Below are 57,671 nucleotides of genomic sequence, written 5' to 3' on the forward strand. Positions count from 1 at the left end.
GGTATGGGGCAAAGCCCCAGATATAAAAACAAAAATATAAATTTATTTTTGACAAAATATAATTGTTTAGGCATTATTATACTTAAGCATTTTTTTCAATTAAATACTTGTCTTCCAAAACTTTCAAAGGCTTGCTTACTATTTTTGCTATAAATCCTACAAAAATTGCAGCTATAATAGTACCTTCCCTAACCCCCTTCTAAATGTCCTAAATATATTAGAATAGTAGTTAAAGAAATCAATACCAATGTAACATCAAAAGCTATCTTAGTATTTCCAAATTTTACAGGAAAAACTTTACATATAGCCAATACTAATCCTTCTCCAGGAGTAGTAACTAATTTCGCCATAACTTCTATACTTACACCTACACCAACCATCAATATTCCTATAATACATAAAATCCATTGCTGAAAATAATTTGTATATGTTATATCTTTTATTAAAGACTGTGAAAAATCTATCATCATTCCAAATAAAATCAATGCCGGTATCTGAAATAGCTGAAATAAATCATATTTCTTTCTTAAAATAACTATTTGCAATATTATAAATAAGATATTGATAATTATAGTAGTTTCTCCCACTGAAAGCCCTGATATATAGCTTGTAACATAGGGTACGCTTGAAATTGGAGAAGTACCTAATGATGCTTTAATTGAAAATGCTATTCCCAAAGACATCAAATAAAGACCTATCAAAAATATAATACATCTCTCAATAAAATGATTTTTAAAAATTTCTTTGTTCATTGTTCGACTCCGTTATCTGTAAGTGATTTACATATTTCTATTAATAAAATTTTAAGTTCTTCCTGTTTATCCTGAGGTATATTTTTTATTGCTTCATTTTCTATTCTTTCAAAAATATCAAGCATAGCCTTTGAAACTTCTTCTCCTTTATCAGTTAAAGAAACATAAAGAGATCTTCTATTTCCTTCATGCTGTTTTCTTTCTATAAGACCGGCTTTTTCCATACCTAATAATATACTTCCAACCGTTGCCTGCTCTATTTCAAGGTAATTTGCTATAGTTTTTTGATCCGCTTCCTTGAATTTAGATAAAAAATACAAAACTTTAGGCTGTCCTGATGTAAGCCCTATTTTATTAGCCTCGTACATTATTTTACGGGCGAATATAGAATTGGTTTTCATTAATAAATAATGCAGATTTTCCAATAGTGAGAATCCTTATAATAAGTATACGTATAATAACAATACTCATTATACACTAATAAATTTAAAAGTCAAATTCCGTATACCGTATATAGGTATGTAGAAAAAATTAAAAAAGTTATTGACTTTTAGTAAAGTTAGAGTATACTAATTATATAAATAAAATTAAAAAATAAGCGAGGGAAAATAAATATGTCAGTACAAGAATTAAAAACAGAAAATTTTGAAGCAGCTATAAAAGGAGATAAAGCTATATTAGTTGATTTTTTTGCTGAATGGTGCGGACCTTGTAAAATGCAAACTCCTGTATTACATAAAGTAGCAGATCAATATGCTGATAAAATGAATTTTGGAGCTGTTAATGTTGATGAAGCAGAAGAAGTTGCTGCTAAATATGGAGTTCAATCTATACCTACTCTAATGGTATTCAAAGACGGAGAAATGGTAAAAAGAGCTGAAGGTATGAAAAATGAAGCTCAATTAAAAGAATGGTTGAAAGAATATCTATAAATAAAATATTTGCTTTTTAGCCTAATTTTATTAAAAATTAGGCTTTTATTTATTCTAAATTGATATATAATTCGCAATTATATTATAAAAAATTCAGGGTATAATATATGCTAAACACTAATAATAAATTGCTAGAAAATATATCAAATGAATTCAATATAGAAAATAATGAAGCTGAAAATATCGTTCAAAAATTATTCTCAAAAATAACATCCTCTATTCTAAATAAAAACAGATTTTACATTTATAAAGTTGGTATTTTAAGTTTAGATAAAGATAATAATATCGTATTAAGTAAAGAAGATGAAAATTTTGATGAATCATTAGAATCGCTAAATGTTACAAATAATAATATAAAAAATATTTTTTTAGAAAAATCAATATATAAAAGCATATTCAAAAATATAGCTGATATATCAAAAGAAGAAAATGTATATATACAAAACTTTGGTACTTTTTCAAATACTAGTTTTGAAGCCGATGATTATCTAAAAAACAAAATAAAAGAATTAGATAATAATGAAATTGTGGAAGATATATTAGATGAATTAGACAGTCAAATAAAAAATAAAAACCTTAATTATAATTCAAATAATGATGAAATTGAAGAAATTGTTGAAGTTACAGATGAAGAAAACAAAGAAGAAGTAAATAAATCTATAGATAATAATGTTGTAGGAAATATATGGAAAAATTATAATTCTATAGACTTAAATAGTATGATAAAAAATTTAAATGAAAAAGAAGTTATAGAAAATAAATCCGAAAAAGTAGAAAAAATAGAAGAATCAAAAATTAATAATAATATATCCGATAATAACAATAATGATTATCCTGAAATGAAAGAATATTCTAAAGAAGAATTGTTGGATATTAACCATTTTGATAAAGAAGATTTAGAATACAGTGATACTCATTATAATAGTGAAGAGGAGGATAAAAAAGAAATAGCAGATAATTTATTAGAAGTAAATGTACAAAAAGAATTATTTAATAAAAATAACAACAATAATAATAAAACACTAAACACTAATATTAAAAAATCAGGAAATAAAAAAATGGATAAAAACAATGTAAAAAGAAAAAATGTATTACTTGTAGGTATTATAAGAGTAATATTCATTATAATAGTAATATTTATACTTGGTATAGCAACATCAATATATTATAACAGCAATAAAGTAATATCAAGCAATAGTATAGAAAATAAAAAACTTTATGATATAGTTAATGAATATTTTAATCAAATAGATTCAGCAAACTTATCATATATTACTTCAAAAGATATGTATTATTGGGATATAGCAAAAACTCTATATGGAGATGCAACATATTGGCCTTTGCTATATGCTTATAACAATGATAAATTTAAAATAAGTAATGTTATAAAAAAAGGAAGTACTATATCATATAGAAATATTCCGGATTTTTACTCTGTAAGAGAGATAAAATATCTAAATAATACATTATCAAAATCTTATATATATGTTTATCCTATACTAACAAATGATAATAAATATAATCATGCTTTATGGGCATTAAAATTATCTGCATATTATGATTTGAATGTATTTAAAAACAATTCAAATGTAATACCTGAAGAAACATATATGGAAATATTAAATAATAATAGTACAATAAATACTACATATAATGATCTTATAAAATATGGTCAATTAAATGAAAATATAGTTTTATCAATTTTTGATATTATAAAGGAAGCATTAGGAATAAAAAAATGAAAGTTGTAAGTACAGAAGATCTAATTAATATAGATAAAAAAACTATAGAAAAAATTCCTTCCATACTTCTTATGGAGCATGTGGCAAGTGAAATTTTCTATTTGCTTGTAAAAAGACATAGAAAATTATTATATACAAAAACCGTTTATATTTTTTCATCTGTTGGAGGAAACGGCGGAGACGGACTTGCAATAGCCAGATATTTAATAAAAAATGGATATGATGTTAAGATATATATCACAGGAAATCTTGATAGAGTTAATAAGGACACATATTCTAATTTTAATATATTAAAATCTATGAATATAGATATTAATTATTTAGGAAGCGAGGAAGATGCTGTATCCGCTGCTGAAAATATAGAAAGAAAATCTATAGTATTGGATTCATTATTCGGAACAGGCGGAAACAGACCATTAGAAGGAATACAAAAAAAACTTATAGACTGCTTAAATAAATTAGATGTTCTTAGAATAGCAATAGATATACCTTCAGGATTAGCTTCAAAAATAAATGATTATGATAATGTGCATACTTGTTTTAAGGCTCATGAAACTTATACAATATGCTTTGCTAAAGATATATTCTTCTTATACAGAACTAGAGAATATATAGGAAAATTATTCATAATAAAATCAATATTCCCTAATGAAATACTAGATAGTTGGGGATATAAAGCAAAACTAATAGACTATAATGAAAAAATACATATAAATAGAAATTCACTATACAGCAAAAGAGAACAGGGAATGCTTGCTATAGTGGCAGGAAGTGATAATTATATAGGGGCTGCCGTTTTAGCTGCAAATGCCGCTTATAGATTAGGTGTAGGATATATAAGACTATATGTACCTAAAGGCATAGTTAAAAATATAAGAGATGCCATAATGCCTTCTATGCCTGAGGTTGTTATTATAGGAGTTGGGGAAGAAAATCAAAAATTCTTCACAGAAAATGATATTGAAATAGTAAATGATATTAATAAAAGCGATGCTTGTATAATAGGCTCAGGTATAGGCAGAGATATGTCTACAGAAATTTTCATAAACAGTATATTAAAGCAAATAAATATACCTACTGTTATAGATGCTGATGCTTTATATTTAATGTTTGAAAGTACTCTTAATGAACTTAACAATAATTTTATAATTACACCTCATATATATGAATTTGAAAAACTTACACAAATCAATCATATAGAGGCATTAGAAAACCCATATCAGGCATTATTAAGATACAGACAAAAAACTAATGCTTCAATAGTCTTAAAAGATGCTGTAAGTTTCTTAATGCATGAAAATGATATATATATAAATTATAACCCTAGAGAATCTATGGGAAAAGCAGGCATGGGTGATGTTTTTACCGGATTTATAGGTGCTTTGCTTGCTAGAAGATTAGATATATTAGAGGCTTCGAAATTAGCATTGATAATACAGTCTAAATCTTTTAATATATTATCAAAAAAATTCGGAAATGATTATATTCAGCCTAAAGATTTAGCAAATATTTCATACAAAATACTAAAAAGGATATAAATTTGCCTAGAGAAGTTTACGACCCTAAAGAAAAAGAATTAGAATTCTATGGTAAAAGAGATATAAAACCTCCAGCTCCTAAAAGAGAAGTAAGTATATTTGCAAGAAGATGGTTCATGTTTTTATACGGTACTTTTCTTACATTAGCTGTAGTCGGCATGCTTTTATATAAAAAAGGATTCTTTAATAATATACCATTATTTGAAGCTTTAAAGCCTAAAACTGATGTAATAGTAAAGATTAATAAAGCACAGTCCATTGATGATGTTATAATAACAACTATAGAACTTGAAAATTCTAATTACACTAATTCTGAAAGTGTAGAAGTATTAAGAACTTCTTTCTCATTATACAAATATAGAAAATTAATATTTTCAGGAGATCGTTCTTTTAATAATATAAGATTTCCTGTAGGTCAAAGAATAGGATTTGAGCTTAACTTTGATAAAAATTATTGGAAAGAAGCTAATAAACTAGAAATAATACTGCGTTTCGATAATAATCTAGTCAAAACAAACAGTATAAATACCAAAAAAATCAAAATAAAATATTGATCTATAGCTAAACAACTATATTTTGTCAAAAATTATTTTCTGGGACTACACAGTCGCTCCGCTCTGCGTACTTCGTAACGCCCCCAGTTCTTTTGCGACCGAAGGAAGTACTGCGACTGAAAGGAGTACCTGACGAAGTCCACCTTTGGTGTAGTCTAAATTTAGTTTATGTCATATATTTAATAAGTATATATTTAATATAAAGTTATAGTAATTGCGTTTTTCGCATAGAGTATCCGAAGGATAAAAACTTTGACGAAGTCCGCAGAGCGTGTGCGACAAAAAAGTTGATAATTCTGCATAAAGTGTATTGATTGACGAACTTAACAATTTTCAGTATATACCTAAACAACTATATTTTGTAAAAAATAATTTTTTTAAATTTTAAATATATGCAGGGCTTTGCCCCGCACCCCACTTCTTTTGGTGCCCCAAAGAAGCAAAAAGGCTATATTTTAGCTTAAATTAATAATCTATCTTACATACAAAACAATTTTAGTATGGTTTAGTACTAATTTTATATCTTGCACTTTTTGCAACTTTTTGCGGCGGGAAAAAGTTGACTAAAAAAATGACAAACTTAAAAATTTTTAGTATATACTACAAAATAAGCAAAAATAAAAAGAACTGCTATTTTATAAACAGTTCTTTTTATTTATATATCTTCAATCTAATTAACTAGATAATTAGATAATTTATATTTATTGATTAGAAACAGTATTCGTATTTTCCATAGTTGGAGCAGCATTAGTAGGTGCTGTTAATGGAGCTGCAGGCTGCTGCTGAGTAGTTGTAGTATTAGCAGGAGTATTTGTAACATTTTCAAAAGCAGTTTTCTGAGTACTTATAGCAACAGATATAAGTAATGCTCCTACTATAAATATAGTGGAAAGAAAAGTAGTAGCCTTACTTAATGCATTTCCTCTCTGACTGCCCAAAACATTAGCCTGAGCACTTGAAAATAAACCTTCAGCTTTACCGCCTTGTATAATTATTATCAATATTAGTAGTACACATATTATAGAATAAACTACGATTCCTAAAGTTAGTAAAGCGTTCATATATATTTTTCCTTAAAATTAATTTCTTATATTATAAATATTATTTTGTTGCTAAAAATTATAACATCATACAAAATATTTTTCAAGCATAAAACTCTTAAATTTATTTTAGAAATATGGTATTATGTTAATAAAAAAATATTTTTATTAGTAAATTTAAATTTTTTCCGTTAATACTAATAAGGATTATAATACATATATATTAATGGCAGGTGCTTTATAATGGCTGTAAAAAAGACAGATACTAAAAAAAAGACTACTACTAAAAAAACTTTAGACACAAAAAAAACTGCATCCAAAACAGCAGAAGAAAAAACTACTGGCAGAATTTCATATAAAGAATTATCTGAAGAACTAAGATTAAAATTGAAGAAGTCTGATGAAAAAATAGCTGAATTAAATAAAAAATATAAAAAAGTAGTAGATATACAAAAAAAGAAAATAGAAGATAAATACAAAAAAATAATAGAAGATTTAGAATCAAAAAAATCTATACCTGCCAGAACACAAAGCAGTAATGCCGAAATAAATAAACTTCAAAAAAGATTGGAGAAATTAGAAAAAACCAATCAGAAATTGGAAGAAGAAAAAAGAAAAATAGAATTAAAAAATGAAGAATTAAAACAGAAGGCAAGAGAAGCTTTAAAATCAAAAAGCGAAATGTCTTCAAAAAGTGCCAAAACAGATAGAGAAGCTATAAAAGAAATTAAAGCATTAAAAGAGCAATTATTAGAATCTGAACAGGAAAAGAAAGAATTAAGAGCAAAATTAAAGGAAGCCGTAGCAGATTTAAAAAATGCTAAGAAAAATACAAATAAACTTTCAAAAGAAGATAAAGAACAATATAAAGAAAATTTAAGAATATTAAAACAGATAGAAAAAGAATCAAAAGCATTAGATAGAAAAAGAGAACTTCTAAAAAAAGAAGAAGAAAAACTTAAAGAAATAAGAGGCGATATAAAAAGTTCTGCTAAAGATATAGCTTCTACAATGAGAAAAAGCTATATAGCTGCTGATGATGAAGATGATAATGATGGTAATTTATTATCAAATATGGATGCCAAAACAGAAGAAGGCATTACAAAATTAGCAACTTTATTATGTGCTGCTATGGACGATTACAGAGAGCAGAAAGAAAAAGAAAGAGAAGAAGCTGAAAAAGAAGCAGAGTCTGTATCCGTTTTATCTGAGGGCGAAGAAAGATTAAATAAAGCATCTGAAGAATTAGAAAATCTTGTTGAAAACAGATTGGAAGATTCTGAAAGCACAAAAGATGAAAATTTAAATAAAAGACCTTTCACTATTATTGATAAAATAGAAAATAGCCGTGTAGAAATTAATGAAGGATATACTCCTCCTCAAGGCGGACAAGCTATAGTAGCTTCTCCTAATTCTACTCAGCAAATAGGACAAGCTCCTCAGCAAGGACAGCAGCCTAATATCACAGTTAAAGTTGAAGCTCCTAAAGAAAGTGCTAAATTGGCTAAGCCTGAATCTCAATTAAGACCAGCCAGTGAAACACCTACTATGAGAATGAAGCTTTTAGATGATATAGATGATTATGAAAAGAAACTTGTAATCACTTATGGTTTTGATAATATGCCTGAAAACACTTATTATTCTAAATACAAAAGAATATTAAGAAATGCCGCAAGAATAAGTTTGTTCGGTAATTTACAGGAAGGACTTGAAATGTTTAAACTTATAAGAGATCAGAATATACCTGATGAATATAAGCAGATGATAGATAAAAATATACAAGATATCACTTACTATTTAAGAGGCTTGCATAGAGTTAGAATGGAATAAACATAAAATTTATGGGATAAAAGTAATAATGAAAAAACTTATAAGAATTATATTAACATTATTGATAATACCTATATTATTATCATGCTCTCAAAAAAGAATAGTAGACAGAGAAATAGAGGCTGTTTATGATAAAAAAGATAATTCTTATACTATTACATACCCTGAATATAATAAACAGTATCCTAAATTTATAAATTTAAAATATGGAAAAAGCGTAAAAATAGAAGAAGGAATATCATTAACTTATAATATAGACTCTGACAATATACCTATACAATTAAATATAGAAGTAGAAGAAAATGATATAATAAAAAAACTTTCTATAGAAAATCCATTAGTTAATAGAAATATAAATCTCACATTGTACGCTACAAATTTCACTCCCCCATTAGAAAAGGATAAATTAGATAAATTATCTGTAAGCATAGAAACTGTTGGAAATGTTGATACAAAAGATAAAGTAAAAATTGCCATAAATCAATATGATGATAAAAGAAAAACAAGAGAAAATATAGCATTAATACTTCCCGAAAGCGGACATATAGCAAAGAGTAATCCTCCTTTCGTTATGATAAATAAAAGAACAACTCTTACTAGAATATCAATATCTAAAGAGCTTTCATTTACAACACGTTATGAATATACATTAAGAAATAATAGTTTCTTCTCTATAACTAATACATTAGAAAACGGAAAATGGTATATAGCATTCGATGAAAACGGAGATACAAATTTAAGAAAAATTTATCATTTCTTTATAGATGACAGCAGTACAAAAATTATACCTATAACAAATAAAACTTTTAATATACCAAGACCTTTTGTATTTATAGATAAACAGACATTTGAAGTTTTATATAATTTATTATACAGAGCAACAAGACTTCAGCCTTCTGTACTTTTAAGAAATATAAATGCATTCAAATCATATACCTCAGCAAATATGGGTAAATGGTCTGTTAACAACATAGCATATTCATCAACTGATGATACTAATAAATTATACTTTGAAAATCTGCCTTCTCATACAATGGTTATGTCTTTAAAAGCTGCTTTTGAACCTAATAATAATTTATTAAAATACGAAATAAAGCAGATGATAAGGGATATAGTAAATTTAGATGAAACAAAAATAGAAAATTATAATGTTATAGATGCAGTTAATATATTGGCTAATTCTTTGCTTATGCCATTTGATTTGATGTATGATGAGTTTTCTCCTGAAGAAATAGTTTTAATGAAGCAGGAATTTATAAAATACGGAGAAACACTCTATAATTATATAGTAGAAAATCCTTCAGAATACAGAAATAAAAACACAATCAAATATGTTACAACATTAGGATTAATAGCTATCAACATGCTTAATGAAAATGTTAATCAGGATCAAATTAGAAATTGGCATTATTTTTCTATGAATTATATAAACAGCATGGTATTTTCTATGTTTGAAAGTGACGGAAGTTTTAAATCTTCAATAAGCGAAGCATTTGATACTATTATGCCTATACTAACTTATGCATTATCATTAAAAAATGTAGGTATATTTGATGCTTTCACTTTAGAATCATTTAGAAATATAGGAAAATATTTATCAATAGTAGGATATCCTTCAGGCTACACATTGCCTATAGGATATACAGGAATATATAATAGAAGCAAATTAAGATTTGATACAGGTGCTAGAAATGCAGTTATGGAACTTTTAAGTAAAATGTGTGCTAATCCATTATATAAAAATTATGCTGTATTTGCACAAAGCGAATCTGCTGATATAAGATATCTTCCTTATGCATTAATGTGGAATAATTACTATCTTAAAGATAATGTTAATTCTACTGTTGATTTTCAATTTGAAACTTTGCTTTTGAAAAAAATACAAACTGCTATTTATAATGAAAATATAAAAGCTCTAAATGCTCCTTATTTGGCAGTATATGCAAAAGGAAGAAATGCAGATGAATCTTTCGGGCTTAATCATAATGACAGAATGAGCTTCATATATTACAATTACGGAGATTCTATAATAGATGAATTAGGATACAATTTCGATTCTAATAATTATACTATTTTCAAAGACGCTGATTTTCATAATAGTATATCAATAGATGCAGACAAAATAGAAGAAAATATGGGCAGTTATTCATATATAGAAAACATCACTAATTATTATAAAATGTTCTATGCTCATGCTAAAGCAAATCAAAGATATACATATCCAGTCAATCTTAAAAACTATGATAGAAGATTTTACTATTTAAAACCTAATATTTTGATAATAAAAGAAGATATCGAAGCATTGCCTGATATAACAAAAGAATATCATGTTTACGGATATAAATATAAATGGAATGTAAATTCAAAACTTCCAATAACTTTTGATAATGCATCTAATAAATTCATTATAGACGGAGCTTACTCTTACACATATATACAAATACTTTCATCAAATGAATTAGAATATAATGTTATTCAAACTAATATAGGTCAAAATAAATTATATACAGCACAAGTATCAACTAGAGAAAATGTAAAGAAATTTGAACCTTGGATAATAGTAAGCACAATGCCGAAAAATAATGTTCCTATTGGTATGAGAAGAAATATTTTAAATCCAAATATAAATGTAGGTAATTTCACAAGTACAAATTTGAACTTTATCGCCGGAAATAAACAATATTATATAAATATAGAAGATTATATAAATACTTCAGATAATACAAATAAAATAAACAATATACTATATACAGAAAATAGGGAAAGTGTTATAATAAGTTCAGATTAATTTTAATTAATTATAAAGGACTTATTAATGAATATATATATAGCTGATTCATATCGAGATTATACCGTATTCACAGCAAAACATATTCTAAATTTCTTAGAAAAGAAACAGGAAAAAAAAGAAAAACTTTATATTTCTGTTTCCAGCCAAGATGATACTAAAGATATCTATAAAGAAATAGTAGAAAATGTTAAAAACTATAAAATTAATTTCAAAAATATATTTATATTTCAGCAGTCGGAATATATAGGTTTAGCTCCTACAGATAAAAACAGTAAAGCGTATTTTTTACGAGAAAATCTGCTTTCAAAAATAGATATACCTGAAGAAAATGTATTTTTATTTGATGGAAGCGGTGATGAATCTCAAATGGATAAACAGCTTGAAATAATAAACAAAATAGGAAGATTCGATGTTATATGGTATTCGCTTACAGCTGATTCTACTTCTGCAGGAAATGAAAGAATGTCATCATTATCTTCATTATTTAGAATAAAGACTCTAAGCGAACACTCTATAAGTGAAATTAAAAATAAATTTGAAGATGAAAGCAAAGTACCTACTACCGTATTTAGTATGGGTATGGGATTTATAGATATGGTTGATACTGTACTATTAACATCATCTGGAATAGATAATTCATGTTCTTTAAGAGATTGTTTGGAACATGGAATAAGTAATTCTTCACCTTTAAGCAAATTACAAAAACATAGTGATGTTACGGTAATAGCTGATTATGAATCATCTTTAAGGTTATCAAGTCAAACCGTATTTATGAAGATAGAAAAAAATATAAAATAAAAGGAGAATATACATGAGAATCATTATTACAAATGAAAGCGTTTATGAATGGGCTGCTTATTATACTGTTAAATGTATATTAGACTATTCAGATCAAGACAAGCCCTTTGTGTTATCTTTTCCTTTAAGATATGTCAATAAATCATATTATCAAAAATTATTATCTTTCTACAATGATAATATAGTATCTTTCAAAAATATTCATATAGTTTCATCTGGTGAATATATAGATTCAAATATATCGCAAAAATATTTAGAAGATAATTTTTTAAAATTTATAGATATACCTAAAGAAAATGTACATTTATTTGACAGTAATGTAGCAAATAGAAAAGAAGAAGCTAAAAGAATGGCTAATTTAATAAAAGAATTAGGTAATATAACTTTATTAATAGATAATTTAGCCGAAGATGGAAGTTTCTTACTTAATACTCCAAGTTCATCATTAGAGGGAAGCGTTAGAGATAAAAAGATAAGCGAAATAATAAGAAGCTATGAATCCAAAAAATTCAATATGCCTATAGAAATGTTCCCAAGAGAAGGTTTTACATTAGGATTTGAGGAAGCATTTAATGCAAAATATGTACTTGTTATGGCGAATGGATATGATGTTTCTGATGCTTTGGCTCATTGTGTTGAAGGGGCTATAAGTCAATTCTACCCTACTTCTGTACTTCAAGAACATAAAAAACTTATAATAGTTGCCGATGAAGAATCAAGCAGCGATTTAAAAGTAAAGACTTATAAATATGCTAAGAGTTTGGAAAGTAAAAGTTTACATCCTAAAGAACTTATTAAAGGACTTTATAAATCTTATTATGCTCTTACAAACATTAAAATATTTGACGGTGAAAAGTTTATAGACGGACATTGTATAGTTATAGAAAATAATGTCATAAAAAGCGTAGAAAAAGAAATTGATGTTGATGCTGTTATTACAAGAATAGATTTAGGAGGAAAGATAGTAGCTCCTGGATATATAGACTTGCAGGTTAATGGTATAGGAGGATATGATATCAATGCTGATCCTTCTGTAGCAACATTAAAAAATATGAATGAAGTTTGCCAAAGATACGGCTGTACTTCGTATTTACCTACTGTAATTACAAACGGCGATGACTATATGTTAAAAATCATAGACTTGTTTAACAGTATAGAAGATTTATCAGTAATAGGCGTATTAGGAATACATTTTGAAGGCCCTTATATATCACATGAAAAAAGAGGTATTCATAATGATAAATTTATAAGAGAACCTAATATGGAAATGATAGATAAAATCAATGCATCAAAATGTGTAATGGTAACAGTAGCACCTGAAATGGTTGACGGTGAAGTTATAGAAGAATTCGCTATGGCAGGAAAGGTTGTATCAGTAGGACATACTAACGGCACTTATGCAGAAATAAAAGAAAAAATACCTTACGGCATAACTTTTGCAACTCACTTATTCAATGCTATGCGTCCTTGGGGTTCAAGAGAGCCGGGTGCTGTTGGTGCTGTACTTGAAACAAAAGACATGTATGCAGGTTTAATATGTGACGGTGTACATTGTGATTTTGCTTCAGTAGAACTTGCATACAAATTAAAAACAGGTCATATATGTATAGTAACTGATGCTATAGCTCCTGCTGCTGCTCCGGAAATAAAAGAATATATTTGGGCCGGTAAAAAAATACATAGAGATGGAAACAGACTTATAGATGATAACGGTACTTTAGGAGGTTCATCTATAACTATGAGTCAGTCTGTAAGAAATGTGGTTAATGAAGTTGGTGCTACAGTAGAAGAGGCTTTAAAAATGGCTTCACTCTACCCTGCTCAGGTTATGGGCATAGATGATAAATACGGCAGAATCAAAGAAGGTTATATTGCTGATTTAGTTATATTAGATGAAAAGTTAGTAGTAAAAGGCGTTGTATTCAAAGGAAATTACAAAGAATACGATTATGACCATGAATGGGTAACTCATGCTTAAACTATAAAGTTTCAATGCATTAAATAAATAAGGCTTTGCTTAATTTTTTAAGTAAAGCCTTTTTTATTTACAAAAAATTAATACCTGAAATTTCATTTTCTAAATTCAATGATTTATCTAAAATCTGTATAATCTTCTGAAAATAAGAGTAATCAATATCTTCACCCTTATGAGATTTTAAATATTTATCTAATACCTGATATCCTCCGATTTTATAGAGCCAAACTTCTTTTGATACATTATCAAAATATAGACTTTTATTAATAAATAATCTTTTTTCTTTTTCATTATAAATAGGCTTTTCTATTTTGTTATTCTTATCATCTTTATATAATCCCTCACCCACATCATTATTTAAATTATTATCTTTCATTAGATGAAGATTGTATAATTGAGTACCTAACTCACTTAATTTTATAAATATATCTTTGGAATCAGTAAAAGGAATTTTAGGGAAATCAATTTTTAGAAAGCCTATATATTTAGTTCTGTAAGTTTTATGAAACAGCACAGCATAAATATATCCTAATACATCTTCAGGCGAGAAATGGGAGCTATATTTTTTATCAATGAAATTTCTAAAATTAACAGTAAAATTTTCTATCTTGTCTGAATTTTCAAATGGATTTTCTTCATACTGCTCAAATAAATCTCCAACATTATAATTTTCAGCCTGAATAGCTTTTTTAGCACTAGGGGTATTGTATAAATATAGAGGAAAAATATAACTTCCAGAACCTACAAGATGTAAATCAATTAAATTATTAGAAATAAAAATATTTGATATTTCTTTTAATTTTGTACCTCTATCACATATGACTCCTATATTATTATCATCTTTTAAAAAATGTTCCATAATATCTTTTCTTGCCCTTTCTATTTTATCCGTATCATAATAAACAAACCTTTTATCAAAAGGACGATAATTAATAATTTCTACAAAAGAACTATCAAATTCATTATAATAATTTTTAACTTGTTCTTTCAATTTATCTTCACTCAAACCTATTAACACAGAATCTTTTGATGTTACTATACCAACATTATAAATTCTAAAAATATCTTTTATACTATAAAATTTATCATATTCTTCTCGTAAATTTTCATCTTGTTTTACAAATAAAAAGAAAGGCTCTTTATAATTTAATTCTTTCCATTCTATACTTTTGATGTTCTTATCAAGAAGAAAATCATATTTATATTCTCTTTTACCATACAAATCATAATAGTATACATTAGCATAATCACCGCCATATTTATAATATGAAGGATTTAATTTTCTATCTTCAAGTTTTTTATCTTTTATTTTTTGACTATGCTTTACAAATATATTTATGCTCACGCCCTGCATTATGTCAAATACATTTTCATCTTTGCTGCCGTCTGGACATACTTCTTTTTTTCTTGTATCTCCATGCAAATTTACAATATATATTTCATCAAAACTTTTTAATAAACTGTAACGCATACCTCTAAAAGTAGGATTATCCAAAAATGAATTATTGGAAATAAAACCAAATATTCCTCCGCCATTTTGATTATCTATTTTCTGCTGTGCAAACCTTATAAACTTCACATAATCATCAAGAAGCCATTTAGGATTTTTTTCTTTTTCTATTTTGCCGTTTCTTGTTATAGCTAAAGGCTTTTCTTCTAAACCGTCTTTATATTCTTTTCTTACTTCTTCCTCAAATATGCCTTTATTGGCACTTGCTCCGCTATATGGCGGATTGCCTGTTATTATGAGAATCTCTTTTTCTTTTGTTTTCTGTGCGAGATTCATCTCTTCATTAAGTTCTTCAAATATATTATTTTTTTCTTTGCCTTCATCTAAATGTATATTTTCTAAAGTGTTGGTTAAAAATATATTTAATCTTTCATCATCTTGTAAACTATAATCAAATTCTTCTTTAAGTGTTTGAGATATTTTAAGATGTGCTATTGTATATGGGGCTATCATAAACTCAAAGCCGTAAAATTTATTAATTAATTCTTTAGGGTTATATTTAACAGAGTTTTTTTGATAATAAGATAAAGCCTTTCTAAAAGAATCAAGTAAAAATGTACCTGTGCCTGTAGCAAAATCTAAAAGAGTTATATTAGTTTCTTTTTCTAATGCATCGCCTAAACCTTTATTTTTATGAAAATAATCTTTTAAAACTATATCTATAGAATCAATAATAAAATTAACCACACTTTGAGGAGTATAATAAACGCCTCTTAATTCTCTAAGCTCTGGATTATATTTATACAAAAAAGTTTCATAAAAATGCATATAAGGGTCTTTCTGCACTGCTGTATTATCATATTTATTTAATTCTTCTACAATAGAAACAATATTTATATGATTTGTAATATTTATTATTTCATTCAAAAGCCATTCTATAGTTTTTAAATCATTAGTATTTAATTCTTCCAAATCTTGAAGAAATTTACTCATTGCTCTTATTAATGGAAAAGATTTCGGTATAAACTTAGTTACATTATATAAATCTATTTTTTCATTTGTATTAAGTCTGGCTAAGAATAAACTATAAGTAAGAGTCTGGGCAAAGTTATCGCAAAAGTCGGCAAAATCTATATGCGAATAAATTGTAGTTTTAAATATATGATATAAACGTTCTATCTGATTATTATTTTCAAGTTCATATAAATCATCTCTCAATATTCTAGTACGCATAGCTAAAGCATCAGCAAACTCTAAAGCTGTATTTATAGGTTTAGGCTCTCTTGAGAAAAATATTTTAAATATATCTAAAAGTTTTGTGCCTGCATCATCTAGTTTAATTTTTTTATAATTTTTAATCTCGCTTAATTCGCATATTATCACTTCATCAATAATATTACAATTTTCATCAATTAATATAAATCTCAAATAATCTGTAAGTATAATATTATCACTTAAAAGTAAATATTTTTTTATCTGATCACTTTTAATAATTTCATCAAGATTAGCATTCACTCTTTTATTTTCTATATACCCCAAAACAAGAGAATCAATAGTGATTAAAAAATCAGGTGCTCCTCTACCCTCTTTATCATTATTAGGTTCATGCTTTATATTTACTTTACTAAAATTAAGATTATTTTTTACATTATTTAATAAAATTTCTAAAGCACCCCTGTAAGTATGCTCTTTATCTTCAGTGGTAATATCTTTTATACTTTCTAAATATGCAGATAATTCTTTAATCATAATGCCACCCCTTAATTTTATATTATAATAAAAAATATAGCATTTGTCAAAATTACATACATTATATTATTTAATAAAAAAAGCACTTTAATCAAATATAAACTTGACTAAAAATCCTATATATGTTATCATAATACAACTATTGATAAAAATATATAGTTATGGAGAGATGCCCGAGAGGCCGAAGGGAGCAGTTTGCTAAACTGTCGTAGGCAACCCCTACCGCGGGTTCGAATCCCGCTCTCTCCGCATCGGTTTATATATGATTAAAAAAATTTCTGTCATATTCTTAATTATTTTCAGCATAGCTCTTACTCAAGAAAATACAAATGATACTAATCTAAATAATACTAACAATGCAGCTGCAGTAACAGAAGAAAATACAAATAATGCACCAGAAACTAATTTTTTTAATGCCCCTATAGATAATACAAATGATGCAAATGAACCTGCTATACTGCAAGATATTAGAAATATTCAGGACAGAGCCGAAGTAAGTAATGGCTGGATGTTTATAAGAGCTATAATTGGTTTTATAGTTACTTTGGTTGGTATATATCTTGTATTTATATATTTGAAAAATAAGTCAAAAAAAGTATCAGGATCAAGCGATATCATTAAAGTGCTTGCCACTACTCCTGTAGCTACAAACAGATATATATCTATAATAGAGATTGTTGAAGATATGTATTTAGTTTCTATTTCAGATCATAATATTAATTTATTATCGAAGATTGAAGATAAAGAAACTAAAGATCAAATAAAAATGATGTATATCAACTCTAAAAACAATACTATAGATGACAGTTTTAAAAATATTTTTAATCAAACATTATCAGTATTCAAACAGCCTAAAATGAAAGAAAAAGATCCTTTACAAACAACTTCAGAAATTAGAGAAAGACTCCATGATTTGAATGCTGAAAATCCTACAATAAATAATAACAATGATGATAATCAAAATAAGTAAGTAAAAAGTAAGTAAATAATAAAAAAATGCAATAAAAAAAGGATAGCCAATTAAATAGCTTATCCTTTTTATTTTATATTAATTAATTATTATATTATTAATATACCATTCTTTTATTAGTTTGATTATAATTTATCAATGTATATGAATGAAGTCTTCCATCGCTTCCTTTATATACATTCATATTAAGAGGATCAACTTCCCATATTCTGTCTACAACAAAATTATAATAGTAGTTTCCAGCCTCAGCTCTCAAAGTTATAACCCATAAATTATTAGAATAAGTCATAGGATATCTCAAACTATCAAAACCCAATTTATCAGAAGTAAACATAACTTCTTTAGCCGTATCATTGCTGTAGAAGAATGTAACTGTACCGTCAGAATTATAAATAGGATTTTTTTCATAGAATCCTATATCATTAGTTAAAACAAAATAGCTTACAACCTGATTATTATTATCATATTCAATATTAGCATTTACAGGGTCATTAATCCAAACACCATTCACTCTGTATCTATATGTATATTTTCCAGCTTTAAGCGGATGCTGCCAAAGATAATAATAAACTCCATAAGAACTTTTTATAAGAGGTATGCTGTCCTCCCAATTATTGAAATCGCCGGATACTTCTACAGAATCATAGTTCTCAGCAAAAGTAAATAATACTCCGTCATTTACTATTCTAGGAGCCATAACATCTTGTATATTATAATATTTTAAAATTTCCAATCTATTCATTCTAGCTTCATACTGTTCTATAGTTTCAGTATCTTTCTCTCCGCATGACAAAAGAACTATGCTAAAAATAATAAATAATATTGTTGATTTATATACTTTTTTCATTGTTTACTCAACCTGTTATATTTAATTTACTATCACTATTTGATGAAGAATTATCTTTGTTATTATTGGATGATGCTTTGCTTTCACTATTAGCCTTAGCCATTTGCTCTTCAACACCTTCCCAAGCTGTTTTAAGCTCTTTAAGATATCTTATAACTTCTAACAAAGGCGGCTTAGTTTTAGATATATTACCCTCTGTGAGTTTTTGATTCATATATGTATATATAGAAGCAAGTCTATGTGCTATATCTCCAGCCTCATAATTAAGAGAAGATAAAAGCTCATATATGATTTCCTGTGCTTTTAGTATATTATTATGTGCCTCTTCAGTACCATGTTTTTTATCCATAGCAGCACAGGCAGTTTCCAAAAACTTAATAGCTCCGTCATAAAGCATAACTATAAGTCTGTTTTGTGAAGCGGTACTCGCATCGACTTTTTTATATTTTTCATATCCGTTATTACTTGACAATTGAATCCCCCCATTTGTATTATTATGTTAATTACTAAATATTATCGGAAAATCATAAAAAGCATAAAACATTTTTTAAGATAATAAAAATATAGCTGTAATATTATCTATTATATCATATAATAAAATTAATACCATAATAAGGAATAATTTATGATTAATGTAAAATTTAATAACGGCATAGAAATGCCTATATTAGGGCTTGGACTATATAAAATAACAGATAAAAAAGAAGTAGAAAATGCTGTGAAATGGGCTATAGAAGCAGGATACAGAAAATTTGATACAGCTCAATTTTATGATAATGAAAAAGAATTAGGAGAAGCTATAAGAAAAACAGCAGTAAAAAGAGAAGAATTATTTATAACCACTAAAATATGGAATACAAAACAGGGTTACAACTCTACAAGAAAATCATTTGAAGAAAGTTTGGAAAAACTTAATATGGATTATGTAGATTTAGTTCTTATTCATTGGCCTGGTCAGAAAAAAGAAAGATATTTAGATACATACAGAGCATTAGAAAATATATGTCAGAGTAAAAAAGCTAAGTCTATAGGATTGAGCAATTTTGAAATAAATCATTTAAAAGATATATTTGCCCATTGTAATATAGCACCAGTAATAAATCAAATAGAAAGACATCCTAATTTACAGAGAAATGAATTGATAGAATTTTGTAAAAGTCATAATATAATAGCAGAAGCATGGTCTCCATTGGCAAGAGGAAAACTATTTAATGATAAAACTATAATTGATATAGCAAATAAATATAACAAAACTCCGGCACAAATAATATTAAGGTGGAATATAGAAAATAATATATCTGTTATACCTAAATCAGTAACTAAAGAAAGAATAGAAGAAAATATAAATGTATTTAACTTTAAATTAGATAAAAATGATATAGAAAAAATAAATTCATTAGAAAATGGATTCAGAGTGGGGCCTGATCCTTTAACTTTTGATTTTTAACATATTTTTACTATAAATAAATATATTAATCATTATACTAAAAATTTTTAAGTTTATCAATTTTTTTATTCAACTTTTTCCCGCCGCAAAAAGTTGCTGCCACAGGCACGCTTCGCGAAAGTGCAAGTATAAAATTAGTATTAAACCATACTAAAATTGTATTACATGTAAAATAATTTATTAAATTTAAGCCAAATATAGCCTTTCGCGAAGCGTATCCAAGTTTATCAAGGATATAAGCTTCTAGCCGTAGGCGGGCTCCGCCTGTGGCAACAAAAGAAGTGGGCTCTTACTATCACCGTAGGTGGACTTCTTCCGGGTCGTTTAGCGGTGTGCAAAGCCCAAGATATAAAAACAAAAATATAATTTTGTTTTTTACAAAATATCATTGTTTATATATACTAATTAGTATGTAATAAAATTATAATAAAAAAGTTTATTAAAATGTTTTTTTAATGTATAATTCACAAATCATTATTATTTGGAGGATATTTTATGTCTGATACAAGAAGAATTGCTATAATAGGTGCTATGGATTCAGAAATTACCAATTTTAAAGGTATGATTGAAAATATAGAAGAAATTGAAATAGCTAATATCACTTACTATAAAGGCACATTATGCGGAAAAAATATAGTATTATTGAAATCAGGAATAGGTAAAGTTAATGCTGCTATTGCTACAACTATAGCTATAGAAAGATTTAATGTTGAAAAAATAATATTCACAGGTGTTGCAGGTTCAGGCAATCCTGATTATGATATATCTGATATAGTTATATCAAAAGATTTAATAGAACATGACTTCGATACAAGTGCCTTAGACGGAGATGAACTTACTGTATTAGTTAAAGGCTATGATAAAAATTACTATCCTGCTGATGCTTCTTTAATAGAATTAGCAAAAGAATCTGCCCAAAAAGTGATAAAAGAAAATAAAGTATATATTGATACAATAGCTACAGGCGATCAGTTTGTTGGTGATAATAATAAAGTTAAGCAAATTCATAATAAATTCAAAGCTGGAGCTATAGAGATGGAAGGTGCTGCTGTTGCCCATGCCGCTTTAATGTATAAAGTACCTTTTGTAGTTATAAGATCATTATCTGACAAAGCAGACAGTGATGCTGTAGTGGATTTCCCTAAATTTGTTGTAAAATCTGCCCAAAACTCAATGAAAATAGTAGTTGAAATGTTAGAAAACATGAAATAAATAAAATATAAAAAGAGAACTGAACCCATTAACTCAATTTATTAAGTTAAGCCTTTAGGTGAACCAAATAGGCACGTTTATAGGTTGGCAAGCATAGCAATAATAAAAATAAAACAGCTGATAACTTTATGTTGTCAGCTATTTTTTTATAAACTTTATACCTATAAACAATATAAGCTTTTCATATTGAAAAATAATATTATTTACAATTAATTTACTATTGAAAATATTTTGCATTTATAATATAATCTTTACTATTAATTAACATAATATCGGAGAATACATGCCGGATAAAAGAACGATATTAAATGGAAATGGGGTTGGAGATGATGTAGCTATAGGAAATTCATTTTTTTATACGCCATCTTTAAGTACGCCTATATATAAAATAGAAGAATCTGATATAGAAGAAGAGTATAAACGATTTGATGAAGCTGTAAAGAAATCTATAAATGAAATAGAATTATTACAAAATCATGTGGATAATAATATCAAAAATATTCTCCATACTCATATATTAATGCTTCAAGACAGAGTAATAACTAAACAGGTAAAAGAAGAAGTTAAAGAAAAATTATTCAATATAGAACATATATACGATACAATCATATCAGGATATCTCGATAAATTATCATCTATAAATAATAAAATGCTTTCCGAAAGAAGCGGAGATATTATTGATATAAAATCAAGACTTATAAGAAATTTGATACAGCCTGATTCAGGAGATTATTCACAAGTTCCTAAAGACAGTATCGTAATAGCAAAAACACTAACACCAAGCGATGTTTTAAAATTCAATAATATAGGTGTTTCAGGGTTTATAGTAGAAAGCGGAGGTTATACTTCGCATGCTGCAATACTTGCTAAATCTTTCGGCATTACAACTATATTCAACATAGCAGATATATCAAGCAAAATAAAAAATGGAAAAAAAATAATAATAGACTGCAAAAGCAATATAGTTATAATGAATCCTAGTAAAAGAGATGTGGAAAATTATACTGCATTGTCAGAAAATTTAAAAAAATTAAAAGAGAAATCTATATTAGATGCTAAAGAAGCAGCATCAACAAAAGACGGCATAGAAATAAAAGTACATGCTAATATAGATATACCGGAAGAAACAGAAAGTTTATTAAGATTCGGTATAGATTCAATAGGATTATACAGAACAGAATTTTTATATATATTTTCAGATGACGGAATAGCTACTGAACTTCCTAGCGAAGAAATACAATTCCAAGTATATAAAAAAATAGCATCTAAAATAAAAGGAAAAGTAATAATAAGAACTTTGGATATAGGAGGAGATAAAATATCACCCGCTTTAGGATTAGATTTTAAAGAGGATAATCCTTTCTTAGGATGGCGTGCTATAAGATTCTGCCTATCTAATAGAGAATTATTTAAAGATCAGATAAAGGCATTACTTAGAGCTTCTCATTATGGAAATATTGAAATAATGATTCCCATGATAAGCACTTTAGAAGAATTTATTGAAACTAAAAATTTCATAGAATATGTTAAAGATGAATTAAGACATGAAAATAAAGATTTCAATGATTCAATAAAAATAGGTGCTTTAATAGAAACTCCTTCAGCTGCTGCAATTATAGATTTAATAATAAAAGAAGCTGATTTCTTATCTATAGGTTCTAATGATTTAGTTCAGTATATGATGGCATGCGACAGAACAAATGAAAAGCTGATGTATTTATATAATCCAATAGATATATCAGTATTGAGAACTTTAAAAAGAGTTATAAAAATAGCCAATGAAAATAATAAGCCTGTAACATTATGCGGTGAAATGGCTGGAGTTCCGGAATATACTCCTGTACTATTAGGACTTGGAATAAGAGAGCTTTCTATGTCTGTAACATCTGTGGCTAAAGTAAAAAATATTATCAGAAATATAAGCATAGAAGAATGCGAAGAGTTAGTAAATAAAATGCTTGATAAATGCGATAATAATTTTTCAAGATCAATTTTAAGAAGTTTTTTAAAAAAAACATATAAAATTAATTAATAAATGAATGAAGGTAAATTTTAATATGAATAAAAAATTATTAAGTATAATTATGTTAATATCTGCAGTATTGCTTAGTTCATGCAAAGCAGCAGACTCAATAAATGAATATAGAAAATTAAAAGATATAGAAAGTACTGAAGATTATGGACCTTTAGGAGACTTTTTAAAAACTCTTCCTAAAACAGAAGAAGAAAATGCACAATCTCCATATAATGAACTTACAACATTTATTACAGGAAGAAATCAAATATTATCATCAAGCTATAAAGAAGGTTTTGAAACTTTAGCAAGATTTTTATTCACCTACCCTTCAAGTTATTATGAAAGCGAAGCATCATATCTTTTAGGTCAGGCATTAATATATATGGTTGAAAATGATCCTGCATATATAGAAGAATTTTATACTCAATTATTATCAGAAGGTATAGTTGAAGGTGAAGAAAATAATGATGATGCAGTTACAAATTTACAAGCTTCATTAAAAAATATATACAGTCAAATGGGCATCATAGTAAAAGATGGACAATACTCTTTTAACGGATATGTCTTTGACAGAATACTTCAAGATGAAGAAAGTGCTTTTCCTTTAAAAGATTTTGCATACTATTTCAGTATAAGACATAGATTCAGCAATATACAAAATGAAAATGATAAAGCAAAATTCATTACAAATATTACTTATTTAAGAAGATTCTCTGACAGATACAGAACAAGCGTATTACAGGACAGCATATTGCATAATCAATCATATTTCCCTAATACACTGCCTTTTACTTTAACTGCAGCTGAAAATAAAAATTATAAAGATACTATGGAAACTGTACAAAAAAGAATTGATGCTATAAGTGCCGCATTTGAAGAAGAATATTATGTAATAGGAAATGGAATAATAATAAGAGATAGAATACCTGCAATTACTCCGGGTGCTGAAAAACAACTTTATACATTATATAATTATGATTTTGTAACAGTACTTAATAAAACAAATGTATATAATCCTAAAGAGAGAGCAAGGGAGGATTGGGCATTAGTAAAATATGATACTTATTACGGACCTATAGTTGGATGGAGCTATTTAAGATATATGACCAATAATATTCAGAACCTGGAAGATGTATTTGAAAATTATAAAGCAGCTATGAATTCATATAAGAATTATGACTATTTAAAATCATCAGACTTCTTCTCTTATATACTTAATGATCCGCAGACAAACTATTTCACAGATAAATCGGTTTATTTTCTATGGAAAGTTAATAACAAAATAGGAGAATTGGTAAGTTCAAAAAATAATCCTTATTATAAATATGTACTAGACTATCCTAAATATTTTTATTATAATACAAATAATAATGTACTTCAAAGTTCTACTTTATTGTATAATTATTTAGTTAAAATACTTCCTACTAATCCTTATAGATTTGTTATAAGCGGAGACAGTGAAGCGGAATACAGTGTAGATTAATTTATTTATTACTAAATCATACTAAAATCATTTTACATGTAAGATGATTTATTACATTTAAGTTCAAATGTAGCCTTTTTGCTTCTTTGGGGCACCAAAAGAAGTGGGGTGCGGGGCAAAGCCCTGCAAATATTTAAAATTTAAAAAAATAATTTTTGATAAAATATAATTGTTTAAGGTATATATATGAATGAGAATATAAAATTTATAACAGATTTTCTAAAATGCGATTATGAAATACTTGAAGGCGGACTTGAAGATGATACTAAAATAATGGAATGCTACAAGGAACATTTAGAAAAAGGAAAAAAAGAAGGATATACCCCTTTAATAATAATACCTACAGATATACTTACTGAAGCGATTGAAATGTTCTTGGAAGACAATGACTGTGATATTGAAGATTCAAAAAAATTAATAAATGAATATATAGAAAAATCTAAAGAAGTAGACTATAAAGATTATCTGCATCAGAATATTGAAGATATTTATGATGATAAAGAATATATTGAAGAAATAAAAAAATCATTCAATGCCCCTATAGTAGAAGGTTTTGAAGTAATTGATAGTTTTGCTTCTTATTATGATTATACTTTAGATAATCCTGTTACAGTTGATTTAATATTGGCAAAAATTCCTACTACTAATCCTTATGAATTGGCATGTTATATTCCTATGGGCGGCTTCAATGATTGTCCTAATCCTGAAACACAGGCTGCCATTTTCAAGTATTGGTATGAAAAATATAATGCCTATCCTGCTGTAGTAGGTTATGATACTTGGGAGCTTTGGGTAGAAAAACAGCCTCAAACAGAAGAAGAAGCCAGAGAACTTGCTATAGAACATTATTATTTCTGCTTTGACAGAGTAGATCAATCCGGCGAAGATTATGATCATGGAAAATTAGCAGGTACATTATTAAAGTCTGATGTTTGGTATTTCTGGTGGGATTAATCCGTTTTTCTCATTGACTTTTATATTTATTATTATATAATCTTTCTTGATTTTTATTTACTACTATATGGTATACTAAAAATTTTTAAATTTGTCATTTTTTAGTCAACTTTTTCCCGCAGCAAAAAGTTGCAAAAAGTGCAAGGTATAAAATTAGTACTAAATCATACTAAAATTATCTTATATGTAAGATAACCTATTAAATTAAAGCCCTATATGTAGTCTTTTTGCTTCTTTGGGCACAAAAAGAAGTGGGGGGCTGAGGCAAAGCCACAGATATAAAAGCAAAAATATAAATTTATTTTTGACAAAGTATAGTTGTTTAGGTATATACTATTTTTTGGAGGTTAAAATTATGGAAGAAAACAATATTCAAAATAATATTATAACTGAAAAAACAAATGTAATAAATGATATAAACAATAAAATAGGCAAAATATTAGAAAATAATTTAATATCAAATTTGATTATTATTGCTATAGGTTTTATTGCATCATTAGCAATGACTATATATTCTTATTTAAAGATTGTAAATATTGCTAAATTAATTGATGGTACTTATTCAACTAGTAATTCTAATATTTTTTTTATAGACATATTTTATTTTTATATATTTTATTTTTTCTGTTTTAGTTTGATATTCAATATTAATTCAAAGTTTAATTTAAGAAATATTGTTATAATATTTTTATCTTTCTTATTTGTGTTGATTATTAATTTAAGTACTGGTTTTTTTGCTGCAATTGCTTCTATTGAAAATACTGAGCTATATTCACAGTTTTATTATATTAAATATATATTTTCTGTTATCATATTTTTTATAATAATAGCTTTATCATATAATGGATTTCAAGTATTAAACTCCAAAACTATTTCAGAGTTTTTTACATTTTCTGCAGATATATTAATATTTGCAGGCTTGATAGCAGGCATAGTATCAACAGTATTTGGAATATTTGCAGCGATAGTTATATTTTTAATAAAAGATATTATCAGCAGCTTAGATGAAAAAACTATATTTAAATTAATATTATTATCAATATCATTCTTAAGTTCAATATTTCCTTTTTTAGTATATACAGTTTATAGGAAGATGAAAACTAATATTTCTATATATTTATCAAGAATATTAATGCCTTTTAGTTTATTATTTATATTTATACTTTTGATTCTTCTATTAATGCCTGATATAAGTCCTTATGATAACAGAGTAAGTTTTATACTTTATAATATTATGCTTGCTATAATTGTATTAAATATGTTCTTCATAAGAATAGATTATAAATCAAGTATATTCACTAAAGCAGTATATTTAGTTCTTCCTATAATAGCTATTATTTTTGATATATTAGTATTAACTTCTTCTTTGTACAGATTAATAGAATACGGTATAAGCCCAAATAAAATAACATTAATAGGTACAAATTTAGTTATGCTAGGTAATTTGATTTTTATAACATTTTTTAATATAAAGTCTATACTGATAATATTCAAAAAAACTGATGATATTCCAAATATAAAAGAAATCACTATTGGAGATACTAAATCAGTATTTTATATATATATTTATGGTATATGGTCTTTTATAGCATGTTTTATAATACCTGTATTATTTTCATTATTTAATTAAAAATTAATTATGAATTGACATAAAAATAAAATATTTTATAATGCAATTAGGCAATAACTATACAGCTTATATAAGTTCATAATATGGCTGAACGTTTCTACCAATTACCTCAATAATTGACTATAAGTTTTTATGCCTTATTTTAATTAACGGAGGTATCAATATATGTCTAGTCTATTTATCAAAAATGCTTCTTCTATAGTTACATGCGATAATAATGATACGGTTCATAACTCCAGCAATTTATTTATAGAGAATGGAGTTATAACTTATATCGGTAAAGAAACAAAAGAAGAAAAAAACGCTGATAAAGTAATTGACGCTGAAGGCTGTTTTGTATATCCGGGACTTATAAATACTCATCATCATTTATTTCAAATATTCACTAGAAATCTTCCTCAGGTTCAGAATATGGAATTATTCGAATGGCTTACTAATTTATACGAAATATGGAAAAATCTTAATAATGATGTTGTATATTATAGTTCTATGACAGCAATGGGTGAATTACTAAAAACAGGCTGCACAACATGTTTTGATCATCATTATTTATTTCCTAATAACAATGCAGAAGGAATATTAGATTCTCAATTTGCTGCTGCTAAAGATTTGGGAATAAGAATGTATGCTTCAAGAGGAAGTATGGATTTGAGTAAAAAAGACGGAGGACTTCCTCCTGATTCTGTGGTTCAGTCAATAGATGATATTTTAAAAGACTGTCAGAGAGTAGTTGAAAAATATCATGACAGCTCAAAATACTCTATGAATATGGTGGCATTAGCTCCTTGTGCTCCTTTCAATGTTACTGGTGAATTATTAAAGCAGTCTGCTATTTTAGCTAGAGATTTGAAAGTAAGGCTTCACACTCATTTATGCGAAACTAAAGATGAAGAAGTTTTTGTAAGAGAAAAATTCAATATGCGTCCTTTGGAATATATGGAATCTCTTGGCTGGGTTGGTGAAGATGTATGGTATGCTCATGGAATTCATTTTAATGAAAAAGAGTTAAAATATTTGGCTGATACAAAAACAGGTGTAGCTCATTGTCCAATATCAAACATGAAATTAAGTTCCGGAGTTTGCAGAATACCTGAAATGCTTGAATTAGGAGTGCCTGTAGGTTTGGCAGTTGATGGAAGTGCAAGCAATGACGGTTCTAGTTTGCTTGAAGAAATGAGAGTATGCTATTTGCTTCATAGACTCAATTCAAGCGATAAAGCTCCTAGTGGCTATGATATATTAAAAATTGCAACAAATGGAGGAGCAAAAGTCTTAGGCAGAGATGATATAGGAAGTTTAGAAATAGGAAAAGCAGGAGACTTATTCATGATAGACATGAGAAAATTAGAAATGGTAGGTGCTAATTTCGATCCTAAATCTTTATTCGGTACTATAGGCTGGAAGAATACTGTTGATTATACTGTTGTTAATGGAAAAGTTGTTGTGGAAAAAGGAAAAATTATTACTATAGATGAAGAAAAAATATATAAACTTGCTGATGACACAGAAAATAAATATCTTAGTAAAGCAAAATAATAAGTAAGATAATTAATTGACTCCTTGTTTAATATACAAAAATATACACGGCTTTATTTATAGAGCCGTGTTTTTTATTTTTCATAATTAATGTCTCCCATTATATAATTGACAATTATGCAATATAATATAGTATTGAAACAATATGGAGAATGAATATTATGAAAAAAAATTATCTTATTTTAATTTTTATATTAATAACAATATTGTCATGTAACAAAAATAATGTTTTACACCCTAAAGAAAGAGGAAAACTTACAATAATTCATATGAATGATACTCATGGAAAAGATGAAGAAGAAAATGGAATGTATGGAGCTGCTAGAAGAGCTGCTTACATTAAGCAAGTAAAAGCAACTAATGATAATGTTTTAGTTCTTCATGCTGGAGATACAATTACAGGGAGCATTTATTCCACAGTTTTCAAGGGGCAAGATGAAGTTAAAATTATGAATGAGCTTGGAGTAGCTGCTGCAACAGTTGGAAACCATTTTATAGATTATGGACTTGATAATTTTAATCAAATAATAAAAGACAGAAAATTTCCTACTCTATCAGTAAATATAAAAAATAAATCAGACAATGGCTATTATGTTAAACCTTATATGGTAACTAATATAAATGGCATAAAAATTGCTGTAGTAGGTGTAACTATAAAGAATGCAGGATACAATCCTCAATACATTCAAAATTTAATATTTGAAGACGAAATACAATCATTAAAAACTTTTATGTCAGAAATTCCTTTAAACACAACTAATGATGTTACAATACTTTTAAGCCATGCAGGATATAATATTGATATAGAAATTGCCAATGCTATGCCTAATACTTTTGATGTTATAATAGGAGGACATACTCATACAGTGCTTCAAAATGCTGACATAGTTAATGGTACACCAATAGTACAGGCTGGATGTTACGGGCAGTATTTAGGAAATATTAATTTAAATGCCAATGATGGAAATGTATCAGGTTTTAATTATAAATTAGTTCCAATGGATAGCAGTATAGAACAAGATGCGGATATGCTTGCTTTAGTTAATGAAATGAAAGCTAGAGTAGAACAGGAATCTAATGTAAGAATAGGTACTTTATCTGAAGATTTAACTTATAATGTTACAGAAATCAGATCTAAATCTACACCTTTAGGAAATTTCGTATGCGACTTAATATATGATTCTAATCAGGAAGGAGATAAGGCCGATATAGTGTTTATCAATGGCGGAGGAATAAGAGCTGGATTTACTAAAGGCGATATAACATTAGCAAATATAATGACAGTTTCACCGTATGATAATCAAGTAATATTAATTACATTAACAGGAAAAGATATACTTGATTTACTAAGAGTAGCCTGCAAAAAAAGTACAGTAATTCCAGAAAATTCCGGCGGAAGTTTCCTTCAAATGTCAAAAGGAATGGAAGTTAGATATAGCAGTAATGGAGATTTAATATCTGCTAAATTAAATAGTGTAGATATAAATGAATCTCAATCATACAGAGTAGCTTTATCTTCATTCATATATAGCAGCAGTGATTATGTCAATATTACTCAGAAAGGACAGAATGTTAATATGACAGGCAAAGACTGCAGAGATGATATGATATCAAAAATAAAAGCTCTAAACAATATACCTTCTAGTTATATAGATAAGACAGTTAGAATCAATGTTCAGTAAATAAGAAACAATATATAAATATCATACTTAATCATTTAAATTAAGTATGATATTTTTTATTTTAAATTTTTTACTTTAATTTTTTATATTAAAACTTTCTTTTTAATACTATAGCTTTATGAGGGCATAATTCCTGACAGCAATAACAAGATATACAATGTTTATAATAATATTCAGGCGGATAATCTTTACCTTTTTTATCAAAATTAAGTGCAAGTGGTGTTACAGGGCAAACCTTTACGCAAACACCGCATTTCACACATTTATTTTTTTCTATTACAGGTTTAGGTATTATCGTTGCAAAAAGTCTTTTAATTATAGGGAATTTACTCAACTTCATTAAACTTCTTCCTATACCTATTCCTTTATGAGGCTTTTTGAAATCTGTTACCTTTACGCTTTCTATACCATCGCCGACAACTTCTATTTCCTCTTTATTTGAAAATCCATGTTTAAATCCCATTTTCAAAGTTGGTATACTATTATAATCGAATGATATTATTTGAGAAGCAACATAATCCAAAGCTACAGCATCTGCTGACACTATTAAAGCATTAACTTTTCTAGGGTTTCCGTTTCTAGGTCCGTTGCCTTCCATAGCTAAAATTCCGTCCATTATATAAAGTTTTGGATTAACAAGTTTATTCAAATCAAGAAGCATAGTAGAAAAATCTTCAAAATCTGGAAGCTTCAAATGATATTCTGCCTTTCTAAAACCTGGTATGCATCCAAATTGATTTTTTACTGCTCCTGTCATAGTTGTAAGGGCATGCGATTTTAATTTCGGTAAACTTATTATTACATCAGCTTCCTGTATAGGCTTTGCTATAGTAAAACTTTTCTCCTGCACTCCGTCATCATAAGTAACACCTACAGGCTCTTCAAAATCAGCGTATTTAACATTCAATTTATTGGCTATTTCATCTATACCAGATTTCAATGCCACACTGCTTCCCTTACCTATTCCCGGAGAATCTCCATAAGAAATATTTTTAGTTTTTTCATGAAGTATAGATACAATAGCCTCAAATACTACTGGGTGAGTTGTTACAGATCTTTCAGCAGTTTCAGCAGCTAAAAAATTAGGTTTAAGCAATACCTTATCATTTTCTTTAACAAATAAATCTATTCCGCCAATCAAATCTATAGCTTTTTTAATAGCAGATTTAACTTCCTCTAAATCATAATTTTCACATTTTATTACAGCAACTTTACTCATAGAACTCCTATTATTGCTAATAAAAATTGTTTGCATAGATACTCCGACAAGTAAACTTACCGGACGCTCACAATTTTTATAATTAGCTTTTAATACTTTAAATTATTTATTATTATTGTTATGCTCGCCTACGCCTAAAGGCTTAACTTAATAAATTAAGTTAAGGGCTTCGGCTCGCTTTTATATCTTTATTCTAGTATTAAAAAATTATTCTTTATATAAATTATATAAAAATTAGTGTAATTGTAAATAGCTAAAATTATTAATATTCTTAAATTTTTTATTTAATTATTTTCTTTAACGCACGGTAAGTAAAGCTATATTCATAATTAAAATTGCCATTATTAGTTGATTCACATATTAAATTTTATTCACCGTGCGGTAATAAATACTATAATACTTATTTAAACTTGGGTGGGCAGCAAAAATAACAGTAAAAATTTTTAAAGAAAATAAAGCAAAAATGAAAAAAAATAATAAAAAGCCTATAGGGCGGGCATGTAAATAAAGTTTTAAAACTTATTTTCATTCCCACACTTTATATTTTTTTACTTAATTTTAATTTTTTATTTTTCACTTTCTTATTGCTTAATTAGAACTTATAGCACCCACCCAAGTGATTTTTAAATTTAAAATATCAATACCGCACGCAGAACTAAATTAAAAACATACACTTATTTTTAATTATAATCAAAATAAAAATTGAAGTTTTGTTTACCGTGCGTTAAAGAAATTTTAATTATATTTTAAATAATTTTATTTATCATTCTTATAATATTTGTATCTGTTTTCTCTATATCGTATAGATACATCTTTTCCAAATAATGTAAATCTTATATAATTATATTTGCATTTTATTTTACTATAATACTCTTTTATTGTGTTAGACTCTATAAAAATAATAAACTCTTTAGAAAAATATTTATTGTAATCTTCTTTATCAATATCTTTTACAACTTTATTTAAAGTATTTTTTATAATATCAAAAATCTTTCTCTCATCATCAGGAGTAAAATTTTTTGTTCTAAATGCAAGAAAAGCCTCGCCTTCAATATATTTAGCAAATGATAAAGACTTACTATCCCAAAAATTATATTTAGTATAAAAATCCTCTAATAACTCAAACCATTTAGGTATAGCTTCCAATAATATCTTAGGTTCTTTAACAGCTCTTTGTGAATCCTGTCCAGACCTTTTCACATAATGATAATTTACACTGTATTCAAAACTAACATTATTAGTATACATTAAAAGTTCATGCGAAAATATCCCATCTTCTCCAGGCTGAACATTCAATGGATATCTCAAATATTTATAATTATCTAATATAGACTTTTTGATAAACATTGACCAAGTTGGAAGTGCTGAATGATAATCTTTATTTACTCTTTTATCTAAATTCCAAAAACTGCTTAATACCACTAAATCACTGTTATTTTTTTTAGCATTATTATAAAAAACTTCAATAAAATTATTATCTATATAATCATCACTGTCAATACAAAATAAATATTCGCCTTTAGCCTTATCTATTCCGTCATTTCTTGCTGCAGATACTCCGGCATTTTTTTTATCTATTATAATTATTCTATTATCTTTATTAGCATACTCTTTTAATATCTCAAGCGAATCATCAGTAGATCCGTCATTAATACATATTATTTCTAAATTTTTATATGTCTGATTAATTACACTATCCAAACAAGCTCTTAAATATTTTGAAACATTATAAACAGGTATTATTATACTAATCATATTTTCTATATCCGTATAAACTATAATTTCATACTAATTTATTATATTATAACAAATTATTTTTTAAAGTACACAATATAAAAAAAGAGAGGTAATAAATACCTCTCTTAAAAATTTATTTAATGATAATTAATTATTTTCATTTATATATGATAATAAATTTTCGTACTGAAGTTTCATATTTTCAGGAACTTTAGGATCATTAATAAGTTTTTCTAAATATTTTTTAGGCTCATCTTTTTCACCTGCTAAAGCCATCATAACAGCTTTGTAATAATGTGCTATATAAACCTCTTCAGATTTAGAATAATTTTTTATTATATCATCAAAATATTTATTAGCATTATCATAATCTTTTTTTTGAGCCTTTATCAAACCAAAACCAAGTAAATATTTAGGCATTTTTTCTTTAGATATAGCTTTTTTCTGAATTAAAGCATCGTATATTTTTTGAGATTCTACTTCATTACCTGATTCTAAATACAAATCTAATTTTTCCAAAGTAGGCTCTTTGTTTGCTAATACTGAATTTACTTTATGCAATTTTTCTATGGCATTTTTCATATAAGGAACAAATTTTTCACCTTCAACATATCCGCCTACATTTTCCAATATGAAACCGTCAGCACTTATAAAAAGTATTGTAGGAAATCCTTGAACTCCATATCTATGTGCTATCTCAGCCCCTTCTTCTGATGTTTCAGGATTTAATTTAATAGAAACCATTTTCTTAGCAACATCTATAACATCTTTATGTGAATAAGTATTTTTATCTAACTCCTTACACCAAGTACACCAATCAGTATAAACATCTATCATTATAGGTACATTCTTTTCTTTAGCCTTTTTCATAGCTGTAGCCAAATCTTTTTCCCATTTTATTTCGGCACTTGCCTCATTACAAGAAATAACGGATATAAATATCATTATAAAAATTATTAATATATTTTTATTCATAGTTTTCTCCTTATTTTAATTATACTATTATAAAGTATTTTAATAATAAAACAATATATTTAATTAGAACTAAAATAATCTATAAAGTCTAAATACTCATTTTTTATTCCGTCTGGAACTTGATTTGTAAGATTCTCTATATATTTTATACCCTCATTTGTCTGAGCGTTATTAACTATCATATCCAAAGCTTTATAATAATGAGCTATATAAACTTCATTATAATTACTATATTTGCTTATTATTTCATCAAAATATTTCATTCCTTCTTCCTGCTTATTATTATCTAAAAGCAAAAGAGCAATACTTGACATATATCTAGGCATTTTATCTTCAGGTATTTTATTTTCTGATGTTAGTTTATTATACATATCCAAAGCTTCATTGTCATAGCCTGACTCAAGATATATATCTAATTTATCTAATGAAATATTATCATCTTTGAATATAGTCTTCACTCTATCATTTCTTTCCTTCATGCCATTCATTTCATTTATTAATTCACCGCTTTCAATATAGCCTACTATTCTTTTTAAAATAAATCCGTCGTTATTTATAAAAAGCATAGTAGGAAAACCTAATATATTATATTTTTTAAGTATATCTTTACCGTTAGGCATTTTTTCAGGATTGAATTTTAACGCTATAAAATTTGTACTGCTATCAATTACACTTTTATTTTTAAAAGTAGTTTTATCCATTTCTTTGCATGCACCGCACCAATCCGTATATATATCCATCATTATTATTTTATTTTCTGACTTTGATTTTTCAACTGATACATCAAAATCACTCTCCCAATTTATTTTACCAGTATTAGAACAAGATACTAGCAATACAAAGCTAAAAATAATTATACATAATTTATTCATCTGATATTTTCCTTAATTATTTTTACTATTTATAAATTATAAAAAATCTTCTATATTAAAAACAATCAAATTCTATAAATGTAAATCAATAAACAATTCCTCCGCATAAAGTTATATCATTATCATAACATACACATGATTGTCCTTTAGCTATAATTCCTGTAGGTTCATGAAATTTTATATTAATAGTATTTTCATCTATTGGAATGACAGTAGCCATAGTACCTTTATGTGCACTTCTTGTTTTTACTAATGCTTCAAATTCTTTTTGCTTAGGTTCTGCTATCCAATTAACATCATATATTTTTACTTCATTAACAAATGTATGATTTTTATTTCCAACATAAACAGTATTTGTTTCTCTGTCTAATGATACTATAAATAGAGGTTCTTTATAGGCTATACCCAAACCTTTTCTCTGCCCTACTGTATAATGCCATATTCCTTTATGATGTCCCAATATTTCATTAGTATCTATATTTATTATGCTGCCTTCTTTATCTTCGTCAAATAATCTATGATACTCGCCTGCAAAAAAATCCTGACTCTCACTTTTTTCTGCAACATCTAAATTATATTCTCTTGCAATGTTTCTTGTATCTTCTTTAGTATTTTCATGCATTGGAAAGATTATTTTAGATAATTGATCTTGAGTAAGTCTGTACAAAAAATATGACTGATCTTTTATTAAATTTTTTCCTCTTAAAAGAAGATATCTTTTAGTTTTTTCATCATATTTTACACCTGCATAATGTCCTGTAGCAAATTTATCAAATTCTAAACCTTGTTTCTCTATAGCATCAAATAAAGCCATAAATTTAATCTGACTATTACACATTATACAAGGGTTTGGAGTAAATCCTTTTTTATAGGATTCAGTAACATAATCTATAACTTTTTTCTGAAACATCTCGCTTACATCGAATGCATAATAATCTATACCTATTGCTTTTGCATATTTTTCGCATTCCTCTACAATATTTTTCTGATAAGGGCTATAACAAGAACCGCTTAAAGGTGCTCTTTCATCTCCATTCCATAAAAGCATAGTAACACCGAATACATTATTACCTTGTTCTTTTAAAAGTTTTGCTGTAGTAGTAGAATCAACTCCTGCACTCATTCCAACCGCTATTTTTTGCATACTACTCTCCTTTTATTCTTTATATAATATAACTATATCATATTGAATTTAATAAAAATTACAAATAAGAAAACATTTTAAATTTTATTATATACTGAAAATTTTTAAGTTTGTTAATTTTATTACAATTTGTAAAGTATATTAATAAAATATAATTTAAAATACCTAAACACTATATTTCGTTATAGAAGTTTTTTTATTTTATTCAACTTTTTCCCGTAGCAAAAAGTTGCTGCCGCAGGCACGCTTTGCGAAAGTACAAGTGTTTAAGTTTTACATCTAAAAAATACATATTAATAATAGCATATATTTTATCTTAAATTTAATAATTTATTTTACATATAAAAGTAGCATATTTGATACTCATTTTACATTATAATAAATAATCAGCCGCAAATATAGATGACTATCCATAATATTATAATATATGTGTAGAAAGCCTACGCGAAGCGTACCCGAATTATCGAGAATATAAGATTATCTTTAATGAACTCTGCCTTGCTGTGCGTGTCGATGAAGTCCGCCTGCGACCGAAGGGAGTACCTTTAGGTAGGTGTGCGGCGGGAAAAAGTTGAATAAAATAAAAAACTTAAAAATTTTTAATATATCATATTTTTTCAGCAGAACTTTTACTTATCCAGCCTTTGAAATTACCTTTAACATAATACCAATTAGTATATTCTTCAAGCACTTTCAATTTCTCGCCTTCAGATATTTGTGAAACTATAGATGACTTTGTACTGCTTCCGCTATATAGATTGGCATTATCTATTGTTATTACATAATCAGAATTTATACTATTATTTAATATTGCAGTAGGTATTAAAAGAACTATCGAAAGCATTAATAAAAATTTATTTATTTTTTTACTCTTTATAAACATTATTATCATTAAAGTAAAAGAGATTAAAAACAGTATTAAAAATCCATACATTATAATTATGAGCTGTGAATCATAATCATTATTGCCTGTTAATGAATTTATCATCACTTTTGTTTCCTTATCAAAAGGCGATATATTCAAAGCCTTTTCATAATAAAGAACTGCATATCCATTGCTTCCAATAGCCGCATAGGATGAAGCTAAATTATAATACAAATCTTTTGAAACAAAATTAGATGCCGCAATATCTTTATACAAATAATTAGCCTCTAAATATTTTCCGTCATTATAAAGTTTATTAGCAGATTCAAATAAATTATTTAATTTATCCAAATCAGCTGCACTGCATAAATAATATGATTGAAACAAAAGTAATACTATAATTAATTTTTTCATATCAATATATAACCTATCATATAAAATTACTTTTTAATTTTTAATTCTTTTATGTATTTTACTAATTCTATAGATTTTGTATGATAATCTTCATTTCCTGATGATTTCCCTGAATACAATTCAAAATTACATTTATCAATTATATTTTTTATTTCATTAGCTTTTTCATAATCAATATAATCTCTTAATTTATCATACAAAACATTATCATCTTGTATATTAAATTTATTTTTTATAGCAGTAAGTAAAAGATTTTCTACAGATTTACAATACTCTTTTCTATTATTGGAATTATAATAATTTAAAATATCATCTATACTATTATCTTTATTATTTTTTTTAGCAAATGAAAATTTTATATTACTAAATCTTTTAGCATTATAAATAATCAAAGAAGCAATTATCAATATTAATATATAAATATAAATTATATTAATGCTTAACACTTTGAAATTCTTATCTTCTCTAAGATTAGTATTTCTTATAGATATAGTATTTATTTCTTCACCATCATTATTAACAAATGAATTATTATTAATTTTATTTCCTGATATTGTTAAGCTTATAGGATTAGAATGTATATTAGTATAAGCCTTATCATTAGGAGAGAAATAACAGAAATTAATACTAGCAATAGAAGAAGCACCTTCATTTTTAGCTACTAAAATATATTCTTTAACTTTTCTTCCAAGCATTTTATTATCATCAAACCAATTAGTTTCATATATTTTAGGCTGATAAACAGAGAAATAGTTTGTAATATTATCATTAATATTAGGCATAGTTATTATAGAAGTATTACCCTCTCCGGCAACTTCCATTGTAATTAAAAGCTCTTCTCCAACAGCAACATTAGTTTTATTTACTTTTGTAGTAAAAATAAAATTACCAACTGCCCCTGAAAAATTTTCAAAACCTTTTCTGTCAGGAAGCGGAAGCACTTTTATAGAAAAAGTTTCCTCCCCGTATTGTACTCTGTCATAAAACATTCCGTCCTTTTCAAATACAAAAGGAGTAGTTAATATATTCTTAGTACCTGTTTTTACCGGATAAAGAACTTCTCTTTTTAATGGTATGCTGTTTACTCTTTTTCCGTCTATTATTTCAGTAAAAGTATTATACTTTGAAGAATCCGAATATGAAATAAAATCTGTTCTGTCTGGTATCTTAGAAAATCCAAGCACTGTAACAGGAATATGAGTATAAGCCTTTTGTGTTATATATATAGGTTCATACATATATACTTCTTTTTTATTAATGCTATTGTCCACATATATATCATCTGCATAATTCATAAAGTCATTGAATCTGTTTCCGCTTGGGGTATAAGAATCATCATTTCTAGTAGGAGCACTTACAACTTCTATCTCTACAGGATTGGATATATATGTTCTATTATTAATTTTAACAGTTATATGATCGAATTTATATTTACCTTCGCTATTTGCAACATAAGTAAAATTATATGTTTTTATAGATTTGAAAGTTCCTGAAGAATACATCATATTAATTGACTGAGATGTGCCTCTTAATGTAAGCCCCGGAATATCATTTATTAAAACTCTGCCTGAACTATTATCTATAGTTACAGAAACAGTGAACACCTCGCCTACACCAACTTTAGTATCTGATATTTTCGTATTGATGCTGGTTTGAGAAAATAAAGATGAACAAGCAATAAAAAATACTGCCAATATATATTTTAAAGCTGTATTACCAATCCTTATCAATTCTGCCTCCGCCGTAATATTGATCTCCATTATCTTTATCTTTTCTATACTGTCTTAAAGATTCTAATAATCTGTCTATATCTGATTTACTGTCTTGATTATCATTTTGATTGTTATTTCCGCCATTATTGTTTTGATTATCCTGATTATTATCTCCGCCATTGTTATTCTGATTATCATTATTTCCATTATTATTTTGATTATCTTGATTATTATTCTGATCGTTTTGATTGTTCTGGTTATTTTGATTATCTTGATTTTGATCGTTTTGATTATTTTGATTATCATGATTATCATTATTCTGATTATCTTGATTATTTTGATCATTATTTCCAGAACCGCTATTATTATTATCGCTTTGTCCTTGCTGATTCTGATCTTGATTCTGCTGCATACTAGGACCTGCATTGTTATTCTGTTTTTGTTCTTCTAATTTTTTCTGTGCATATTCTAATGCCATTTTTGAATTGCTGTCATCTGGAGTATTAACAAGAGATTCAACTAATTCATTTATAGCATTCTGATAATCTTTCATTTCAATTCTAGTTAGTCCTGCATTATAATGTACTGAACTTTTCATTTCTTTACTTGTATTATCTGTAAAACTTTTTTTAGCCATATCATATAATTGAAGAGCACTGTTCATATCGCCTATAGATGACATGGTAGTACCCATATTATAAAATATTTCAGGGGAATTAGGTACTTTACTTAAAGCCTTTTCATATAAAGTTACAGCCCCGTCATAATCACCTTTCTTCATAAGTCTGTTTGCTCTGTCAACATCAAGTTTTGCAGTGAACTCATTGAATGAAAAAGCGTATATATTTGTAATAAAGCTGAATAAAAATATTATAATCAATAAACTAATTTTTTTCATTTTCATAATACCTCTTAATTAATTACTAACTTCAGATTTTCTATTCATTATTTTTTCTTTTATTATCTTCTCTTTAATAGTTTCTCTCACCTTTATTTGAGTTAATATATTAAATATGCTTGCTAAAAATATCAAACCGGCAGAAATAGCCAAAAATATTTGAAATCTCTCTTTATAGCTTCTATTATTTCTTACAGCCGAAACACTATCCATACTCTGCTTCATATCATCAAATATACTTTCAAGAGAAACATTTTCTGCAATATAGCTTTTCCCATGAGTAGAATCTGCTATTAACTTTAATGTACTGTCATCTCTTTTTGAAATAACAGATTTTTCTCTCACTCCTAAATCAGTACTTATGCTAGCACCAACTTCAGTTCCAACACCTACAGTATATACACTGATATTCATTTCATTTAATTGCTTTAATATATCATCAAAATAACCGCCATGATCTTCACCGTCAGTTATTAATATAATAGATTTTTTACTAACAGCATCAACATTGAAAGTATTCTTAGCTGTAACTAAAGCATCAGCTATTCTAGTACCTTGTAAAGTAACAGATTTAGTTGTTAAATTATCAAGTATATAAGTAAATGTTTCCATATCCTGAGTAAAAGGAGAAGCTATAAAACTAGTTCCTGCAAAACCTACTAATGCCACAGATAAATTATCGGTTTTTTTTACAAATTTTTCTATTTCCAATTTAGCTCTTTCAAGTCTTGAAGGCCATACATCATCAGCATCCATTGATCTTGATAAATCTAATGCTATAGTTACCATATAATTATCTGTTTTTATTTTCTGCTCTATTATTCCCCATTTAGGCTGCATCAAAGCAAATACCAAGCATGCAGCTGCAAGTATCATAAATATAATAGAGAATATTCTTAAATTTGATATTCTTTTATAATTTTTATCATTTTGAAAATTCAAGTTTTTAGTAAATATTGATAAAACTTTATGTACTTTTCTCCTTGACATAACAAATAAAATTATAAGTACAGGAATAAATACATACAAAACTATAAATTTAAAATCTCCAAAAAACATATCATTTCCATTTAAAATAAAATATTATTAATATTATACCTATATTTGGTATAATATCAATATGCTAATTTTTCATAATAATAACCATTAAATTTAAAATATATTAAAAAGTATATTATCATTTTAATTAACATGTTGCTTTGGCAATAGAATTTTATATATAAATATTCTATTATTATTTTTGTAAGATATTAGAAGATAACAAAAAATAATAAAATATAATAAAGGATATTATAAATGAAAAGAAGAATAATAAAAATCGATGAAGATAAATGCACAGGCTGCGGAATATGCATACCTGATTGTCCGGAAGGAGCTTTACAAATAATAGACGGAAAGGCAAGACTTATAAGCGATTTATTCTGCGATGGGCTTGGTGCTTGTATAAAGGCTTGTCCTGAAAATGCTATGGAAATAGAAGAAAGAGAAGCTGAAGAATATGATGAAAGCAAAGTAATGGAAAATATAGTAAAAGGCGGAGTTAATGTTATAAAGGCTCATCTTGAACATTTAAGAGATCATGGAGAAGATAAGCTGTTTAATGAAGCTGTAAAATATTTAAAAGATCATAATATGGAGGTTCCAAACATGGAAGAAAATAAACATTGCGGCTGTCCGGGAAGCATGCAGAAAGATATGAGAAATCAATTCAGAGGTGAAAATAATAATAACAATGTACAAATGACTTCAGAATTGAGAAATTGGCCTATACAATTAAAATTAATGAATCCTAATGCTAATTATTTAGATAATGCAGATTTACTTATAGCTGCTGACTGCGTGCCTTTTTCTTATCCGAATTTTCATTCAAGATTTTTAAAAAATAAAACTCTTTTGATGTTCTGTCCAAAATTAGATACTGATATAGACAGCTACATAGAAAAACTAGTTAACATATTTACAAATAAAAATATTAAGTCAATATCTATAGTAAGAATGGAAGTTCCTTGCTGCGGAGGAGTTGAGATGATAGTGCAGAAGGCTCTTGAAATTGCTAAGAAAAATATAATAATTAAAGAGTATGTAATTTCAATAGACGGCAATATAATTTAATGATTTTTATTCTTATTAATTTTTTTATAATTACATAACAAATTCATTATAAATATAAAGAATACTTTTTATCTTAAAACTATATAAAGAAAAGATGAAAAGTATTCTTAAAAATATAATTGTTGCAATATATTATAACTTACAACTACAAAAATAATAATTATCAATTTTGTTTTTTTATATAATTTTCTATTTCTTTATGTACATTTACGGACATATTGTATTCATAATTATCTATATATCTTTTAACAGTTCCAAACATTGCAAATGAATAAAAAATCAAAAATAAAAATAATATATACAAAACATACCTTCTATTAATAAGCTTCTCCTCAAACTTTAAAATAAAAAATAGTATAGGAGAAAATGATAAAGCAAAAACTCCATATAGATAATGAAATGAACTAGTTCTAGGCGGAGCAATCATAAAAAATATTGTAGATACTATAATAGAAAGTAGAAGTATCAAAAACATTTCTCTAGCAGCTATTTCTTTTTTTGTTTGCAAAATAAATTGTTTTTTATTTATGATAATATAAAAACTTCCAATCAAACAAATGGCTGTAAATATTAAACTTAATATTAATAATATAAAACCATATACAAATGATGGATTTGAAAACCAAAAGTTTAATATATTATCTAAATTTCTCATATAAATTGAAGACATTTCATTACTTGGAAACAATACAAAAGCCTGATATTGCGGAAAACCTATATTGCTAGTCTCTCCTTTCTTTTGCAACATTAAAACAGTATTGTAAAAATTATTATTTATTTCATGTACTAAATAAGGAAGATATAAAAGAAATGATATAAATATTCCTATTATCCAATAAAAAATATATTTCAAAGTTTTTTTAAATTTTATTAAAAGATAAATTATAACAGTAGGCACCATAGAGAAAAATACAGAAAAATGAGCTTGTGCCATTATTGCTAATACCGGGAATATGAATACAGCCGATAATTTAACCATAGCATCATTACTTTCATAAACATACTCAAACATAAAAATAAAAAATATGAAACTAAAAATTAATGCTATATTCGGATTCCAAAATAATGTTAATGCTCTTATTAAATAACCATTGCATAATATAAGTACAGACATAAAAGCCAATACTATATAATCAAATCTTTTACCAACCCATATTAGAAATATTATTATAATAATTAAACTAAATACATAATTTATTATTTTTGCTGTATTCAAATTTTCTGAAGATAGTTTATAAAATAAAGTATAAATAATATAATATATTCCTCCAGGAACTCTAGGCATAGTAAATTCTTCTTTATATGTATCGCATAATTCAAATCTAGTACCTGTATATGGAATTTCTTTTTTCTCATACCATTTATACATATCATAAAAATGCTGAAAATCATCTAATGTAGCTCTATAAGGTATAGAATACAAAGATATAGATATATTAATAACTATGGATAATAATATTATTAATAATGAAATAATATGTAATGGATTATTTATTTTAAACCTATTAAACATTTTTATATGATACATTCATTTAATAAGTAAATCAAGTTTAATACCAAAAATATTCGTTTTTTAATGAAATCTGCATTCTAGTTTTGTTTATATACGTTTTGCAATAATTTTAGTAAATATTAAATACTATTTTCAAAAATTTTCTATATATACTGAAAATTTTTAAGTTTGTCAACTGATGAATTTTATATAGATATTATCTACTTTTTTGCCGCACAAAAAAGTAGCAAAAAACGCAATTACTAGAACTTTATATTAAATATATACTTATTAAATATAGGATATAAGCTAAATTGAGACCATAAATGCAGGCTTTCGCGAAGCGTATCCGAGCCTGTCGAGGATATAGCTTCTTTGTGGCAATACTTACAGTACTTCCTTCGGTCGCAAAAGAAGTGGGGTGCTGCGTAAGCACGCAGAGCGGTGGGCAAAGCCCTGCAGATATTTAAAATTCAAAAAAATTATTTCTGACAAAATGTAGTTGTTTAGTTATATACTGAAAATTTTTAATTTTAACGAATTTTCTAAGACTATGGAAAGCGGTACAGGTTTCAAAATCTTCTCTCAAAATAAAAATCGATAAATTAAAAAATCTAGTATGCTTAAAAAACATACTAGATTTACAACAAAAACAATTCTTAAAAATCTCGATAATAATTGCAACTAAAAAGTTATGCTTGACTTTTTTAGATAAAGAACAGAGTTTATTTCATCAATTAGCATTCCTGCTAAAAAATATCAAAAACAAATGCAGCATAAATTTATTTAAATCATTTAGGCAGTTCTTTGCTTTAATAATTTTTATCACTGCAGAAGGAGGAATATTTTTTAAAAAATACTATCACGGAGGCGGTTTAATGTTAGTACGAAAATTGACTTATAAAAATATATTAGGCGGTATAGAATAATGGCAGAGTTAGAAAAGTTTTCGGCACTTTACGGAAAAATAGATTATCCTGCAGATTTGTTAACAATACCTTTTGAAGTGCTTGAATATAGAACTAGACTAGGATTAACAACAAGCGAGTTTGAGTTTATATGCTGGATATTTCATTTAGTAAATAAAGATTTTAATGAAATTAGAGATAAAGATATCAGCAGAAGATGTACAAGACAAAGAAAAAGCCTGCAGGCAAAAGGCTATTTAAAAATAAAAATAGCAAGAACATATAAAGACAAACGATGTATAAAAGTAGGATTAGTATATGACTTTACTAATTTGAAAAATAAAATTGAGGAGCTGAAAGAGGAAGATAAAAAACTTCAGGAACTCGAAGCTCCTGTTACTGTGATATATGATGAGCCTAGTTTGTTTAATGAAGATATAGACGAAAATCCAATATATCCTGCAAAACTTTTAACAGATGATAAAGAGATAAAAGAGCTTCAGCTTCAAAATGAGTTTTTAGAGAAGTTCAATAAACTTCATAAGGAATTAGTTAATTTTGGAATTGATTACATAAAATCAGCACCCTATAAAAAACATTTATTAGATGCATTTTCTAATAGAAAAAATAACAATATTGATGAAGTATTGAACTCAGTTAAAAAAAGTTTTTTCAGGCTGCCTATTGAAGAACGAAAAAGTTTAAGACTTCAGGATTTAACAAAGTATGCTCTATTAGAAACACAGGAAGAAAAACAAAATAATACAAGCGAAGAAAACAAAACTCAGAGCGAGAATCCAAAAAAATATACAATACCAAGCGGAATTGATAAACTTAATTATTTATTAAAAATTATAGAAGAAGGAGGAAACCTAGATGATGCATATTCACAAATTGCAAATTGCGGATAACGGATATTGTCTGCAAAGCTATAAAAAATATTTGGAAGAATTGAAATCAAAAGCAAGGGACGGAAAAGACCCAAAGTGTACTAAATGCGATGAGTACGGATTTTTAAAAGTTTCAGATGATTTAAGTTTTTCAGGGAGAAGATACAGCCTGCCTACTATGTGCGACTGTGTCAGCGATGAAAAAAGTAAAATATCAGAAAAGATAGAAAGAATTGATAACCTTATAAAAACATATAATTTAGTATTTGGTACATTAGATAATGAAATGACTTTAGATATTTTTGCAGAAAGATTTAATCAAACTGAGCTGATTAATTCTATAAAAAAATATTTGAATGTAGGAAGTACAATGTCCTTATATTTCAGAGGTAAAAGCGGAACAGGCAAAACTACAATGCTTAAAATGTTATGGCAGATATACGCTATTAATAATATAAAAGTAATGTATATGAAGGCAAGCCATTTTGAAGATTTACATAAAAACTTATTTAATCAAAATGCTAAGGATAAAGATATGAAAGCTGCCATTGATAAAAAAATAGATAATGCCAAAAATTCAGATATTATTATGATAGATGATATTGACAGTGTAGGCTTTCATTATGCTATAGATGGATACTATAAAATATTTGACAATATCAGAAGCGGAGAAAAAACAGTTATTCTTACATCAAATAAAAGCTATGATGATCTCTTAAAAAGTTTAAATAAAAAAACAGATGCTGAATATATGAAAGGCAGACTTACAAGCAGACTATTAAACTTAAAAATTATAGAAATAGAAATGCAGAAGTATGAAATCAAATCTGATAAATTAGCATCATAGAGGATAAGGAGGATGTTATGCAGTTATGCAGAAAAATGAGAGATACTGAAATTGCTATATTTTGGGACGGAAATATAACTAAAGATATAGAGTTATTTAAAAGTCTAGGATTAATAAAAATCATAGATAACTATTCAAACGGCATATATGAAAAAGACCTATTTGTAAAGGTAGGAGAATATAAAGCTAAAGATGTTTATATAGAGGAAGAATTAAAAGAAAAATTAGAGATAAAAGATTGCGGTTATGCAAGAAGCTGTTATAAATGGCAGAATGTACAATTATTCAATTGGATTATATTCAGCGATATATATATTTTTAACGGAGCTATAGAAGATACAGAAAAAGCTAAAGCTAAAGTTGTAAGTCATCAATCTTATATAGAAAATTACAGAATGAAAAAAGTTGATTTGACTAAGCCTTTAGATTTATTTCATAAGCTAGAAGAATCAGAATTAAATTAGTTTTTATTATAAATAGTCAAAATATTATTTTGATTATTTATATAAGATTTTATTAAAAAATAGGAGATAAAAAAAGAAGGAGTGAGCCGAGCCGCCGAGACTGTTTACAGGCTCGGGAATTAGAAAGCGAGGCGAACATAGCAATAATTGTTTATAAGTTGTCAACAATGTTGATAACTTGTAAATAAGATGTTCAAAAATCAGGAGATAAAAAAGGAGTAGTGAGCCGAGCTGCCTACTCGACAGGAGCGGAAATAAAGGAGGTGAGTACGAGCCAGCTAGTAACTTTAGTTGCTAGCTATTGGCAGGCGAGTACGAACATAGCAACAATGAGAAGTAATGAAAAAGCATATAAAAGATACCAAAGCAAAAAATGGCGTGCTTTTAGAGAAAGTTTTTTAAAAGAAAATCCGCTTTGTAAAAACTTTGCTGAATGCCATAACTTTGCTGAACATGTGGACCATATAAAGCGTGTAGAAAGCGAAGATGATGCATTATTTTATGATAAAAATAATTTACAGGCATTGTGTAAAAGATGCCATAGCAGAAAAACAGCAAAAGAAGACGGAGCTTTTGGAAATAAAAAGAAAGATTATAAAGATTATTAAAAGGAGTAAATCATGGAAAAAGAAAACAAAGAATATATATATTTAGAAAAAGATGCATCAGAAGGAAAAGTATTAATTGATATAAATAATGTCAATGGTGAAGACATTATATATTTATTATCAGAGTTTATAGACTTTGTAAGTAAAAAAGAAGATATGCCTGCAAAAATATTTTTAACTATGATAGGTCTAGCAATAATTAAAAAAGAAGAATTAGAAAATAAAAGAGGAAATAAAGAATGAGAGAGCTAAACTTTATAGAAGATAACGGACTTTTTGGTATAACATTCAAATCTGATGATAAAGAAGAAGCCAATACAGTTATGAATGCTATACAGAGATTTATATCAAAAGTTAGTAAAAAAGAAACAAAAGAAAATATTGATTTTTCTATATGTCCTGTTGGAGAGTATGAAGGAACTATATGGATTCTAATAAATACTATTTCATTAAAAAAATATCTCTCGGATTATAATTTACCAGAAGGATATAGAAATAAAATTATTGAAGAATTAAAAAAACGAGGTGAATATCTTGATGATACAAATATAGAAAAATTAAAAGAACAAATAAAAGAAATATCAAAAGGTGAACAGTATACTATTTTAAGTGATGAGGCTTTAGAACAAATATCTTTATTAGAGAGTGAAATAAAAAAGATAGATAATAATTACAATGAAACTGCCAAACATATTTTACAAGGCAGAAAGGCTGGAAAAAGCAGAGAACTTGAAAATAAAATAACACAAGGCAGAAGACTATCAGAACTAACTCTTGAAGAATTGAAAGAACTGCAAAAAGTTACAATGCTTGAGAGGTATAAATTAGATATACAAGAAGAAATTAATAAAAGAAAAAATAAATCTTTTGAAGACACATTAAAAGAAAACAATGAGATAATATCTTTTGGAGAAGATGAAGATGATTCAAATTATAGAATAGATGAGGAGAATGAAGAAGATCCATTAAGTTCAGGTGTAGATGAAGATAATATAAACAGATGGGACTTTGATTCAGACGGAGATAAAGTGGATAGTGAAGGCAATAAAATGCTTTTTGCTGATTAGGGTTTATAAATGAAAGATACATTTATATTGTTTGATAATACAAAAGAAAATGAAACTGTTGGAAAAATAAAAGGTAGTTATGATGATATATTAATAGGATATACAACTCTTATATATCAAACTGCTATAAAAAATAATAAAAAACCAGAGGATGTTGTTTTGGATATATTATATAAAGTTAAAGATAATAAAGAAACTTTGTATAGATATATGAAAAAGAATAAGGGAAATAAAAAATGATTTGTGATATATGTAAAAAAAATATAAATGATGATTATATATTGGAAGGACAAATAAATATTAAATATAAGGATAAAGATGGTATAGAAAAAGAGAAAGAAAAAGAAGGTAAACTTTGTATATCATGCTTAGAAGGTTTATCGAAGTATATGGGTATTCCAATCACTATTGTTTATGAAGAGGAAGATGATGAATAATAAAGAAAAAAGAATAATATCAAAAATATTCACTAGATTATTTTTCACTTATAAAAAAGATATGGCAGTTATGGAAAATGAAAAAGATAAATCTATAATTTTTTGTTTTACAATAGAAAACTTTTATCATAATGGTAAAAGCAGAGATTTTAATTTGATATATGAAAAGAAAACAAAAAGATTTATTTTATATAGCAAAAGCAGTAAAAAATTATATTCAAGTAATTATTTAAATGAAGTTTTATATTATCTAAAAAATGCTGCAAAAAGTAAATAAAAGAGATAAAAATAGATGATTAAAGCGATTATTAATTATAATGATGTAAATTATGAGTTCAGAAGAATGAATGACATTTTAGGAGTGTTAAAGCATCAATATGAAAATATTGATATAAGCTATAACAAAATAATATCAAAGGGACGACGAGACGGAAAGAAAAATGAATTATTTGTAACTATTAATAATGAGAAATTAAACTGTAATCATAGTTTAGGTTTTTATATGCAAGCAGTAGAAAAATATATTAAATAAGGTTTGAAAATGCTTAATAAAGAAATAATAATTTTAAGAGAAAAAGTAAAAAGTATATTAAAAAATATGCTTCCGTTTAATGAATTAGACTTTAATATTCATTTTGATAAAGATTACAAACAATTAAAATATATAGATTTATATATTCATCATGAATATATAAGGATAAAAAAAGGAACTAAAGTTGAAAATATATCTGATATGAACAATAAAATAAGAAAATGTTTAAAAGATATATATAAAGAGTTTGAAGAAGAAATACAGAACTTATTTGATAGGAATTATTATGACTTTAAAGAATAAAGCTAATAAATATAAAGCTATTTATAAAAGAATAAAAAGTCGTATTAGATATGATTGGCATAAAAAGATAAGTTATAAAAAGGAAGAAGATATTATAGCAAGATTAAAAATATTAATAAAAGTTGGTAAAAAATATCAATGCTTATTATTTAAGAGAGTTTCAAAACTTCCCAGAAAATTAGCATATAAAAATTATTATAGTGAGACAGAGATATATAAATGATTGTTTATCAAATAGGTTCTATAAGTTTTGGAATATTTAGTGTTATATGTATTTTTATTAGTATAACATCTAAAAATAACATTGCTAAGGCGTTCTATTTGATTTGTTTCTTTTTATCAAATATAACTGCTTTACTTTGCGATATAGTAATCAAATTAAATTAGGAGTTATTATGTCTGATCATAATGCTGTAACATTAATAGGAAGATTGACTGCTGATCCTCAGAGAAAGTATAGCCAAGGCGGAAAAGAAATTTCCGAGTTCTCTATAGCAAATAATTATTATATAAGTACAAAAAATACTACAGAAGTAAATTATTTTGATATAGTGGCATTTGATAAACTTGCAGAAACAGCAAATAAATATCTTACAAAAGGAAAGCAGGTTTGTATAAGCGGAACATTAAGGCAGGAAAGATGGCAGGATAAAAACACAAATACTGCCAGATCTAAGGTGAGAATTATTATGCAATCAATGCAGATGCTTTCAGATAAGAAAGAATCTAATAATACAGCACAAAATAATAGTCAGGAAGATGACGAGGAGGTGCCTTTTTAATGAATATCACTAAGTTAATTGATAATGATGAATTAAAGAAAGATATTGAAGAGTTTACCAATAAATTAAAAAAACAAGGCTGTATTCATGTTATAGGAATAGTGCCAAAAAATAAAAAAGGTATATTTATTCAAAGTTATAAAACTTCAAGAGATACAGCTATGATATTAAATGCTATATTATTAAATATTGATGATAAAGTAGTAAGTGTAATAAAAGAACTTTATAATTACTTTAAGGGTGAAAAATGACATTACAAGAAAAAAAACAATATGATTTTAATATAATTAAAGAATGGAAAAAGATAACTAATGAAGAAGAAAGTATAATAATGCGAAATAAAATATTGATTAATTTGAAATTGTTAGTGTATAAAGTAGTTAATAGTTTATATTATATAAAATCTTTTGAAAAAGAAGAGTTAATTAACATTGGTTTTATGGGACTTATAAAAGGTTTGAATTATATAAAACATAGTACAAAACCTATTATAGCAGAAACTTATACAAAGATTTTATTTTATACTATAAAATATTTTATTTTTAGAGAATTAGACAGATTTTTGCACGGCAGAAGAAAACATATTAATTATAGATTAGGTACTAAATCGCTTTTTGATAAAGTATATGATGATAAAAAAGAAAAATATTTAATTGATACGATAGCAGACGATAAAAAGTATGAGCCTGAATATATATTTTTTCATTATAAATATTCTGATATAGTTTTGTCTAATTGTTATAAGTCAATAAATAATGATTTAGAAAGAATAATATTTAATATGTATTACTATCAGCATTTAAGTATTTATTCAATAGCTAAAAAATTAAATATAAGTAAATCTAATGTACATAGACGAGTACAAAAATATGATAGTTATTTAAAAGATAATGAAGTATATACTAATAGACTGTGTACATCCGGGGTGATTAGAGCATTCAATAATAGACAATTATCAAAAATGAAGTAGGCATTTTTAATCTTATAATTGTAAAGGAGGGAATTTTCAAAGTCGGATTTTGAGTAAACTAATTCCGAGTTTTAACAATTAACACTTATCTTCGTAACATCACTATGATACTGTAAAAATATCACCTACTAATATTTTTACAGTACTGATTGAAAATAATATAGTATAAAAGTTTAAAAATAAATAATAGCTATGTATATTTAAAAAGTTATAAAAGTTTATATTCTTTTCATATAAATAAAGACTAAAAAAATCGTAATAAGTCTTTAATTTATGAAAAGGTATAAGTATGGCTTATAAAAAAAATAAAGAATTAATATTACAAGGCAATAATAATATAATAACTGAACAGCAGGCTGCGATTTTAGTAAAGCAAGCTAACTACTTGAATATACTTGACTATATGAAAGAAGAGCAGCTTATTAAACAGATAGATTATGAAACAGAAAAAGAAAACTTTTTTAAGCAATGTTCAAAAACAAAAAGCAATCACACAAAAAGACAGTATAAAAACGGACTTAATAAATTAGAGGAATACTGCAAAATGAATAATAAAAATATTTTATTTATTAAAGCAAGAGAAGCTGATGATTTTATAACAGAAGTTAATTCAAGCGAGCTTTCTAATTTAAGTATACGTGCATTAGTTTCTTCCTGCTCTTCTTTCTTTTCATTTTTAGAAAGAAGATATCCATTTATGAAAAATCCTTTTCGAGGTACAAAAACTCGTCCGCCTGTAAAAAATAAGAAACGTTTGGAAGTGCCAACTAAAAAAGAAATTGAATTAATAATTAAAGATATATCAGATCCGCTTATAAAAGTGGCCATCATTTTTATAATGGAATGCGGTGTGCGTGTTGGTGCTTTACCTAAACTAGAAATAAGAAATAACAAATATTATTCTTATTCAAAAGGCAAGGAAGTAAGCGGGAAAGTTACTGACAAAGTTATTAAATTATTAAAACAGAATAATCTTTCTTTTAATTGTCCTTTCAAAAATAAAAGTTCTGAAGTAATAAGGAACATCTTTTATAGAAGTTCAAAGCGTTTGTATAATCAAGGTAAAATAAAAGCCGCCTACTCTATACATGATATAAGGCATTATTTTGCTGTTACCCTATACAAACAAACTAAAGATATAGAACTTATTAGACAGGCATTAAATCATAGCAGTATAGCTATAACAGGAATATACTTAAAAAGTTTGGAGGTAGAATAATGAAAAGAGAATTAATAGTTTGCAGATTCAAATATAAAGAATATAAGCTATTAAAAAAGATTAGCTAAAGAAAATAATATGAGTGTACGTAAGTATATTAAAAAACTTATTTTAGAATATAGTAATTAATATTGTTGCGATAATTTATATTATCGCAACACAATTATTTATACATATTAAATAATATATCATCACATTTAACATTTATAACCTGGGCAATTCTATTTATATCGTCTATTACCAAATTTATATCTTCTAAATTATTTGAAATTATATCATCATATTCTTTTATATTACTTGATATAATTTCTACTTCCTTTAATATATTGCTAGAATTAATATCATGAGAATACCTATATATATTATTAAACTTATTTCTTACTAATTTCAAATGCATTAGTAATTCATTTTTGTTTCCATACGCTAGTCTATCAATAAAAAAATTTTGAAATTCTATAACTAATATTTCATATCTGTTTAATAATTTTCCATATTTTGATTGACTATTGATGAAATATATACCTATCATTAAACTTGTTATTAATGAGGATATATTCATTAAATCAGTATGAAAAAATGTAGATATTTTATTTTTAAAAAATAGATTTATTATTGCTAAAGTAATAATTAAAAGAATATAAATTATTATTATGGAAACATTTAATTTTCTACCTTTCATTATATTATCCTTTTATAGATTTCATTATGTTTGGTATAATAGTATTATCCTCATTTGATATAAACTCTATATTATTTAATATATCTTTAATTGTAAATCCTTTTCTAATTAATCCTCCAAAAGTTTCCTCAAGAAATGATATCCCGCATCCATATAACCCATCAAAGTCTATAATAAGTTTTTCTTTTTTGGATATAGCTTCTTCTAATTTAGGTATTAGCATTTTATCTCTAAATGTTTCTGCTGAATATTTACCAGTAGAAGATAATCGTCCGCCAGGTGTTTTAGTATAGTCTTCTGATAATTTTATTTTCATTTTATACTCCTTACTTAATTTAATTAGTTTATTAATCTATCTCCCAATAAAATACAGTTCCTTTTAAATAAGATTTAATGTTTAAACTATAATCTCTTTTCATATCCATATCTACTTTTTCTTTACATGATATTATTTTCAATTTTTTTATTTTATTTTCTTTATGATATTGAAATATTTGAGGCAGTCCTTTTCCTCGATATTTTTCTTTCGTTCTAGTTCTATATTCTCCTTTTAATGCTGATAATATATAATGAGTGTTTTTATTTTTTAAAAAGAAATCAGATACATTTTCTATATATTTTTTATTAATAGTTTCAGGTATTCCTGACCCTGTATCCACAAATGTAACACTTATTTTATTACTATAGTCTATATACAAATACCATCTGTTCATCATAAAATAGCTATTTATATAGGCATGAGAAATAGTATTCTCCATTAACTCTATTAATGTATTATACAAATATGAAAAATTAGTTTTTTCTGGATTATTAAAATGACTTATCATAGCTTGTATAACATCTCCAATTACAGTACTATTAATATTATTACCTGATAATATACCTTTATTCCCTTTTAATGAATTAAATTCATCATTTTCTAATATATTAGTAAATCTTGATTTTATAAATACTTCTCGAATATTCTCATCTATAGGTAAATTACCTTTTACTCTTACAATATTATTTTCTATATTATTTATATTATATATAATAGCTAGTAAATACATAATAGCATCTATAGTTATATATTTGATATTTCCCACATCAAAATATAAAGTATTAAATCTATGATTACTATACCTAAAATAATTTATTATATTGTTAAAATAATCTATAGTTTCTTCCGTATTATTTATCAAACTAAAATTAGAAGGAGCTACAAAATATTTAACTATAGATTTTAATTTATGAAACCTTCCATATTGGTCTTTTACTCTAATATGTGTAGAATTATTTCTTTTTTTGTTATTTTTCTGCTTCTTTTTGTTTACCTTAATACTTTTTCGTAATAACCAATTTATGTATTTTTCACTATATTTTTTCATAATATGTTTACTAATTTTTATAAACTTTTAAACAAACCAATTTATATAACCATGCTTACCTTTATTATAACAACACCTTATATATACAAATTATTTATTTGTTATATTTTAAATTTCTCCAAAGCACATTTTCTAGCATATTGTCCTATGCTCATTCCTTCTTTTTTTGCTGCTTCTTCAAGCATTTTATTTTCTTCTTCATTTAATCGGAATGACACTCTATAACTTGGCTTTTTATCCTTATCATCTTTTTTTTTTCTGCCAGCACCTTCACGAGCACCACCATGCATATTCTTTTTTATTTCCATTATCATTTCCTATTTAGTTTATTTAATTTAATAATTATTACAATCATTAAAGATGTAGTAATTAAACTTAATATTATATTAATAATTTGAAGATTCATGCTTGACACCTTTAATTTTTTTTATATAATATACTTATGAGAAGTGACGGGGACGGATCCCCGCCTTTGGTCAGTTATAATTAAGATTATTTAATCTTTTTTATAACTATTACTAAAGTTATAATCGCCGTGGTAAGCTCTATAACCTTAGTGACCAAAGTAATCACTTCGATCATAAGTATCCTCCTTTTTTCATTAGGATTAATTATATTATAGCATATCTTGGAAAAATGTCAACAATATTTCAAATAAAAATTAAATATTTTTAATTTTTTTTCTTTAATAAAATTATAAGTAATTTGTATTTGCTTGGCTGGGGTGGGTAAAATCTCTGTGGGCTTTTAAGGGATGCAACGAGTGGCTACTCTTTCATGTGTGGCGATAACTTTTTTATTAGGGGGTTATCAGCATTATTTTTCTAATTCTTTAATCTTATTTTCTAATTCATCAATTCTTTTAATTTTATTTTCTAACTCTGATACTCTTTTACTTAATTTCTCTATTTCGCTTCCTTTTTCCTCATACTCTTTTTTAGCTTTAGCAACACAAGCCTGTACAAAACCGCCGAATGTAGCATTAGAGTAATTTAATGGATCAGCTTTAGCATTATCAACCATTTTAGCAACCCATCTATATAATTCTTGTCTGAAATTAATAGTAACACTATTTCTTGAATCGTCCATAATAATATACCTTCATTTTTAATTTTTTATTAATTATATTATTTTTCTTATTATGCATATAAAAAATAGTCATTTTTAACTTATTACTATTTACTATAAAAACAAGCCAGCTTAATAATAATAGCCGACTTTTATAAAACTAAATATTTAATTTAAGATTTTTTCATTTATATATCTGATTGTTTTTACTTTTCTTTTTGTATAAGAACTCGGGAAAAGTTATCTTTTTGTCTACTCTAGGATCATATTGTTTATCATTTACTATTTTTTGCCTTAATTTTTTAATAAGTAAGTGAGAAAAAATAACTTTTTTACGGAAAAGAACTTGCTATCTTTTGGAACAGAGTTATTGTACACAATAAATAATTAAATAAGAGGTAAACAATATGATTAACTTAACATTATTTTTAATTGATTATAAACAAGGCTCAGATTTAGTAAAAGAAGAAAAATACAGTTCTGCTATAACTCGCTTTGAATCTTTAATTGAAATGCTTGACAATAACAAAGATATTATATCAGATTATAAAGAATTAAGAGAAAGCATTAATAATAATATAGAAGCATGTAAACTATTTATGAAAGGGATTTAATAGTACTAATGGGCTTTAAAGCCCATTAGTTTTTGTCTTAATTTTTAAGAAATAAGTGAGAAAAAATAAACGAAGTATTAGGTTATTATATAATAAAGACAGAAACAGAAATAGACAATTTGAAAGTATCGCAGACCTTTTTTAATTATTTAAATGGATACTTTATATAATATATATATAAAGTATCCAGATTATAAGGTAAATACACCTTCAGTTTCATAAATACTTTTCGTATCTTCAAAATGATTTTTAATCACTCTATGAAGAGCCATAATTGAGGCTACAACGCCGTCAATTCTTTTATATGATCTTCTTCTGTCAGGTTTCACGGGTAAATAATTATCTCTCCCATCCGTTTTTACTTCACAGCAGCTTATCATCCAATTAAGAACTGCATTATTACCATGAAGGAGCTTTCGTTCATCTATAGTTTTTTCAAATAAAGAAGTACCTTCAGATAAACCGCCGACTGCAAAAGACTGCCTAATTTGCGTCATTTTGAATCCTTCATTTTCTAAATGAGTAACTATTTCAATAGCTTTCCAAG

Annotated in this window: 57 protein-coding genes, 1 tRNA gene, 1 pseudogene and 1 riboswitch (1 of these 60 running past the window's edge); of the genes and pseudogenes, 37 read left to right on the top strand and 22 right to left on the bottom strand. The window is 26.3% G+C overall.

The features are described 5' to 3' along the window. Window positions 1–82 precede the first annotated feature (82 nt). Window positions 83–752 (bottom strand): annotated as a pseudogene (locus Q0K19_RS06500) (YitT family protein). Further along, complete coding sequence (locus tag Q0K19_RS06505; RefSeq protein ID WP_297246600.1) at window positions 749–1,153, bottom strand: MarR family winged helix-turn-helix transcriptional regulator; 405 nt, start codon at window positions 1,151–1,153, stop codon at window positions 749–751. Before Q0K19_RS06505 ends, Q0K19_RS06500 begins: the two are co-directional and overlap by 4 nt. Window positions 1,154–1,366: 213 nt before the next feature. On the opposite strand from Q0K19_RS06505, the gene trxA reads away from it, so the two are divergent. From trxA to Q0K19_RS06525, 4 genes are all read left to right on the top strand, one after another. After that, the gene (gene trxA / locus Q0K19_RS06510) at window positions 1,367–1,684 is read left to right on the top strand and encodes a thioredoxin (protein ID WP_297246494.1); all 318 of its coding nucleotides are present in this window, start codon (window positions 1,367–1,369) and stop codon (window positions 1,682–1,684) included. A 107-nt stretch (window positions 1,685–1,791) separates the two neighbouring features. After that, window positions 1,792–3,426 carry a hypothetical protein gene (locus Q0K19_RS06515; RefSeq protein ID WP_297246496.1) on the top strand — a complete coding sequence of 545 codons (1,635 nt, stop codon included), beginning with the start codon at window positions 1,792–1,794 and terminating at the stop codon, window positions 3,424–3,426. Continuing rightward, window positions 3,423–4,964 carry an NAD(P)H-hydrate dehydratase gene (locus tag Q0K19_RS06520; RefSeq protein WP_297246498.1) on the top strand — a complete coding sequence of 514 codons (1,542 nt, stop codon included), beginning with the start codon at window positions 3,423–3,425 and terminating at the stop codon, window positions 4,962–4,964. The genes Q0K19_RS06515 and Q0K19_RS06520 overlap by 4 nt, the downstream gene beginning before the upstream one ends. 2 nt (window positions 4,965–4,966) lie before the next feature. Then, window positions 4,967–5,518: a hypothetical protein gene (locus tag Q0K19_RS06525; protein ID WP_297246500.1), complete on the top strand. Its 552-nt coding sequence runs from the start codon at window positions 4,967–4,969 to the stop codon at window positions 5,516–5,518. 701 nt (window positions 5,519–6,219) lie between these two features. Here the strand turns inward: Q0K19_RS06525 and Q0K19_RS06530 are convergent. Then, window positions 6,220–6,579 carry a preprotein translocase subunit SecG gene (locus Q0K19_RS06530; protein WP_297246502.1) on the bottom strand — a complete coding sequence of 120 codons (360 nt, stop codon included), beginning with the start codon at window positions 6,577–6,579 and terminating at the stop codon, window positions 6,220–6,222. A gap of 222 nt (window positions 6,580–6,801) precedes the next feature. Between Q0K19_RS06530 and Q0K19_RS06535 the strand changes: the two genes are divergently transcribed. From Q0K19_RS06535 to nagA, 4 genes are read left to right on the top strand one after another with little or no spacing between them, the layout of a single operon-like run. Continuing rightward, window positions 6,802–8,388 (top strand): hypothetical protein, encoded by a 1,587-nt coding sequence (locus Q0K19_RS06535; RefSeq protein ID WP_297246504.1) that lies wholly within the window; start codon window positions 6,802–6,804, stop codon window positions 8,386–8,388. Between the two features lie 28 nt (window positions 8,389–8,416). Next, a complete protein-coding gene (locus tag Q0K19_RS06540) occupies window positions 8,417–11,176 on the top strand; it encodes an RNA polymerase subunit sigma-70 (protein WP_297246505.1) in 2,760 nt (919 codons plus the stop codon). A 27-nt stretch (window positions 11,177–11,203) separates the two neighbouring features. Beyond that, window positions 11,204–11,977, top strand: coding sequence for a 6-phosphogluconolactonase (locus Q0K19_RS06545; RefSeq protein WP_297246507.1), 774 nt, complete (start codon window positions 11,204–11,206; stop codon window positions 11,975–11,977). Window positions 11,978–11,990: 13 nt separating this feature from the next. Beyond that, a complete protein-coding gene (gene nagA, locus Q0K19_RS06550; RefSeq protein WP_297246509.1) occupies window positions 11,991–13,955 on the top strand; it encodes an N-acetylglucosamine-6-phosphate deacetylase in 1,965 nt (654 codons plus the stop codon). Window positions 13,956–14,022: 67 nt separating this feature from the next. On the opposite strand, the gene Q0K19_RS06555 is transcribed toward nagA, so the two are convergent. Next, window positions 14,023–17,151: a type ISP restriction/modification enzyme gene (locus Q0K19_RS06555; RefSeq protein ID WP_297246511.1), complete on the bottom strand. Its 3,129-nt coding sequence runs from the start codon at window positions 17,149–17,151 to the stop codon at window positions 14,023–14,025. Between the two features lie 163 nt (window positions 17,152–17,314). On the opposite strand from Q0K19_RS06555, the gene Q0K19_RS06560 reads away from it, so the two are divergent. Then, window positions 17,315–17,400: transfer RNA gene (locus Q0K19_RS06560), tRNA-Ser, on the top strand. Window positions 17,401–17,413: 13 nt separating this feature from the next. Continuing rightward, window positions 17,414–18,121: a flagellar biosynthetic protein FliO gene (locus tag Q0K19_RS06565; protein ID WP_297246513.1), complete on the top strand. Its 708-nt coding sequence runs from the start codon at window positions 17,414–17,416 to the stop codon at window positions 18,119–18,121. 97 nt (window positions 18,122–18,218) lie between these two features. Here Q0K19_RS06565 and Q0K19_RS06570 read toward each other — a convergent pair whose 3' ends face one another. Both Q0K19_RS06570 and fliS read right to left on the bottom strand, forming a co-directional pair. Beyond that, window positions 18,219–18,968, bottom strand: a complete 750-nt coding sequence (locus Q0K19_RS06570) for a protein kinase (RefSeq protein WP_297246515.1) — start codon at window positions 18,966–18,968, stop codon at window positions 18,219–18,221. A gap of 7 nt (window positions 18,969–18,975) precedes the next feature. Continuing rightward, a complete protein-coding gene (gene fliS / locus Q0K19_RS06575) occupies window positions 18,976–19,440 on the bottom strand; it encodes a flagellar export chaperone FliS (protein WP_297246516.1) in 465 nt (154 codons plus the stop codon). A gap of 153 nt (window positions 19,441–19,593) precedes the next feature. Here fliS and Q0K19_RS06580 point away from each other — a divergent pair, with 153 nt between their 5' ends. From Q0K19_RS06580 to Q0K19_RS06615, 8 genes are all read left to right on the top strand, one after another. Beyond that, complete coding sequence (locus Q0K19_RS06580) at window positions 19,594–20,415, top strand: aldo/keto reductase (protein ID WP_297246518.1); 822 nt, start codon at window positions 19,594–19,596, stop codon at window positions 20,413–20,415. Window positions 20,416–20,910: 495 nt separating this feature from the next. Next, window positions 20,911–21,627 carry a 5'-methylthioadenosine/adenosylhomocysteine nucleosidase gene (locus Q0K19_RS06585; protein ID WP_297246520.1) on the top strand — a complete coding sequence of 239 codons (717 nt, stop codon included), beginning with the start codon at window positions 20,911–20,913 and terminating at the stop codon, window positions 21,625–21,627. A 283-nt stretch (window positions 21,628–21,910) separates the two neighbouring features. Beyond that, on the top strand, window positions 21,911–23,659 hold the full coding sequence (ptsP, locus tag Q0K19_RS06590) for a phosphoenolpyruvate--protein phosphotransferase (protein ID WP_297246522.1): 1,749 nt from the start codon (window positions 21,911–21,913) through the stop codon (window positions 23,657–23,659). A 25-nt stretch (window positions 23,660–23,684) separates the two neighbouring features. Beyond that, window positions 23,685–25,127 (top strand): hypothetical protein, encoded by a 1,443-nt coding sequence (locus Q0K19_RS06595; protein ID WP_297246523.1) that lies wholly within the window; start codon window positions 23,685–23,687, stop codon window positions 25,125–25,127. Window positions 25,128–25,313: 186 nt separating this feature from the next. Continuing rightward, window positions 25,314–26,081: a DUF4253 domain-containing protein gene (locus Q0K19_RS06600; RefSeq protein ID WP_297246525.1), complete on the top strand. Its 768-nt coding sequence runs from the start codon at window positions 25,314–25,316 to the stop codon at window positions 26,079–26,081. 355 nt (window positions 26,082–26,436) lie between these two features. Continuing rightward, window positions 26,437–27,711 carry a hypothetical protein gene (locus Q0K19_RS06605; protein WP_297246527.1) on the top strand — a complete coding sequence of 425 codons (1,275 nt, stop codon included), beginning with the start codon at window positions 26,437–26,439 and terminating at the stop codon, window positions 27,709–27,711. A 46-nt stretch (window positions 27,712–27,757) separates the two neighbouring features. Then, window positions 27,758–27,854: riboswitch (purine riboswitch) on the top strand. Between the two features lie 22 nt (window positions 27,855–27,876). Then, a complete protein-coding gene (locus tag Q0K19_RS06610) occupies window positions 27,877–29,247 on the top strand; it encodes an 8-oxoguanine deaminase (RefSeq protein ID WP_297246528.1) in 1,371 nt (456 codons plus the stop codon). Window positions 29,248–29,408: 161 nt separating this feature from the next. Beyond that, window positions 29,409–30,929 (top strand): bifunctional UDP-sugar hydrolase/5'-nucleotidase, encoded by a 1,521-nt coding sequence (locus Q0K19_RS06615; RefSeq protein WP_297246531.1) that lies wholly within the window; start codon window positions 29,409–29,411, stop codon window positions 30,927–30,929. A gap of 88 nt (window positions 30,930–31,017) precedes the next feature. Here the strand turns inward: Q0K19_RS06615 and Q0K19_RS06620 are convergent, their stop codons facing one another. From Q0K19_RS06620 to Q0K19_RS06660, 9 genes are all read right to left on the bottom strand, one after another. After that, window positions 31,018–32,148, bottom strand: coding sequence for a DUF362 domain-containing protein (locus tag Q0K19_RS06620; protein WP_335813510.1), 1,131 nt, complete (start codon window positions 32,146–32,148; stop codon window positions 31,018–31,020). A gap of 756 nt (window positions 32,149–32,904) precedes the next feature. After that, the gene (locus tag Q0K19_RS06625; protein WP_297246535.1) at window positions 32,905–33,903 is read right to left on the bottom strand and encodes a glycosyltransferase family 2 protein; all 999 of its coding nucleotides are present in this window, start codon (window positions 33,901–33,903) and stop codon (window positions 32,905–32,907) included. 129 nt (window positions 33,904–34,032) lie between these two features. Further along, a complete protein-coding gene (locus Q0K19_RS06630) occupies window positions 34,033–34,860 on the bottom strand; it encodes a thioredoxin fold domain-containing protein (RefSeq protein ID WP_297246537.1) in 828 nt (275 codons plus the stop codon). Window positions 34,861–34,919: 59 nt separating this feature from the next. Continuing rightward, entirely contained in the window at window positions 34,920–35,732 is an 813-nt protein-coding gene (locus Q0K19_RS06635) for a thioredoxin fold domain-containing protein (RefSeq protein ID WP_297246539.1), read from the bottom strand. Window positions 35,733–35,817: 85 nt separating this feature from the next. Continuing rightward, window positions 35,818–36,876 (bottom strand): tRNA 2-thiouridine(34) synthase MnmA, encoded by a 1,059-nt coding sequence (gene mnmA / locus Q0K19_RS06640; protein ID WP_297246541.1) that lies wholly within the window; start codon window positions 36,874–36,876, stop codon window positions 35,818–35,820. 607 nt (window positions 36,877–37,483) lie between these two features. Beyond that, entirely contained in the window at window positions 37,484–38,155 is a 672-nt protein-coding gene (locus Q0K19_RS06645) for an SH3 domain-containing protein (RefSeq protein ID WP_297246543.1), read from the bottom strand. A gap of 26 nt (window positions 38,156–38,181) precedes the next feature. Continuing rightward, window positions 38,182–39,915: a BatD family protein gene (locus Q0K19_RS06650; protein WP_297246545.1), complete on the bottom strand. Its 1,734-nt coding sequence runs from the start codon at window positions 39,913–39,915 to the stop codon at window positions 38,182–38,184. After that, window positions 39,869–40,771 (bottom strand): tetratricopeptide repeat protein, encoded by a 903-nt coding sequence (locus tag Q0K19_RS06655; RefSeq protein ID WP_297246547.1) that lies wholly within the window; start codon window positions 40,769–40,771, stop codon window positions 39,869–39,871. The genes Q0K19_RS06650 and Q0K19_RS06655 overlap by 47 nt, the downstream gene beginning before the upstream one ends. A 12-nt stretch (window positions 40,772–40,783) precedes the next feature. Beyond that, window positions 40,784–41,824, bottom strand: coding sequence for a VWA domain-containing protein (locus tag Q0K19_RS06660; RefSeq protein WP_297246549.1), 1,041 nt, complete (start codon window positions 41,822–41,824; stop codon window positions 40,784–40,786). Between the two features lie 237 nt (window positions 41,825–42,061). Here Q0K19_RS06660 and Q0K19_RS06665 point away from each other — a divergent pair, with 237 nt between their 5' ends. Continuing rightward, window positions 42,062–42,877 (top strand): ATP-binding protein, encoded by an 816-nt coding sequence (locus Q0K19_RS06665; protein ID WP_297246551.1) that lies wholly within the window; start codon window positions 42,062–42,064, stop codon window positions 42,875–42,877. A gap of 163 nt (window positions 42,878–43,040) precedes the next feature. On the opposite strand, the gene Q0K19_RS06670 is transcribed toward Q0K19_RS06665, so the two are convergent. Beyond that, the gene (locus tag Q0K19_RS06670; protein ID WP_297246553.1) at window positions 43,041–44,390 is read right to left on the bottom strand and encodes a hypothetical protein; all 1,350 of its coding nucleotides are present in this window, start codon (window positions 44,388–44,390) and stop codon (window positions 43,041–43,043) included. 907 nt (window positions 44,391–45,297) lie between these two features. Here Q0K19_RS06670 and Q0K19_RS06675 point away from each other — a divergent pair. The 17 genes from Q0K19_RS06675 to Q0K19_RS06755 all read left to right on the top strand — a co-directional run bounded on the left by Q0K19_RS06675 (window position 45,298) and on the right by Q0K19_RS06755 (window position 53,396). Further along, window positions 45,298–46,188 (top strand): hypothetical protein, encoded by an 891-nt coding sequence (locus tag Q0K19_RS06675; protein ID WP_297246555.1) that lies wholly within the window; start codon window positions 45,298–45,300, stop codon window positions 46,186–46,188. Beyond that, a complete protein-coding gene (locus Q0K19_RS06680; protein WP_297246557.1) occupies window positions 46,154–47,014 on the top strand; it encodes an AAA family ATPase in 861 nt (286 codons plus the stop codon). Before Q0K19_RS06675 ends, Q0K19_RS06680 begins: the two co-directional genes overlap by 35 nt. A 17-nt stretch (window positions 47,015–47,031) precedes the next feature. After that, the gene (locus Q0K19_RS06685) at window positions 47,032–47,478 is read left to right on the top strand and encodes a hypothetical protein (protein ID WP_297246558.1); all 447 of its coding nucleotides are present in this window, start codon (window positions 47,032–47,034) and stop codon (window positions 47,476–47,478) included. A gap of 329 nt (window positions 47,479–47,807) precedes the next feature. After that, window positions 47,808–48,086, top strand: a complete 279-nt coding sequence (locus Q0K19_RS06690; protein WP_367172147.1) for an HNH endonuclease signature motif containing protein — start codon at window positions 47,808–47,810, stop codon at window positions 48,084–48,086. Between the two features lie 12 nt (window positions 48,087–48,098). Next, window positions 48,099–48,329 (top strand): hypothetical protein, encoded by a 231-nt coding sequence (locus Q0K19_RS06695; RefSeq protein WP_297244929.1) that lies wholly within the window; start codon window positions 48,099–48,101, stop codon window positions 48,327–48,329. After that, the gene (locus Q0K19_RS06700; RefSeq protein ID WP_297246562.1) at window positions 48,326–49,153 is read left to right on the top strand and encodes a hypothetical protein; all 828 of its coding nucleotides are present in this window, start codon (window positions 48,326–48,328) and stop codon (window positions 49,151–49,153) included. Before Q0K19_RS06695 ends, Q0K19_RS06700 begins: the two co-directional genes overlap by 4 nt. Before the next feature lie 9 nt (window positions 49,154–49,162). Next, on the top strand, window positions 49,163–49,393 hold the full coding sequence (locus Q0K19_RS06705; protein ID WP_297246564.1) for a hypothetical protein: 231 nt from the start codon (window positions 49,163–49,165) through the stop codon (window positions 49,391–49,393). After that, the gene (locus tag Q0K19_RS06710; protein ID WP_297246566.1) at window positions 49,390–49,590 is read left to right on the top strand and encodes a hypothetical protein; all 201 of its coding nucleotides are present in this window, start codon (window positions 49,390–49,392) and stop codon (window positions 49,588–49,590) included. Before Q0K19_RS06705 ends, Q0K19_RS06710 begins: the two co-directional genes overlap by 4 nt. Next, a complete protein-coding gene (locus Q0K19_RS06715) occupies window positions 49,583–49,867 on the top strand; it encodes a hypothetical protein (RefSeq protein ID WP_297246568.1) in 285 nt (94 codons plus the stop codon). The genes Q0K19_RS06710 and Q0K19_RS06715 overlap by 8 nt, the downstream gene beginning before the upstream one ends. 15 nt (window positions 49,868–49,882) lie before the next feature. Continuing rightward, window positions 49,883–50,122 (top strand): hypothetical protein, encoded by a 240-nt coding sequence (locus tag Q0K19_RS06720; RefSeq protein ID WP_297246569.1) that lies wholly within the window; start codon window positions 49,883–49,885, stop codon window positions 50,120–50,122. Between the two features lie 9 nt (window positions 50,123–50,131). Further along, a complete protein-coding gene (locus Q0K19_RS06725) occupies window positions 50,132–50,425 on the top strand; it encodes a hypothetical protein (protein WP_297246571.1) in 294 nt (97 codons plus the stop codon). Continuing rightward, window positions 50,409–50,648, top strand: a complete 240-nt coding sequence (locus Q0K19_RS06730; protein ID WP_297246573.1) for a hypothetical protein — start codon at window positions 50,409–50,411, stop codon at window positions 50,646–50,648. The genes Q0K19_RS06725 and Q0K19_RS06730 overlap by 17 nt, the downstream gene beginning before the upstream one ends. Further along, window positions 50,645–50,812 carry a hypothetical protein gene (locus Q0K19_RS06735; protein ID WP_020003313.1) on the top strand — a complete coding sequence of 56 codons (168 nt, stop codon included), beginning with the start codon at window positions 50,645–50,647 and terminating at the stop codon, window positions 50,810–50,812. The genes Q0K19_RS06730 and Q0K19_RS06735 overlap by 4 nt, the downstream gene beginning before the upstream one ends. A gap of 8 nt (window positions 50,813–50,820) precedes the next feature. After that, window positions 50,821–51,207, top strand: coding sequence for a single-stranded DNA-binding protein (locus tag Q0K19_RS06740; RefSeq protein WP_297246577.1), 387 nt, complete (start codon window positions 50,821–50,823; stop codon window positions 51,205–51,207). Then, on the top strand, window positions 51,207–51,458 hold the full coding sequence (locus Q0K19_RS06745) for a hypothetical protein (protein ID WP_047104446.1): 252 nt from the start codon (window positions 51,207–51,209) through the stop codon (window positions 51,456–51,458). Before Q0K19_RS06740 ends, Q0K19_RS06745 begins: the two co-directional genes overlap by 1 nt. After that, on the top strand, window positions 51,455–52,177 hold the full coding sequence (locus tag Q0K19_RS06750) for a sigma-70 family RNA polymerase sigma factor (protein ID WP_297246580.1): 723 nt from the start codon (window positions 51,455–51,457) through the stop codon (window positions 52,175–52,177). The genes Q0K19_RS06745 and Q0K19_RS06750 overlap by 4 nt, the downstream gene beginning before the upstream one ends. A 289-nt stretch (window positions 52,178–52,466) precedes the next feature. Then, window positions 52,467–53,396, top strand: a complete 930-nt coding sequence (locus tag Q0K19_RS06755; RefSeq protein WP_297246582.1) for a site-specific integrase — start codon at window positions 52,467–52,469, stop codon at window positions 53,394–53,396. A gap of 163 nt (window positions 53,397–53,559) precedes the next feature. On the opposite strand, the gene Q0K19_RS06760 is transcribed toward Q0K19_RS06755, so the two are convergent. The 5 genes from Q0K19_RS06760 to Q0K19_RS06780 form a co-directional block, all read right to left on the bottom strand. Beyond that, window positions 53,560–54,075 carry a hypothetical protein gene (locus Q0K19_RS06760; protein WP_297246584.1) on the bottom strand — a complete coding sequence of 172 codons (516 nt, stop codon included), beginning with the start codon at window positions 54,073–54,075 and terminating at the stop codon, window positions 53,560–53,562. Window positions 54,076–54,079: 4 nt separating this feature from the next. Beyond that, window positions 54,080–54,391, bottom strand: a complete 312-nt coding sequence (locus Q0K19_RS06765) for an STAS-like domain-containing protein (RefSeq protein WP_297246586.1) — start codon at window positions 54,389–54,391, stop codon at window positions 54,080–54,082. 31 nt (window positions 54,392–54,422) lie between these two features. Next, window positions 54,423–55,442, bottom strand: a complete 1,020-nt coding sequence (locus Q0K19_RS06770) for a hypothetical protein (protein WP_297246588.1) — start codon at window positions 55,440–55,442, stop codon at window positions 54,423–54,425. 101 nt (window positions 55,443–55,543) lie between these two features. Then, the gene (locus Q0K19_RS06775; RefSeq protein WP_297246589.1) at window positions 55,544–55,750 is read right to left on the bottom strand and encodes a DUF6290 family protein; all 207 of its coding nucleotides are present in this window, start codon (window positions 55,748–55,750) and stop codon (window positions 55,544–55,546) included. A gap of 508 nt (window positions 55,751–56,258) precedes the next feature. Continuing rightward, window positions 56,259–56,531, bottom strand: coding sequence for a hypothetical protein (locus Q0K19_RS06780; RefSeq protein WP_297246591.1), 273 nt, complete (start codon window positions 56,529–56,531; stop codon window positions 56,259–56,261). Between the two features lie 386 nt (window positions 56,532–56,917). On the opposite strand from Q0K19_RS06780, the gene Q0K19_RS06785 reads away from it, so the two are divergent. Then, window positions 56,918–57,124 (top strand): hypothetical protein, encoded by a 207-nt coding sequence (locus Q0K19_RS06785; RefSeq protein WP_297246593.1) that lies wholly within the window; start codon window positions 56,918–56,920, stop codon window positions 57,122–57,124. A gap of 191 nt (window positions 57,125–57,315) precedes the next feature. Here Q0K19_RS06785 and Q0K19_RS06790 read toward each other — a convergent pair whose 3' ends face one another. Beyond that, a protein-coding gene (locus Q0K19_RS06790) for a terminase large subunit (RefSeq protein ID WP_297246594.1) crosses the window boundary here: on the bottom strand, window positions 57,316–57,671 show its 3' end. Its footprint extends 1,519 nt past the window's final position; the window shows 356 of its 1,875 coding nt (coding positions 1,520–1,875); its start codon lies off the right edge, out of view — the gene reads right to left on this strand; its stop codon occupies window positions 57,316–57,318.

The sequence above is a fragment of the uncultured Brachyspira sp. genome (assembly GCF_944393015.1).
In the GTDB taxonomy this organism is placed as follows: Bacteria; Spirochaetota; Brachyspiria; order Brachyspirales; family Brachyspiraceae; genus Brachyspira.

Coding starts and splice junctions, on each gene's coding strand:
- Q0K19_RS06505 (WP_297246600.1), bottom strand. CDS start 1,153: ATGAAAACCAATTCTATATTCGCCCGTAAAATAATGTACGAGGCTAAT.
- trxA (WP_297246494.1), top strand. CDS start 1,367: ATGTCAGTACAAGAATTAAAAACAGAAAATTTTGAAGCAGCTATAAAA.
- Q0K19_RS06515 (WP_297246496.1), top strand. CDS start 1,792: ATGCTAAACACTAATAATAAATTGCTAGAAAATATATCAAATGAATTC.
- Q0K19_RS06520 (WP_297246498.1), top strand. CDS start 3,423: ATGAAAGTTGTAAGTACAGAAGATCTAATTAATATAGATAAAAAAACT.
- Q0K19_RS06530 (WP_297246502.1), bottom strand. CDS start 6,579: ATGAACGCTTTACTAACTTTAGGAATCGTAGTTTATTCTATAATATGT.
- Q0K19_RS06535 (WP_297246504.1), top strand. CDS start 6,802: ATGGCTGTAAAAAAGACAGATACTAAAAAAAAGACTACTACTAAAAAA.
- Q0K19_RS06540 (WP_297246505.1), top strand. CDS start 8,417: ATGAAAAAACTTATAAGAATTATATTAACATTATTGATAATACCTATA.
- Q0K19_RS06545 (WP_297246507.1), top strand. CDS start 11,204: ATGAATATATATATAGCTGATTCATATCGAGATTATACCGTATTCACA.
- nagA (WP_297246509.1), top strand. CDS start 11,991: ATGAGAATCATTATTACAAATGAAAGCGTTTATGAATGGGCTGCTTAT.
- Q0K19_RS06555 (WP_297246511.1), bottom strand. CDS start 17,151: ATGATTAAAGAATTATCTGCATATTTAGAAAGTATAAAAGATATTACC.
- Q0K19_RS06565 (WP_297246513.1), top strand. CDS start 17,414: ATGATTAAAAAAATTTCTGTCATATTCTTAATTATTTTCAGCATAGCT.
- Q0K19_RS06570 (WP_297246515.1), bottom strand. CDS start 18,968: ATGAAAAAAGTATATAAATCAACAATATTATTTATTATTTTTAGCATA.
- Q0K19_RS06580 (WP_297246518.1), top strand. CDS start 19,594: ATGATTAATGTAAAATTTAATAACGGCATAGAAATGCCTATATTAGGG.
- Q0K19_RS06585 (WP_297246520.1), top strand. CDS start 20,911: ATGTCTGATACAAGAAGAATTGCTATAATAGGTGCTATGGATTCAGAA.
- ptsP (WP_297246522.1), top strand. CDS start 21,911: ATGCCGGATAAAAGAACGATATTAAATGGAAATGGGGTTGGAGATGAT.
- Q0K19_RS06595 (WP_297246523.1), top strand. CDS start 23,685: ATGAATAAAAAATTATTAAGTATAATTATGTTAATATCTGCAGTATTG.
- Q0K19_RS06600 (WP_297246525.1), top strand. CDS start 25,314: ATGAATGAGAATATAAAATTTATAACAGATTTTCTAAAATGCGATTAT.
- Q0K19_RS06605 (WP_297246527.1), top strand. CDS start 26,437: ATGGAAGAAAACAATATTCAAAATAATATTATAACTGAAAAAACAAAT.
- Q0K19_RS06610 (WP_297246528.1), top strand. CDS start 27,877: ATGTCTAGTCTATTTATCAAAAATGCTTCTTCTATAGTTACATGCGAT.
- Q0K19_RS06615 (WP_297246531.1), top strand. CDS start 29,409: ATGAAAAAAAATTATCTTATTTTAATTTTTATATTAATAACAATATTG.
- Q0K19_RS06620 (WP_335813510.1), bottom strand. CDS start 32,148: ATGAGTAAAGTTGCTGTAATAAAATGTGAAAATTATGATTTAGAGGAA.
- Q0K19_RS06625 (WP_297246535.1), bottom strand. CDS start 33,903: ATGATTAGTATAATAATACCTGTTTATAATGTTTCAAAATATTTAAGA.
- Q0K19_RS06630 (WP_297246537.1), bottom strand. CDS start 34,860: ATGAATAAAAATATATTAATAATTTTTATAATGATATTTATATCCGTT.
- Q0K19_RS06635 (WP_297246539.1), bottom strand. CDS start 35,732: ATGAATAAATTATGTATAATTATTTTTAGCTTTGTATTGCTAGTATCT.
- mnmA (WP_297246541.1), bottom strand. CDS start 36,876: ATGCAAAAAATAGCGGTTGGAATGAGTGCAGGAGTTGATTCTACTACT.
- Q0K19_RS06645 (WP_297246543.1), bottom strand. CDS start 38,155: ATGAAAAAATTAATTATAGTATTACTTTTGTTTCAATCATATTATTTA.
- Q0K19_RS06650 (WP_297246545.1), bottom strand. CDS start 39,915: ATGGAGATCAATATTACGGCGGAGGCAGAATTGATAAGGATTGGTAAT.
- Q0K19_RS06655 (WP_297246547.1), bottom strand. CDS start 40,771: ATGAAAATGAAAAAAATTAGTTTATTGATTATAATATTTTTATTCAGC.
- Q0K19_RS06660 (WP_297246549.1), bottom strand. CDS start 41,824: ATGTTTTTTGGAGATTTTAAATTTATAGTTTTGTATGTATTTATTCCT.
- Q0K19_RS06665 (WP_297246551.1), top strand. CDS start 42,062: ATGAAAAGAAGAATAATAAAAATCGATGAAGATAAATGCACAGGCTGC.
- Q0K19_RS06670 (WP_297246553.1), bottom strand. CDS start 44,390: ATGTTTAATAGGTTTAAAATAAATAATCCATTACATATTATTTCATTA.
- Q0K19_RS06675 (WP_297246555.1), top strand. CDS start 45,298: ATGGCAGAGTTAGAAAAGTTTTCGGCACTTTACGGAAAAATAGATTAT.
- Q0K19_RS06680 (WP_297246557.1), top strand. CDS start 46,154: ATGATGCATATTCACAAATTGCAAATTGCGGATAACGGATATTGTCTG.
- Q0K19_RS06685 (WP_297246558.1), top strand. CDS start 47,032: ATGCAGTTATGCAGAAAAATGAGAGATACTGAAATTGCTATATTTTGG.
- Q0K19_RS06690 (WP_367172147.1), top strand. CDS start 47,808: ATGAGAAGTAATGAAAAAGCATATAAAAGATACCAAAGCAAAAAATGG.
- Q0K19_RS06695 (WP_297244929.1), top strand. CDS start 48,099: ATGGAAAAAGAAAACAAAGAATATATATATTTAGAAAAAGATGCATCA.
- Q0K19_RS06700 (WP_297246562.1), top strand. CDS start 48,326: ATGAGAGAGCTAAACTTTATAGAAGATAACGGACTTTTTGGTATAACA.
- Q0K19_RS06705 (WP_297246564.1), top strand. CDS start 49,163: ATGAAAGATACATTTATATTGTTTGATAATACAAAAGAAAATGAAACT.
- Q0K19_RS06710 (WP_297246566.1), top strand. CDS start 49,390: ATGATTTGTGATATATGTAAAAAAAATATAAATGATGATTATATATTG.
- Q0K19_RS06715 (WP_297246568.1), top strand. CDS start 49,583: ATGAATAATAAAGAAAAAAGAATAATATCAAAAATATTCACTAGATTA.
- Q0K19_RS06720 (WP_297246569.1), top strand. CDS start 49,883: ATGATTAAAGCGATTATTAATTATAATGATGTAAATTATGAGTTCAGA.
- Q0K19_RS06725 (WP_297246571.1), top strand. CDS start 50,132: ATGCTTAATAAAGAAATAATAATTTTAAGAGAAAAAGTAAAAAGTATA.
- Q0K19_RS06730 (WP_297246573.1), top strand. CDS start 50,409: ATGACTTTAAAGAATAAAGCTAATAAATATAAAGCTATTTATAAAAGA.
- Q0K19_RS06735 (WP_020003313.1), top strand. CDS start 50,645: ATGATTGTTTATCAAATAGGTTCTATAAGTTTTGGAATATTTAGTGTT.
- Q0K19_RS06740 (WP_297246577.1), top strand. CDS start 50,821: ATGTCTGATCATAATGCTGTAACATTAATAGGAAGATTGACTGCTGAT.
- Q0K19_RS06745 (WP_047104446.1), top strand. CDS start 51,207: ATGAATATCACTAAGTTAATTGATAATGATGAATTAAAGAAAGATATT.
- Q0K19_RS06750 (WP_297246580.1), top strand. CDS start 51,455: ATGACATTACAAGAAAAAAAACAATATGATTTTAATATAATTAAAGAA.
- Q0K19_RS06755 (WP_297246582.1), top strand. CDS start 52,467: ATGGCTTATAAAAAAAATAAAGAATTAATATTACAAGGCAATAATAAT.
- Q0K19_RS06760 (WP_297246584.1), bottom strand. CDS start 54,075: ATGAAAGGTAGAAAATTAAATGTTTCCATAATAATAATTTATATTCTT.
- Q0K19_RS06765 (WP_297246586.1), bottom strand. CDS start 54,391: ATGAAAATAAAATTATCAGAAGACTATACTAAAACACCTGGCGGACGA.
- Q0K19_RS06770 (WP_297246588.1), bottom strand. CDS start 55,442: ATGAAAAAATATAGTGAAAAATACATAAATTGGTTATTACGAAAAAGT.
- Q0K19_RS06775 (WP_297246589.1), bottom strand. CDS start 55,750: ATGGAAATAAAAAAGAATATGCATGGTGGTGCTCGTGAAGGTGCTGGC.
- Q0K19_RS06780 (WP_297246591.1), bottom strand. CDS start 56,531: ATGGACGATTCAAGAAATAGTGTTACTATTAATTTCAGACAAGAATTA.
- Q0K19_RS06785 (WP_297246593.1), top strand. CDS start 56,918: ATGATTAACTTAACATTATTTTTAATTGATTATAAACAAGGCTCAGAT.